Origin of the sequence: Streptomyces sp. SP18BB07, from assembly GCF_036322545.1 — a bacterium.
GTDB lineage: Bacteria > Actinomycetota > Actinomycetes > Streptomycetales > Streptomycetaceae > Streptomyces > Streptomyces deccanensis.
In genome coordinates this window covers 168,772-226,106 of the sequence record NZ_JAQYWT010000280.1, presented here as the reverse complement: position 1 = coordinate 226,106, position 57,335 = coordinate 168,772, and the positions used below count along the sequence as shown (strand labels likewise).

Annotated in this window: 45 protein-coding genes and 6 pseudogenes (2 of these 51 only partly in view); 32 read left to right on the top strand and 19 right to left on the bottom strand. The window is 70.0% G+C overall.

What is annotated here, in order from left to right; genetic code table 11:
- Positions 1–91: pseudogene (locus PUR53_RS15160) on the bottom strand (ISAzo13 family transposase); its annotated part reaches 145 nt to the left of the window's first position; the annotation flags it as partial.
- A gap of 304 nt (positions 92–395) precedes the next feature.
- Here PUR53_RS15160 and PUR53_RS15155 point away from each other — a divergent pair.
- Positions 396–575, top strand: coding sequence for a hypothetical protein (locus PUR53_RS15155; RefSeq protein ID WP_329908570.1), 180 nt, complete (start codon positions 396–398; stop codon positions 573–575).
- Between the two features lie 93 nt (positions 576–668).
- Here the strand turns inward: PUR53_RS15155 and PUR53_RS15150 are convergent, their stop codons facing one another.
- Complete coding sequence (locus PUR53_RS15150) at positions 669–845, bottom strand: hypothetical protein (protein ID WP_329908569.1); 177 nt, start codon at positions 843–845, stop codon at positions 669–671.
- A 249-nt stretch (positions 846–1,094) separates the two neighbouring features.
- The gene (locus tag PUR53_RS15145; RefSeq protein WP_329908568.1) at positions 1,095–1,541 is read right to left on the bottom strand and encodes a nuclear transport factor 2 family protein; all 447 of its coding nucleotides are present in this window, start codon (positions 1,539–1,541) and stop codon (positions 1,095–1,097) included.
- 106 nt (positions 1,542–1,647) lie between these two features.
- Here PUR53_RS15145 and PUR53_RS15140 point away from each other — a divergent pair, with 106 nt between their 5' ends.
- The gene (locus PUR53_RS15140; RefSeq protein WP_329908567.1) at positions 1,648–2,250 is read left to right on the top strand and encodes a TetR family transcriptional regulator; all 603 of its coding nucleotides are present in this window, start codon (positions 1,648–1,650) and stop codon (positions 2,248–2,250) included.
- A gap of 211 nt (positions 2,251–2,461) precedes the next feature.
- Here PUR53_RS15140 and PUR53_RS15135 read toward each other — a convergent pair whose 3' ends face one another.
- Positions 2,462–3,484, bottom strand: a complete 1,023-nt coding sequence (locus PUR53_RS15135; protein ID WP_329908566.1) for an NADP-dependent oxidoreductase — start codon at positions 3,482–3,484, stop codon at positions 2,462–2,464.
- A 179-nt stretch (positions 3,485–3,663) separates the two neighbouring features.
- A complete protein-coding gene (locus PUR53_RS15130) occupies positions 3,664–4,749 on the bottom strand; it encodes an alpha/beta fold hydrolase (RefSeq protein WP_329908565.1) in 1,086 nt (361 codons plus the stop codon).
- Positions 4,750–4,970: 221 nt separating this feature from the next.
- Between PUR53_RS15130 and PUR53_RS15125 the strand changes: the two genes are divergently transcribed.
- Both PUR53_RS15125 and PUR53_RS15120 read left to right on the top strand, forming a co-directional pair.
- Positions 4,971–5,441: an Rrf2 family transcriptional regulator gene (locus PUR53_RS15125; RefSeq protein WP_329908564.1), complete on the top strand. Its 471-nt coding sequence runs from the start codon at positions 4,971–4,973 to the stop codon at positions 5,439–5,441.
- Between the two features lie 1,068 nt (positions 5,442–6,509).
- Positions 6,510–7,331, top strand: a complete 822-nt coding sequence (locus PUR53_RS15120) for a class I SAM-dependent methyltransferase (RefSeq protein WP_329908563.1) — start codon at positions 6,510–6,512, stop codon at positions 7,329–7,331.
- 389 nt (positions 7,332–7,720) lie between these two features.
- Here PUR53_RS15120 and PUR53_RS15115 read toward each other — a convergent pair whose 3' ends face one another.
- The 3 genes from PUR53_RS15115 to PUR53_RS15105 all read right to left on the bottom strand — a co-directional run bounded on the left by PUR53_RS15115 (position 7,721) and on the right by PUR53_RS15105 (position 11,669).
- Positions 7,721–8,158, bottom strand: coding sequence for a hypothetical protein (locus tag PUR53_RS15115; RefSeq protein WP_329908562.1), 438 nt, complete (start codon positions 8,156–8,158; stop codon positions 7,721–7,723).
- Positions 8,159–8,162: 4 nt separating this feature from the next.
- Positions 8,163–10,109 carry a primary-amine oxidase gene (locus PUR53_RS15110; protein ID WP_329908561.1) on the bottom strand — a complete coding sequence of 649 codons (1,947 nt, stop codon included), beginning with the start codon at positions 10,107–10,109 and terminating at the stop codon, positions 8,163–8,165.
- Between the two features lie 120 nt (positions 10,110–10,229).
- Positions 10,230–11,669 (bottom strand): APC family permease, encoded by a 1,440-nt coding sequence (locus tag PUR53_RS15105; protein WP_329908560.1) that lies wholly within the window; start codon positions 11,667–11,669, stop codon positions 10,230–10,232.
- A 181-nt stretch (positions 11,670–11,850) separates the two neighbouring features.
- Here PUR53_RS15105 and PUR53_RS15100 point away from each other — a divergent pair, with 181 nt between their 5' ends.
- Entirely contained in the window at positions 11,851–13,299 is a 1,449-nt protein-coding gene (locus PUR53_RS15100; RefSeq protein ID WP_329908559.1) for an APC family permease, read from the top strand.
- Positions 13,296–14,015, top strand: coding sequence for an IclR family transcriptional regulator (locus PUR53_RS15095; RefSeq protein ID WP_329908558.1), 720 nt, complete (start codon positions 13,296–13,298; stop codon positions 14,013–14,015). Before PUR53_RS15100 ends, PUR53_RS15095 begins: the two co-directional genes overlap by 4 nt.
- 64 nt (positions 14,016–14,079) lie before the next feature.
- Here PUR53_RS15095 and PUR53_RS15090 read toward each other — a convergent pair whose 3' ends face one another.
- Together PUR53_RS15090 and PUR53_RS15085 are read right to left on the bottom strand one after the other, a co-directional pair.
- A complete protein-coding gene (locus tag PUR53_RS15090; RefSeq protein ID WP_329908557.1) occupies positions 14,080–15,234 on the bottom strand; it encodes a serine hydrolase domain-containing protein in 1,155 nt (384 codons plus the stop codon).
- 694 nt (positions 15,235–15,928) lie between these two features.
- On the bottom strand, positions 15,929–16,525 hold the full coding sequence (locus PUR53_RS15085; RefSeq protein WP_329908556.1) for a TetR/AcrR family transcriptional regulator: 597 nt from the start codon (positions 16,523–16,525) through the stop codon (positions 15,929–15,931).
- A gap of 271 nt (positions 16,526–16,796) precedes the next feature.
- Between PUR53_RS15085 and PUR53_RS48175 the strand changes: the two are divergent.
- From PUR53_RS48175 to PUR53_RS15060, 5 genes and pseudogenes are all read left to right on the top strand, one after another.
- Positions 16,797–17,095, top strand: a pseudogene (locus tag PUR53_RS48175) (AMP-binding protein); the annotation flags it as partial.
- A 24-nt stretch (positions 17,096–17,119) separates the two neighbouring features.
- Complete coding sequence (locus PUR53_RS15075) at positions 17,120–17,554, top strand: AMP-binding enzyme (RefSeq protein WP_443080306.1); 435 nt, start codon at positions 17,120–17,122, stop codon at positions 17,552–17,554.
- Positions 17,555–17,591: 37 nt separating this feature from the next.
- On the top strand, positions 17,592–18,104 hold the full coding sequence (locus tag PUR53_RS15070; protein ID WP_329908554.1) for a GAF domain-containing protein: 513 nt from the start codon (positions 17,592–17,594) through the stop codon (positions 18,102–18,104).
- A gap of 142 nt (positions 18,105–18,246) precedes the next feature.
- On the top strand, positions 18,247–18,648 hold the full coding sequence (locus PUR53_RS15065) for a sensor histidine kinase (protein WP_329900991.1): 402 nt from the start codon (positions 18,247–18,249) through the stop codon (positions 18,646–18,648).
- The gene (locus PUR53_RS15060) at positions 18,642–19,247 is read left to right on the top strand and encodes a response regulator transcription factor (RefSeq protein ID WP_329900990.1); all 606 of its coding nucleotides are present in this window, start codon (positions 18,642–18,644) and stop codon (positions 19,245–19,247) included. The genes PUR53_RS15065 and PUR53_RS15060 overlap by 7 nt, the downstream gene beginning before the upstream one ends.
- Before the next feature lie 185 nt (positions 19,248–19,432).
- Here the strand turns inward: PUR53_RS15060 and PUR53_RS15055 are convergent, their stop codons facing one another.
- Positions 19,433–20,188 carry a DeoR/GlpR family DNA-binding transcription regulator gene (locus tag PUR53_RS15055; protein WP_329908553.1) on the bottom strand — a complete coding sequence of 252 codons (756 nt, stop codon included), beginning with the start codon at positions 20,186–20,188 and terminating at the stop codon, positions 19,433–19,435.
- A gap of 247 nt (positions 20,189–20,435) precedes the next feature.
- On the opposite strand from PUR53_RS15055, the gene PUR53_RS15050 reads away from it, so the two are divergent.
- From PUR53_RS15050 to PUR53_RS15035, 4 genes are all read left to right on the top strand, one after another.
- Entirely contained in the window at positions 20,436–21,503 is a 1,068-nt protein-coding gene (locus PUR53_RS15050; RefSeq protein WP_329900988.1) for a 2-keto-3-deoxygluconate permease, read from the top strand.
- A gap of 44 nt (positions 21,504–21,547) precedes the next feature.
- On the top strand, positions 21,548–22,813 hold the full coding sequence (locus PUR53_RS15045) for a RuBisCO large subunit C-terminal-like domain-containing protein (RefSeq protein ID WP_329908552.1): 1,266 nt from the start codon (positions 21,548–21,550) through the stop codon (positions 22,811–22,813).
- Position 22,814: 1 nt separating this feature from the next.
- Entirely contained in the window at positions 22,815–24,119 is a 1,305-nt protein-coding gene (locus PUR53_RS15040) for a four-carbon acid sugar kinase family protein (RefSeq protein WP_329908551.1), read from the top strand.
- A gap of 74 nt (positions 24,120–24,193) precedes the next feature.
- Positions 24,194–25,237 carry a zinc-dependent alcohol dehydrogenase gene (locus tag PUR53_RS15035; RefSeq protein ID WP_329908550.1) on the top strand — a complete coding sequence of 348 codons (1,044 nt, stop codon included), beginning with the start codon at positions 24,194–24,196 and terminating at the stop codon, positions 25,235–25,237.
- A gap of 399 nt (positions 25,238–25,636) precedes the next feature.
- Here PUR53_RS15035 and PUR53_RS15030 read toward each other — a convergent pair.
- Positions 25,637–25,768: pseudogene (locus tag PUR53_RS15030) on the bottom strand (IS5/IS1182 family transposase); the annotation flags it as partial.
- Between the two features lie 3 nt (positions 25,769–25,771).
- Between PUR53_RS15030 and PUR53_RS48170 the strand changes: the two are divergent.
- Positions 25,772–26,128 (top strand): annotated as a pseudogene (locus PUR53_RS48170) (hypothetical protein); the annotation flags it as partial.
- Positions 26,129–26,273: 145 nt separating this feature from the next.
- Positions 26,274–26,492, top strand: a complete 219-nt coding sequence (locus PUR53_RS15020) for a CocE/NonD family hydrolase (RefSeq protein ID WP_329908549.1) — start codon at positions 26,274–26,276, stop codon at positions 26,490–26,492.
- A 540-nt stretch (positions 26,493–27,032) separates the two neighbouring features.
- Here PUR53_RS15020 and PUR53_RS15015 read toward each other — a convergent pair.
- The 4 genes from PUR53_RS15015 to PUR53_RS15000 form a co-directional block, all read right to left on the bottom strand.
- Complete coding sequence (locus PUR53_RS15015) at positions 27,033–27,995, bottom strand: sugar phosphate isomerase/epimerase family protein (RefSeq protein WP_329900983.1); 963 nt, start codon at positions 27,993–27,995, stop codon at positions 27,033–27,035.
- Positions 27,996–28,069: 74 nt separating this feature from the next.
- The gene (locus tag PUR53_RS15010; protein ID WP_329908548.1) at positions 28,070–29,089 is read right to left on the bottom strand and encodes a Gfo/Idh/MocA family protein; all 1,020 of its coding nucleotides are present in this window, start codon (positions 29,087–29,089) and stop codon (positions 28,070–28,072) included.
- A gap of 94 nt (positions 29,090–29,183) precedes the next feature.
- Entirely contained in the window at positions 29,184–30,203 is a 1,020-nt protein-coding gene (locus tag PUR53_RS15005) for a sugar ABC transporter substrate-binding protein (RefSeq protein ID WP_329908547.1), read from the bottom strand.
- 134 nt (positions 30,204–30,337) lie between these two features.
- Positions 30,338–31,120, bottom strand: a complete 783-nt coding sequence (locus PUR53_RS15000; RefSeq protein WP_329908546.1) for a TIM barrel protein — start codon at positions 31,118–31,120, stop codon at positions 30,338–30,340.
- Positions 31,121–31,301: 181 nt separating this feature from the next.
- On the opposite strand from PUR53_RS15000, the gene PUR53_RS14995 reads away from it, so the two are divergent.
- The 9 genes and pseudogenes from PUR53_RS14995 to PUR53_RS14955 all read left to right on the top strand — a co-directional run bounded on the left by PUR53_RS14995 (position 31,302) and on the right by PUR53_RS14955 (position 46,100).
- Complete coding sequence (locus tag PUR53_RS14995; RefSeq protein WP_329900979.1) at positions 31,302–32,336, top strand: LacI family DNA-binding transcriptional regulator; 1,035 nt, start codon at positions 31,302–31,304, stop codon at positions 32,334–32,336.
- A 641-nt stretch (positions 32,337–32,977) separates the two neighbouring features.
- Positions 32,978–33,959: pseudogene (locus PUR53_RS14990) on the top strand (alpha/beta fold hydrolase).
- Positions 33,960–35,189: 1,230 nt separating this feature from the next.
- Positions 35,190–37,247 (top strand): alpha-L-fucosidase, encoded by a 2,058-nt coding sequence (locus PUR53_RS14985; protein ID WP_329908545.1) that lies wholly within the window; start codon positions 35,190–35,192, stop codon positions 37,245–37,247.
- A gap of 320 nt (positions 37,248–37,567) precedes the next feature.
- Positions 37,568–37,894 (top strand): annotated as a pseudogene (locus PUR53_RS14980) (enolase C-terminal domain-like protein); the annotation flags it as partial.
- Between the two features lie 105 nt (positions 37,895–37,999).
- Positions 38,000–38,866, top strand: coding sequence for an oxygenase MpaB family protein (locus PUR53_RS14975; protein ID WP_329900976.1), 867 nt, complete (start codon positions 38,000–38,002; stop codon positions 38,864–38,866).
- Between the two features lie 63 nt (positions 38,867–38,929).
- Positions 38,930–41,224 (top strand): serine/threonine-protein kinase, encoded by a 2,295-nt coding sequence (locus tag PUR53_RS14970; protein ID WP_329900975.1) that lies wholly within the window; start codon positions 38,930–38,932, stop codon positions 41,222–41,224.
- A gap of 207 nt (positions 41,225–41,431) precedes the next feature.
- Positions 41,432–43,048, top strand: a complete 1,617-nt coding sequence (locus PUR53_RS14965) for a phytoene desaturase family protein (protein ID WP_329900974.1) — start codon at positions 41,432–41,434, stop codon at positions 43,046–43,048.
- A gap of 347 nt (positions 43,049–43,395) precedes the next feature.
- Complete coding sequence (locus PUR53_RS14960) at positions 43,396–44,508, top strand: NAD(P)H-dependent flavin oxidoreductase (RefSeq protein WP_329900973.1); 1,113 nt, start codon at positions 43,396–43,398, stop codon at positions 44,506–44,508.
- Positions 44,505–46,100: an acyl-CoA synthetase gene (locus PUR53_RS14955; protein WP_329908544.1), complete on the top strand. Its 1,596-nt coding sequence runs from the start codon at positions 44,505–44,507 to the stop codon at positions 46,098–46,100. Before PUR53_RS14960 ends, PUR53_RS14955 begins: the two co-directional genes overlap by 4 nt.
- A 22-nt stretch (positions 46,101–46,122) precedes the next feature.
- On the opposite strand, the gene PUR53_RS14950 is transcribed toward PUR53_RS14955, so the two are convergent.
- Positions 46,123–46,893, bottom strand: coding sequence for an SAM-dependent methyltransferase (locus PUR53_RS14950; protein WP_329900971.1), 771 nt, complete (start codon positions 46,891–46,893; stop codon positions 46,123–46,125).
- A gap of 141 nt (positions 46,894–47,034) precedes the next feature.
- Entirely contained in the window at positions 47,035–49,455 is a 2,421-nt protein-coding gene (locus PUR53_RS14945) for a penicillin acylase family protein (protein ID WP_329908543.1), read from the bottom strand.
- A 230-nt stretch (positions 49,456–49,685) separates the two neighbouring features.
- On the opposite strand from PUR53_RS14945, the gene PUR53_RS14940 reads away from it, so the two are divergent.
- Positions 49,686–51,185, top strand: a complete 1,500-nt coding sequence (locus PUR53_RS14940) for an acyl-CoA synthetase (protein ID WP_329908542.1) — start codon at positions 49,686–49,688, stop codon at positions 51,183–51,185.
- Positions 51,186–51,250: 65 nt separating this feature from the next.
- On the opposite strand, the gene PUR53_RS14935 is transcribed toward PUR53_RS14940, so the two are convergent.
- A complete protein-coding gene (locus PUR53_RS14935; protein WP_329908541.1) occupies positions 51,251–52,870 on the bottom strand; it encodes an acyl-CoA synthetase in 1,620 nt (539 codons plus the stop codon).
- A gap of 168 nt (positions 52,871–53,038) precedes the next feature.
- On the opposite strand from PUR53_RS14935, the gene PUR53_RS14930 reads away from it, so the two are divergent.
- The 5 genes from PUR53_RS14930 to PUR53_RS14910 all read left to right on the top strand — a co-directional run.
- Entirely contained in the window at positions 53,039–53,839 is an 801-nt protein-coding gene (locus PUR53_RS14930) for a crotonase/enoyl-CoA hydratase family protein (protein WP_329908540.1), read from the top strand.
- 114 nt (positions 53,840–53,953) lie between these two features.
- Positions 53,954–54,895: a Zn-ribbon domain-containing OB-fold protein gene (locus PUR53_RS14925; RefSeq protein ID WP_329908539.1), complete on the top strand. Its 942-nt coding sequence runs from the start codon at positions 53,954–53,956 to the stop codon at positions 54,893–54,895.
- Complete coding sequence (locus tag PUR53_RS14920; protein WP_329900965.1) at positions 54,892–55,962, top strand: thiolase domain-containing protein; 1,071 nt, start codon at positions 54,892–54,894, stop codon at positions 55,960–55,962. Before PUR53_RS14925 ends, PUR53_RS14920 begins: the two co-directional genes overlap by 4 nt.
- A complete protein-coding gene (locus PUR53_RS14915; RefSeq protein WP_329908538.1) occupies positions 55,959–57,125 on the top strand; it encodes a thiolase domain-containing protein in 1,167 nt (388 codons plus the stop codon). The genes PUR53_RS14920 and PUR53_RS14915 overlap by 4 nt, the downstream gene beginning before the upstream one ends.
- 82 nt (positions 57,126–57,207) lie before the next feature.
- On the top strand, positions 57,208–57,335 hold the 5' portion of the coding sequence (locus PUR53_RS14910) for a DUF397 domain-containing protein (protein ID WP_329900964.1). 118 nt of this gene lie beyond the right edge of the window; 128 of the gene's 246 nt are visible here — the first part of the coding sequence; the start codon lies at positions 57,208–57,210; the stop codon falls past the right edge of the window.

Here is a 57,335-nt window from a genome sequence, read left to right as displayed (position 1 = left end):
TGGCCAGGACTCTATCGGCCGTGTTCAGCCTGTCCTTCGTCCCTGCGCCGCGAGCGCGGATGTGCGCACCTCCTCGTTGCCGGAGCCGTCCCTGTCAACGTGACTCCGCGAGTTTCCCAGTCAGTGCGTTGTGGCAAACCGGATCTTGTTCGAGGTGTGCGGCGCGGGTGGTCATTCGGACAGACGTGCCGGTGGGGTCGCGGGCATGAAGAAGCGGGCCTCCCCGTAGTGACGTGGTTGTTGAAGCCCGTCACGGCCAAGGAGACCCGTTGTCCGGACAGTGGACCATTTCCGCTGCGCCCGCGTCCATCACGGCCACTCCGGAGTGTGACTGTTACGTGCACAGGTTCGGTTCGATCGCTCCGGGGCGGCGGGTGCGGTGTTACCCGAGTGACATGACGGACGTGGAATGGGCCGAGGTCCGCTCCGCGATGCCGGTACCGGCCTGGCTGCTCAATCGGGGTGGGTGCCCGGAGGCGCACTGCCACCGCGAGATGCTTCTGCCGGTGCCGGTGCCGGTGCCGGTGCCGGTGCCGGTCCCGTTCGCCGGGCCACCGACGGATCCTCACCCATGACCGCGACGACCTGGCATCGCACCGGCTGGCCCATCTCGGCGAGGATTGTCAGCAACTGATCCGCGAGGACCCCGTCCGGGGCCGGGTCCGGCACTACCGGCACCGGCTCTGCGGCCTGGTGACCAGCCCGGACAGCACCTCCCACGTGATCGTCAGCCGTTCGATCTCCCGCCGGCACTCCTTGATCAGCTCTCCGATCTGCGCGGCTTCCCCTTCCAGCCGCAGCCACTCGACCCGAGCCGCCGCCTCCCGTTCCGCAAGTAACCGCAAGATCTGATCGTCATCCACCCGCTCACCCCCACCGAAAACCGGCCAACCAGCCCATACCCACCGGCCATCGAATGCCGCAACGGGCCGACATCGCTGCTCAGCAAGCAGGTCACTCAGGAAGAAACGCGCCCTCCGGTCATCACCGATTTTTTGGCGAGAGCGACCGGCGGGCGGGCGACCTGTTGGCGTGCGAGTTCGACACAGGCACCCGCCCTGGGCTACAGGAGTGACCGCGAGAGATTCCTGCGGCTACTCGGCTGCTAGGGCGGCGACGAGATCCGGGTTTTTGTAATAGATGTCGAAATGCACGATGCGGCCGTTGCGGGAGCGGTGAAACTCGATCACCGGCATGGCAACGCTCTTGCCGGTTTTGCGGCTCGTGTAAAGAACTTCGGCTCGAAGGACGGATTCGTCCTCGTTGAAGCGTTGAACTTCCGAAGACTGCACGACAACCTCGAACAGTTCGAACATCAAAGCGAGCCGGCCGAGCACCTTGTCACGGCCGTGGGCTTGCCCGCCCCAGGGCAGAACGTCTGGAATCCAATTGGTGCAATCGTCATCGAGCAGAGTCGGCAGCTCTGCTTCGATGGTGCTACCGCGCTGGCCGGCAGTAAGCATGCGGTTAGTGACGCTCACGGGGTCGTTGCTGGCAACGTCGGCAGTCTCGGACCCTGGCGCGGTCAAGTCGTCGGACATTTTTCACTCACCTTCAGTTAGCGGTTAGTCGGCATCCTGCGCCTAAAATGACAGTCCCTGTCAATCGAGGCGCAGCATGCCAATGGAGGCGCGGTATGCCTGCGGGATGGCTACAGTGATCTCCCGTTCTGCGGGTCTCCGAGACATCACGCGTCACGCGGTAAGCGCACGGATTGCGGCTGTCGCTGTCGAACTTTTTGCCGAGCATGGCTTCGATCAGGTCACGGTCGAGCAGATCGCCGCCGCCGTCGGGATATCTCCGCGGAGCTTCCATCGGTATTTCCCCGCCAAAGAAGACACCGTCATCAATGATCCTGGCCAATATGGTCAGGCCGCCTGCGACGCTTTCACTGCCCGCCCGCGAACCGAACCGGTCTGGACCTCACTGCGCGAGGCCGTCGACGTTGTACTGAGGGAAAATGTCAGCGACAGTGAACGCGGTAAGCAGATCATGCGGATCATTGACGGATCGGCTTCCCTCCGCGCACGGGTCCTCGAAAAGCACCTATTGTGGGGGCAACTCCTCACTCCACTAGTCGCGCAGAGCCTCCCCGGAGACGACGTGCTCCTGCGCGCGCAAACGCTCACCAAAGCCAGTTTGGTTTGTCTCGGGGTTGCGCTCGCTGCCTGGGCCGAACCCGACGAAACCGCCACCGTCAGCGACCTACTCCGCCGCACCTTCGCCGCAGTCCAACCTGAAGAATGCTGAGGTAGTCGGCGGTCCAGCCCTTAGGCTGGTCCAGTCACCATCGCAAGGCGCGCCTTGGCCAGGCCGAGGCGGACTGAACGCCGCGCCAGGCGCGTCTCCCTCGGCCCATCATCGTCACCCTGAAGTGCCGAACTCAGTAATGGCCACGTCCCTGACGTGAGCTGTGGTGCATCACCGCGTTCGGCAGCCTCGGCCTTCAGGTGAGTGGGACTCAGTCGTGCTGGCCGAGATTGGTGCGCACGACCATTTTGCCGATGTTCTGTCCGCGCATCATGTCGAGGAATGCGTCGGCGGCGTGGTCGATCCCGTCGACGACTGTCTCGTCGTACGCGATGTGGCCGTCGCCCAGCCCTTCGGTCATGAGCCGGCGGAACTCGGGGGCGAGGGCGAGGTGGTCCGCGACGGTGAACGGTTCGAGCGTGAGCGACCGTGCGGCGACGTTCGCGAGATGGCGCGGGCGGCGCGCCGGTCCGGACGTGTTGTATTCGGAGATCGCACCGCACAGGGCGGCACGGCCGCCGTCGTTGAGGGTGGCCAGGGCGGCGTCGAGGTGGTCGCCGCCGACGTTGTCGAAGTAGACGTCGATGCCGTCGGGGGCGGCTTCGGCCAACTGCGCGGCGACCGGAGCGTCCTTGTAGTTGAACGCCGCGTCGAAGCCGTACTTCCCGGTGAGAAGGGCGACCTTCTCGGCCGAACCGGCGCTGCCGATGACCCGGCCCGCGCCCAGGATGCGGGCGAGCTGGCCGGCGGTGGAGCCGACCGCGCCCGCCGCACCGGACACGAAGACCGTGTCGCCGTGGCGCATGCGCGCCACGGCGGTCAGGCCCGCGTAGGCGGTGAGGCCGACCAGACCAAACATGCCGAGGTGGAGCGAGAGGGGTACGCCCGGAGCCTCCGGCACGATGCGGAAGCCCTCGGCGTGCTCCTGTGCCACGTCACGCCAGCCGTACTCGTGCAGGACCCAGGTGCCCACGGGCAGGTCCTCGGAATCGGAGGCGATGACGCGGCCGACCGCGCTGCCCGTCATCGTCTCGCCGAGGGGGAACGCCCAGCCCGGAACGTCGCTCATCCGCATGCGCATGTACGGGTCGACGGAGACGAATTCATTGACGACGCGGACGTGTCCCGGCTTGAGGGGGCCGTAATCGACCTGGACGGTGCGGAAGTCCTGGGGCGTCGGCCACCCGTCGGGGCGCGAGACGAGCTGGATCTGGGTGCTGGTGATCTCTGACAAGGGTGCTCCCGGTGTCGGGTTGTTGGTGGGGGTGTTCAGGGAGGTGAGGGCCACGTCCGGGTTGCTGTGGTCAGTCGGCTCGGTCGTGACCGGGTGCGGGCCGCGGCCGCTCCTGGTTGGTTCAGGCCGCGACCCGTGCTCGGGGCCGTTCGGAAGTGCACGGCAGAGCCGGCGGTGTCCTACAGTCCGGCGAGGAATTCCAGCAGGGCCTTGTTGAGCTCCTGCGGCTTCTCCTCCGGAAGCCAGTGGCCGGCGTCGGCGATGACGATCGGCTCGCGCGCCTGCGGGGCGACCTCCGGGAAACGCTGCATCGGGGTGCGTCCCCACAAGGTGCCGATGTCGCGGCCGCCGCCGACGAACAGCGCCGGCACCTCCAGCGGCCTGCCCTCGTAGGGCGCCAGCAGCTCCCAGTTGAGGTCGAGGTTGTGGTAGTAGTTGAGCGGGCCGGTGAAACCGGTGCGCTCGAACTCGGCGACATAGAAGCCGATGTCCTCCTGCGTGAGCCAGTCGGGCAGGTCGTCGGGCATCGGCGGCATGTTGTCGAGCATCCCCACCCCCGGAGGCAGGGACACGGTTTCGCGCAGCATCGCGGCCAGGGCCTCGTCGGAGAGCTGGGAGAAGTCGATAGCGGCCGCCTCGGGCGGCTGGGGCGCCGAGGCCGAGAAGCCGTAGAGCGAGCCCGTGAGCCAGGCGGCCGGGTCGGAGTGGAACTCGCGGTCGGCAACGCCCGGCGAGGTGAAGTACTCCTGGTACCAGAGCCGCCCGGGTCCGGCGATCTCGCGCTCGACCTCCGAGGGGCGGCGCTCGCCGAACGGGTTGCCCGGCAGGGCCATCTGCCCGCGCCCGCCGAAGGGCACGCTCACCCCCACGACGGCGCGGAAGACGTCGGGTCGCGTCCACGCCGCCGTCCAGGCCACGGCCGAGCCCCAGTCGTGTCCGACGATCACGGCCTGCGACTCGCCGAGTGCGTGCACGACGCCCACGGCGTCCGCGACCAGCTCGGTGATGCGGTAGTCGTGGACCGCCGCGGGCTTGGATGTGCGCCCGTAGCCTCGCATGTCGATGGCGACGGCGCGGTAGCCCGCGTCCGCCAGCGCGTGCAGCTGGTGACGCCACGAGTACCAGGACTCGGGGAAGCCGTGGGCGAGCAGCACCAGCGGCCCCTGCCCGGCCTCGACCGCGTGCACGCGGATCCCGTTGGCGGACAGCGTGCGCTGCTTGAACCGCTCGTCGTCCAGTGCACTGAATGTGGACGTTTTTCTCATGGCGTTCTCTTTCCTGGCGCCGGACGTCCCGCCCGGTACCGGCATGGGCGAGGTGGAGGTGCTCCGCTACGGCGGCCCGGCGCGTCCGCGAGGAAGCGGAGCCGGGAACCACGAGCAAAACTGTAACCATGACGGTTACAGTGTAGTCAAGTCGGTTACACTTTGAGGCGGGGCGGAAAGACATACAGCGCCCAGTGACGACCGACGGAAGGAAACTGCAGGTGAGCGCGAACAGCCGCATGAGTCTGGCGGTGCACGTCCTGACCTGGCTGGCCTACGACCGGCGCGGCACCGACGCGGAGATCGGGACGTCGCAGCAGATCGCGACCAGCGTCAACACCAACCCCGTCGTCATCCGACGCTGCCTCGGCCAGCTGCGGGACGCGGGACTGGTCACCGTCAGCCACGGCAGGAACGGCGGGTGGGACCTGGCCCGGGCCGCCGCCTCGATCACCCTGCTGGACGTCTACCAGGCGATCCCCGACGAACCCGTCTTCGGACTGCACTCCTCGGAACCGAACCCGGAGTGTTGCGTCGGCTGCAACATCCAGCCCGTCCTCACCCACGTCTACGACCGTGCGACCGAAGCCCTGCGCAAGTCCCTGGCACAGACCTCCATCGCCGACGTACTGCGCGATACGCTCGCGCTTTTTCCCTCCGATGCCATCCCGCACGTGGCTCTTCGGAACTAGGTGACGGCATGAGCGCGCCGCAGGTCGGTGCCCGCTGACTCACCCAGGAGGCAGTCGGAGACTGCCGCGACCAGAGGGCCGGAAACAGGTGTTACACGTGGGTGAGTTGTGCCGAATTCGATCGTTCAGCCTTCGGCGGCGGGTGACTGGGGTCCACCGCCGCGGATCAGATCTGCGACGACTTCCACCAAGCCCGCAAGGCCGTCACGTAGCCAGGGGAGCGTGATGCCTCGGGGACGGCGGTCCAGGCGGAAGGCTTGCTCGAACTCGATCTGGGGGCTACCGGTTCTCACCAGCGTGTCGGGATCGGCATCCGGATGGCCCGCCATCAGCCCGGTCAGGTGCCCCTGCCACCACCGACCCGCTCCGCCTCCTCCGCAGGCAGTCCTCCAGCACCCCCTCCTGCGGCAACGGCGGGCGGGACGGACCCACGCCGGTCACGGTGAACCCCTCGGAGGTGAGCAGATGCCCCAGCGGCACCACGCTCGCCGCCTGGGCATCGTCGACCAGCCTCACTGCCGTTCCATGCAAGGCGCCACAACGCTGTGCGCGCGCCCCTCGTAGCGGCCCCGGTCACCCAGCGACAGACGCCGCGGACGCGCCGACACGGCTCTCCACCTCCCTCGCCGCGACGGGTGCCGGATGCACCACCACCGTCGCCGCCGGCAACCGCTCGCCCACCAGGTCCACGGCCCCCCCGCTGCCAGAGTAGATGGAAGAGCACCGGCAGCACGGCGATCGGATCTCCTCCCGACCGGACCCGGCAAGCAAGCCCTGAGGCCGGGCGAAACCGCCCACGGACACTCCGCCACCGGCTCACGCCGCACCCACGGATGCCGGTAGCCCGACAGCCAGCGCGTTCCGCACCCGGAAGAGATCCAGGAACGGGCTGGCGGACTGTGTCGGCTTGCCGGGGGATGGAGAAACTCGTCGCCGCGGAGGAACGGCTGACCACGGGTGACATGACCTGACACTCCTCGGCCCTCTCGGGCCCTTGCCGGGAATACAGGACGGGGCGCCGACGGTCAGACAGGACACGAACACCGACGGTCAGAGAGGACCAGGTCCATGGACTCCTCGCAGGATGGATACCAACTCGGCAGCGAGCCCCCCGAGTTGGAACGGCTCACCCGCCAGGGCCAAGTTCTTGAACCCGCCACCCGGACCCTCTTACGGGCGGCCGGAGTCGGAACCGGCATGCGCGTCCTGGACCTGGGCTCGGGCGCCGGTGATGTCTCCTTCCTCGCCGCCGAACTGGTCGGCCCCACCGGCGAGGTGATCGGCGTAGATCAGTCGCCGGACGCCGTCGCGCTCGCCACCGCCCGCGCGAGCCGGAACCGGATCGACAACGTCCGATTCGTCGTGGGCGACATCCACGAACCCGCGCCCGGTGGGCCGTTCGACGCGATCATCGGACGTGTGGTCCTGTTGTACTCGAAGGACCCGGCCGCCGTGCTGAGGACGCAGGTCCAACTGCTCCGTCCCGGCGGCGTGGTGGCCCCCATCGAGACGGATCTGACGACCGCCGGTTCGCGGCCCGCGACGCCCCTTGCCTCCCGCCTCGTGTCCTGGGCGGCCGAGGGTTTCGTCGCGGCGAACGCCAACGCCACGCTGGGCCGGGAGCTGTGGGAGGTCCTCCTGGAGGCGGGCCTGCGGCCCCTCGGCATGCTGGGCGTCCAACCCCACTTCGGCCCCGGCGACCCGAACGGCCCAGCCCTGTTCGCGGGGATGATCAGGACGATGGTCCCCCTGCTCGAACGGACCGGCGCGGCGACTGCCCGGGAGATCGACCCCGACACGCTCGAAGCACGGCTGACGGAGGAACTGATCAACGCCGAGGCGGTACTGGCCTACGCGCAACTGCTCTGCGCATGGGGGACCAAGGACTGACCCCGGGCCTGTGGCCTGCGCGGGCCTCCAGGCCCCCTGCACCGGGGAGGTGGAGCGGAGGTCGTCCTCGGCCGGGGGACGGCCGGAGTGCTTTCCCTGGGGATCTCGGGGCTCAGAGGGTGACGCACTGGGGTGCGTTTCGAGACTGTTGGTCACAGCCACTCGTCGATTGCTGCGACCAGCACGGTCGCCTCACCCACCTTGGGCTCGGTCTGAGCCAGCTGCCGCGACGCGGGCGGACATGACGTCCAGCTCGCGGTAGGTCCAGATCCGGTCGCCCAGCCGCAGGGCTGGGCGGTGGGGGTATCGCACGACGTTGTGTGCCAGGTTCGGCTTGACCGCACCTTCCGGGTGTGGGGCGGCCCGGGTCGGTACTCGGGCTGCGGGGTTCAGTGCATCGGCTCTTGTGCGAGGTGTCCCGCCCGCGTGCGGCTCGCGGCGCGTGCCCGCGACGGGCCAAGCAGTCCGATCAGCGCGAGGAGCGTCTCGGCGGCGGCCAGGACGAGGGCGAGGCACATGGCGGTGTCGCCACCGCCCTGCCCATGGATGTGGTTCATGTGATCGGCCATGGGCTGGGGTGACGGCCACGCGAGGTGGGCCACCACCATCGTGGCGCCGAGCACGGCCATGGCCGTCCACTCCCGCGGCCCGGGCGAGCGCGGCAGCATGACCGCGCAGCCCAGACAGGTCATCGCCAGGACCAGCAGGACGAGGGCGAGAGCACCGGTGTGCTGCGTGAGCATGACGACGTGGACGAGAGCGGACAGGCCGGCGGTCACGGTGGCCGCCCGGCGCAGGATCCCGTGCGCCCTTGTCGTTGCCGGCACGGCGTCAGGACCCGTGGCAGTGCGAGGAGTCGTCGGCCTTGCTCTCCGCGCAGTGCGACGCCGTGCTGCGCGGGGCGTCGAGGGCGGGGTTGCGGTCGAAGAAGCCGACGGGCTTGAGCTTGAAGCCGGTGTAGTCGACGGGCATGACCGGCCAGTCCTCCGGGCGCGGGAAGTGCGTGAGGCCGAAGGTGTGCCACAGGACCACGTCCTCGCCGTCCAGCGGGCGGTCGCCCGCGGTGAAGGCTTCCAGGCCGTCGCCGCCCGGGCTCTGGTTGACGATCTCACCGGCCGGCCACTTCTGCGTGGGGTCGTACAGGGTGACCCACAGGTGCCGGGTCGCGAACGCGCCACGCCTGGCGATCACGCTGGACGGGTCGGCCAGCAGTGTCGGCTGTCCTTCCGGGTGCAGCGCGTACGCCACGTCCTCACCGAGCCGGTTCTGCTTGTCGGGGTTGCTGACCAGCCAGGTGCGGGAGCGCAGGTTGTCTGCGGTTCGGCGAGCTGCGAGTTCGGAGGTGAGACGGGTCCGGGACTGGCGGAAGGCGTTGCCGTAGGGGTTGGTGTCGCTGGCCGGGACGGGAACGGCGTCGACCTCGTCGACGGCGTTGCGGTGGCCGTCGACGGCCATGTCCAGGCGGGCGCAGAACAGGTGCTGGTGGAAGGGGGCACCCAGGCCCGGGGCCATCTGGGTGGCGTAGCCGTCGGGGCCGGTGTAGGCGGAGGTGAAGACCACGCCGGTGGCCTTGGCTTCCAGCTCGATGGTGCCGTCGAGATAGAGCGACCAGTAGAAGCCGTAGTCGTAGTTGCCGATGGTGAGGAAGAAGGAGATCACCAGACGGCGCGAACGGCGGGTCTCCGTCATGCCGTTGAACATGTCGGTGTGCTTCCACAGCACGCCGTAGTCCTCCTCGTGGAGGCAGATCGCGTTCTTGATGACGCGTGGGCGGCCCTTCTCGTCGCTGATCGTGGCGTCGAAGTAAGTGATGTCGCCCAGGCAGTCGCAGCCCAGCTCGAGGGAGTTGGTGTAGCGGGCGAACATGTACTCGCCCTGGTCGAAGTAGTTGATCCAGTAGCGGGCCGGGGAGGGATCGCCGTAGGGGACGACCATCTCGGGGATGGAGGCCCGGTGGACGACCGGGCGGATCTCGTCGCCGTCGCGGAAGCCGAGCTGGTGCAGGACGAGTCCTTCGCGGACGTCGAAGGTGAACCGGAAGGACCAGTCGGCCCAGGTGATGAGGTTGCCGTCGACGGTGAAGCTCGGCCCCTCGGGCTGGGTGATCTCCAGCGGCTTCAGGTCCGTGCGCTCCGGTGAGGCGTGCGGGGCGGCGTTCCACTCGCCGCGCTCCATGGGCACGGCCAGGTCTGCGCTGTCGACGACCTTGAAGACCTCGCCGGCGATGAGGTCGACGTACGCGCAGACGCCGTCCACGGGGTGGGCCCACGGCAGGTCGGTCTCGTCGAGCTGGAGGAAGGCCAGCACCCGGCAGACGCGGCGGCCGGTCTCGTCGTCGTGCCCGAAGTTACCGGCCGACAGCGGGACGGCGCGGATCTTGTGCGGGTCGATGCCGCGCTTGTCGAGGGCGCTCAGCCATTCCTCGCTGCGCAGCAGCATGGCCTCGATGTCGTCGAACTCCTCGTCCAGGATGGGAGCCTGGCCCTCGCCGGTGGCGTCCACCGTCCGTGCCTCGACGATCTCGCCGCTGGTGACGTCGGCGGTCGCGACCGTGCCGACGCCGGTGGCCCGGTCGAGGAGGATCATGCTCACGCGGCGGCGTACGGCGTCGCCCTCGTGGTGGGCCAGGACCTCGTGCTTGGGGGCCTCGTCCAGGCCGACGTACACGAAGCGCGTGGTGTCCGTGACCAACCCGGCGCGGTCGGCTGCCAGCCGTGCCGCGTCGATCTCGTCTGCGGTCAGCAGTGCCAGGGGGTGAGGGAGGGCGAGGTCGGTCATGCTGCTTCCTTCGGGGCAGAGGGCGGGCGCCCGCACAGCGGGCCCCGACGGATGGAAAGTATCAGTACCGATCGGTTAGGACAACCAGTCGGTTTGGATAATGGTGGTGCGGAACGAGGGTCAGACGGCCTCGGGAACGGTCGACGTGGCGGCCTCGTCGCTCGGCCGTGGTCCTCGCTTGAGGGAGAGGCCGGCGCCGACGAGGAAGGCCACCAGCGGTACGAGCCCCAGCACCGCCGCCAGCGCGGTCGAACCCCCGATGAGCAGAGGGAAGTTGGCGACGGCGAGGACAAGGCAGCCGACCAACCCGAGCAGGCCCAGGGCGGGTGCGGCGAGCGTGTGCCACAGGCGACGGTCCTGCCGGGAGCGGCGGAAGTGGACGATGACCGCCAGGCAGGTCAGGCTCATCAGCAGCAGGATGCCGAGGGTGGCCGTGCCGGCGAGCCAGGCGAAGACCTGGGCGACCGGGTCCATGCCGGCCGCGGCGCAGACGGCGACCAGGACGGCGGCGCAGGCCGACTGGAGCAGGGAGGCCAGGTGCGGCGATCCGTGCCGGGCGTGCCGACTGCCGCACAGGCGGGGCAGCGCGCCCGAGGCGCCCAGGGAGAAGCCGTAGCGGGCGAGGACGTTGTGGAAGGACAGGGCGGCGGCGAACAGGCTGGTCAGCAGCAGTACCTGGGCCACGTCCGAGGCCGTGCCGCCGAGGTCGCGTTCGATGGTGGTCAGCAGCATGCCGCCCGGGTCGCTGCCGGCCGCCCGTACGGCCTGTTCGTCGCCCCAGGCCGACACCAGCGCCCAGCTCGACAGTGTGTAGAAGCCGCCGATCAGCAGCAGGGACAGGTAGGTGGCGCGCGGGATCGTGCGGTCGGGGTCGCGGGCCTCGTCGCGGAAGATCGCGGTCGCCTCGAAGCCGAGATAGCTCGCGACGGCGAAGACGAGCCCGAGCCCGAGTGAGCCGGAGCCGATCTGTTCCGGCCTGAGGAACGCGGTCGACGGCCCCGAAGGACCGCCGTCCGCGACGATCACCGTGTCCAGTGCCAACACGATCCCCACCTCGCACAGCAGCAGCACGCCGAGTACTTTGCCGCTCAGGTCGATGTGCCGGTACCCGAGGACCCCGACGCCGACAAGGGCGACGCCCGACCACAGCCACCACGGAAGCGCGGGACCCCCGTAGTGCCCCACCAGGTCGGCGGCGACCGCGCCGAGGTAGCCGTACACGGCCAGTTGTACGGCGGTGTAGGTGACCAGGGCCAGGTAGGCCGCGCCCCGCCCGTTCGCCCGGCCCAGGCCGTGCCGCACATAGGAGTAGAAGGCGCCGGCCTGCGGCACATGGGGCGTCATGGCGCTGTAGCCGACGGCGAACAGCATCAGGACGGCGCAGCAGATCACGAAGGTGGCGGGAAAGGCGGCGCCGTCGCCCAGCGCGATCCCGAGCGGCACCGTGCCGCTGACGACGGTGAGCGGGGCGGCCGCGGCGACGACCATGAAAACGATCGAACCCGTGCCGAGGGAACCGGTCAGCGCGGGGGCCTCGCGATCGGTGGAACTGATGGACATCGCACCTCCAGATGGGGACTGCGCACACCATCGGGCGGAGCGGTTGCCCGGCCGTCACCATGACGTCAAACGCCAGTCACTGCTATCGGGAAAAACCGACCCTCGCGTTCCCACCTGAAGAAACCTGCGCGACACATTCCCGATACGTCCCGCAACACCAAGGCCGCTTACGGTGCCGCCCATGACGATGCAGACGGACCCACCGACGCTGCGTCCGGGCCCGCGCATGCCGGGCCTGGACCGTCGCAATCTGGGGCCGGTACAGGTGTTCGCCCAGTCCGTGTCCGCCGCCGGCCCCACCGCGGGGATGGCCGCCACACCGGCGATCGCCGCGAGCACCGCCGGAGGGGGAACTGTCTGGTCGTTCGCCATCGCCACCGCCGTGGCGCTTCTGATCGCAGGCTGCATCGGACAGTTCACCCGGCGGATGGCCGCCGCCGGGTCCCTGTACAGCCTGGCCGCCAAAGGCCTGGGGCCCGCCGGTGCGTTCGCGTGTGCCTGCGCGCTGCTGGTCGGCTACACGCTGCTGGTCTCCGCGGGGCTCGCGGGAGCGGCGATTCATCTGCACGCCCTGTTCGGCCCGGTGGGCCCGGCCACGGGCGTCGCGACGGTTCTCCTGGGCGCGATCGTCGCGGGCTGCGCCGTCAAGGGCATCAGGCTGTCCGCACGGCTGATCCTGCTCGTCGAGGGCGTGTCGATCGCCCTGATTCTCGCGGTGTACGGCCTGCTGCTCGGCGGCACCGGCTTCGAGCCGCCGGGCCATGTCCCGCAGTCGGGGCAACCGCCCGGCGGCGTCGGGGGAGTGGCCGCCGCGGTACTTCCCGCCCTCGCCGCCTTCATCGGCTTCGAGTCCGCGGCGGCACTCGGGGTGGAGGCCAGACGGCCCTTCCGGAGCGTGCCGCGTGCGGTGACGTGGACCGCGGCTGTCGTGGGGCTGATGCATGTGTGCGCGGCCGCGTTCCAGGTGAGTCTGCCGGGCAGCGCCCGTCTGCTGCCGCTCAGCGACATCGCGTCCGGACAGCGACTGCCCTGGATGGCGGCCCTGGTGGACGCGGGCATCGCGAGCTCCTTCCTCGCCTGCGCCCTCGCCGGGGCCAACGCGCTCGCCCGGGTGCTGTTCTCGCTCGGCACCGAAGGCATCGCGCCCCGTGGACTGTGCCGCACCCACCGGTCTCACCGCACCCCCCATGTCGCCGTCGCGGTGGCGCTTCCGGTGGCCACCGCGCTGCCCATGACCATGCTGGCCTGCGGGATTCCGGCAGAGCACGTACTGGAACTGCTGCTCCAGGCGTCCACGGTCGGCTGTCTGATCGCCTACCTGCTGGTCTGCCTGGCCGTGCCGTTCTTCCTGCGCGGCATCGGCGAGGCGACCCCGGGACCGATGGCCCGCGCCCTCACGGTCGTACCGGTGCTGGTCCTCGCGCTGGGAGCGTTCGTCGCCTCGGCACCCAGCGGCCCGTTCACCCTGGCCTTCGCCACTCTGACCGGGGCGGCACTGGCCTGGTACGTGTGGTTGCGCCGACGGCGCCCCGCACAGCTCAGCGGCATCGGCGTATACGACGAGACCTCGCTGGCCGACGTCCTCGATCCCCGTATTCCGCGAGCGACCTCCCCGAGCGATCACAGATGAGTACGCCCGCCGGCCTGCTGCACGTGCTCGAACACGTCGTGACCGCGGGTACCGGAGTCACCGCGAAGGAGATCTCCATGGCGCTGCGACTGCCACCCGCGACCACGTACCGGCTGCTGAACCTGCTGGTGGCCGAGGAGTACCTGGTCCGCCTACCCGACCTGCGCGGCTTCGCCCTCGGCCGACGCGCCGCCCGGCTCTCGCTCCCCTGCGTTCCGCAACCGTGCACCGCCGCACGTGCCGTGGTGACAGACCTGCGGCAACAGGTCCGCTGGGGCGTCCATCTGGCCGCCTACGCCGCTGGGCACCTGACCGTCACTGATCCCGACCAGGACCACCCGCCCACCGATGCGGCCGTGCTGGCCCGCAACCTGCACGCCTCCGCACTCGGCAAACTCCTGCTCGCCGATCAGCGTTCCCTTCAGGCACGGGTTCCCTTGAGGGAACTGCCGCATCTCACCGAACACACCATCACTGATGCCGAGCGCCTCGAACGCGAACTCATCACCGTCCACGACACAGGGGTCGCCCACCAGCTCGGCGAGCTGCGCCCGGACCGGGGCTGCCTCGCCGTGCCCATCCGTGACCCTGCCACCGGCGTGCTCGTCGCGGGGCTGGCGGTGTGCGCCCCGCCCGACCGTATACAGAAGCTGGGCGCCGACCTGGTGCCCGTGCTCCGACAGCACGCCCACCGGATCGCCCCGTTGCTCAGCTGACATACGTGTGGGGAGACCGCCGGACGGCGGTCTCCCCACACGTATCTATGCGTTCAGTCGACCTTCAGTCGCCGGCCCGGGCGACCGCGCGCAGGAAAGCGACGGTCTCGTTCTCGCGGTTGTCGGCCTCCTCCTCCGAGGTGCCGTACCTGGGGTTGGCGGACAGCTTCACGATGGTGGTGCGGCTCGCCGGGTCGACGTAGACGAACTGGTTGTACACGCCGATCGCGCTGAACTCACCGCGGTCCCCGGCCGGAAGCCACCACTGGTAGCCGTAGCCGAGGTCGAAGGTGTGCCCACCGACCCACGGCCTGCCGGCCTGAAGGTGTTCGGCCGCGACGGTCACCGAGTCCCGCACCCACTGCTCCGCGACGACCTGCTTGCCCTGCCACACTCCGCCGTTGCGGTACAGCTCGCCGATCCTCGCGAAATCGCGTGCGGTCAGGTTGAGTCCGGCGAAGGCCATCTCGGTGCCGGTGGAATCCGCGACCCAGTAGCCGGGGGACTCCATACCCAGAGGCTCGCACAGCTTCTCCGCCATGTACTCGGAGACCGGTCGCCCCGTCGCCGAGGCCAGCAGTGCTCCCAGAGCCTGTGTGTCACCGGAGTTGTAGCGGCAGACGGTGCCCGGCTCGCTCTCACCGACGGCGGTCGCGACGAAGTCGTCGAGCGTACCGGCGCCGGCCAGGACGGCCCCGAGCCGCCAGATGTCGGACTCCGGGTCGCTGTAGTCCTCGCTCCAGCGAGCGCCGGACGACATTTGCAGGACCTGCTGGATGGACACGCCGTCGTACGCGGAACCGGGCCGTACGGGCACGTAGGCGCTGATCGCATCGTCGACGCTCTTGATGTGGCCCTCGTCGACCGCGATGCCGACGAGTGCTGAGACGAAGCTCTTGGCCACGGACATGGACAGCCACTGGACGTCGGGGCCTCCGGTGAGCCAGTAGTCCTCGTAGCACACGGCGCCGTCGGTCAGGACCAGAAGTGCCGAGGTGTCGGTGTCCGCGAGGAACCGCTCGGTCGCTCGGATCTCCCCCTCGAACGTGTAGGCCTCCGGCAGGGTGACGGACTCACCCTGCGGCCAGGGGCAGGGAGTCGAGGAGGCGGGCATGGCCCGGGTCGGCATCAGATCCTTGATGCGGGAGAAGTTCTCGTACTGCGGCACGCCGGTGAACAGGCCGAGTTCGGCCATGCTCGTGGGCTTCAGATCGGTCATCGTCGTCCTTCCGCGGGGGAGCGGGAATCGGTGAGCGGCCGACACGGACGCCGTGGGTACCGATGCACGAAAACTAGCAGTACCAATTGGTTATCGCAACCGATTGGTACGCTCAATTCGGCCTTGGCAGAGCTGGGCTGGATCGGGGGGAATCAGCTCAGAGTGGGAGGCGAGGGTGGTCGCTTCGGTGACCAGGGGCTGCTCCGCGGCGCTGCTCACATCGGAGGTCTCGCATTTCAGGGGGACGCCGCGACAGCCACTCTCCAACGGGTGGTCGACGTAGGGAAGCCCAGGCGGATGAGGGTGCTCGTCGTCTCGTGGACAGGCCCGGACCCTGGGGCCGTGGAGTAGGGCGACGTGGCCGAGTCGGCAGACGCGCAGCGGATCGCTGATCGGCAGTCCGTGGGCGGCGAGTCGGCGAGCGGACTCGATGACCTGGGGCAGCGTCCAACCCGAGCCACGTCGAGGCCGTGCTCGAGGACGTCGAGGAAAGCGGTGATGTGTCCGGTCGTCGTCGCCGGCTCCTGCGCGACGAGATCCCCGTACTTCCACACGTCGGGCAGCTCGCTGCGAGCGAAACCTCCGTCAGTTAGCTCTCTGGCGAGATCACGAAGAGGCAGGCCGACGCCCCTCGCCATGTTCTCGATGTACGGCGGACGCCGATGGCCGGCCTTGTACCGCAGGGCAGGGCACGTCAGGCCGGGTGGTCGAGCATGCGGACGGCGAAGTCGATTGCGCGGTCGGCCCTTGCGCGGTCCCCGGAGACGAGGAGGTCGAGCTGAAGACCGCGGACCTGGGCGAGCAGGAGAGTGGCTAGGGCGGGAGCGTCCTCACGCGGCCATCCGTCCAGGGTGAGGCGGTCGACCAGGACGTCGATCCAGTCCTGGACAATCGACTGCGCGAGGTCTGTGTCCCTGCCGGGCTTCCAGCCGTGGTGACCGACGAGTTCGAAGAGGAGCAGGAACTGGCGCTGCTCCTGCGGCTCACACAGTCGGATCCACGCGGCTTTCACCAGCGCCGCCGTCGAGGGTGCACCGTTCAGCTCCGGATCCGAGGCCAGCCGCGTGGCCAGGTCGGTTCGGATCTTTTCCAGGACGGCCATGATCAGCTCGTCCTTGGAGGAGAAGTGGCGCAGCAGCGTTGCGTGGGTGACGCCGATGGCCTGGGCCACCGGCCGAAGGGAAAGATCGCTCACGCCGTGTTCGAGGATGTACTCGGTCGCCGCGGCCAGCAGCTCCGGGCGCCGGTGCTGGAATCGCAGTGTGCGCCCGTCGACACGAGGGGTGCTCATGGTCGCCTTCTCTCGTTCAGCGTGATCGACCGCTAAGCGTACCGCCAGGTTAGGCTAACCGCTCGGTACTGCATCCGTTATGACTGAGCGCAGGATGCCCGTGACGCGTTCGGCCACGGTCTCGCCCCCAGGAGTCCCCAGCCTGACGAAAGGCAAGGGCTCCGTCGAGGCCAGGAGGCACTGCATGTACCCATCCGGCAAAGGAGCGTCGCGGGGCCGGTCCCACCCGTTCGGGTGTGCCTGACCGGCTGGAGGTGAGCACTCCGCGACGATGTTCGAGGGCGTGCCGGCGATGTACGCGATGATGCTCGCCGACCCGGCGCTGGCGACGGCCGACCTGTCCTCACTGACCCGGTGCACCGTCGGCGGCCAGACCATCCCGCTGTCGACGATCGAGCGGTGGCAGTCCCGCTCCGGGGCCCCGCTGATCGAGCTGTGGGGATGACGGAGATCGCGGGGCTGGGCACCACCCATGCCCTCCACTCCCCGCCCGTCCCCGGCTCGATCGGGGTGTCCCTGCCTGGTGTGGAGGTGCGCGTCGCGGACCTCCACGACGTCACGCGCGACGCTCCGCGCGGCGACCCCGGAGAACTGATGGTGCGCGGCCCGATCGTCATGCTCGGCTATCACGGCAACCCGCAGGCCACCGCCGAGACCATCGAGCCGGAAGGCTGGCTGCACACCGGTGACATCGCCTCCATGACCGAGACCGGGCACGTCTTCGTCGTCGACCGCCGCAAGGACATGATCATCACCGGGGGTTACAACGTCTACCCGGCCGAGATCGAGCGCGTCCTCGCCGCACACCCCGCCGGCGCCATGGTCGCTGCGGGTCCGGTGCCGGACCCGCTCAAGGGCGAGCTGGCCTGCGCGTACGTGGTCCTTGCCCCCGGAGCACACGCCACCGAGGAGGAGCTCCTCGCCTTCGCCGGGCAGTCGCTGGCCGCGTACAAGCGGCTCCGCGCACGGTCCGCTTCGTCGACGACCTGCCCAAGACGTCCACCGGCAAGATCATGCGACGTGAGCTGATCAAACAGTATGAGCGGTGACAGGGACGGCAGGCGCGATGTTTGATGACGAGATGCCGGACCATCACCCCCTGCTCCAGCTCAGTGAGCAGTACGCGGAACTCCTTGTGGCGCTGGATCGCGGGGAGGCTCTGCGCCGGGCCTTCACGCTCCTCGCAGGCGACGCGGAGGTGGCGTGGGCGGCTCGACCAGGTGCGGGAGAGGGGCTGAGCATCGAGCAGGTCGTCGGCCAGCGGACGGGAATCCTTCGGGCGCTGCGGGTGCCCCCTGGCACGGGGCTGACCGGCAAGGTGCACCGGTCGGGGCGGGCGGAGTGGGTCGACGACTACTTCGCAAGCGTCAGGATCACGCACACCTTCGACCGGCACATGGCCACCGAGGGTGTGCGCAGGCTCCTGGCGGTGCCCCTGGTCCGGGACGGCGAGTCGCTGGGTGTGCTGGCAGTCGGGCCTCGCCGCGACGGGGCCTTCGGCGACCGCGAGTCGAACGCGCCTCGCAGCTGGCCACGCAGGCCGCCCTCGCCCTGTCGATCGCCGAGCGCGCCCGGCTGACCCGCGAGATCGCCGTCCACGAGGAGCGGCGGCGACTCGCGGCGGAACTCCATGACAGCGTGGGCGCGTTGCTGTTCGCCGGCTAGACCGTCTGCAGGGCCAGGCTGCGGACGCCACCAGCGCACTGCGGGAGTCCCTGCGCATGCTGCATTCCTCCCCCGCGGCGCTGGCCCTCGGTGTCGCCCTGCGGGCTGACTGCGAGGCCTTCTCCGATCGGGCCGGCGTCCCGGCCGAACTGGTCGTCCTGGATGAGGATCCCGCTGAGTTGCCCGCGTCCCGGTCGGAGGTGCTGCTGGCAGCGGTGAGGGAGGCCCTGCTGAACGTCGAGAAGCACGCTCGCGCGAGTGCCGTGACCGTGTCGGTCGGCCGCAGCGGCCCGCTGCTGACCGTTGTGCACGACGACGGCGTAGGACTGGGCCCCGACCACGTGCCGGGTCTCGGCCTCACCAAGAGCGCCGAGGCTCTCGGTCGGCTGGGCGGCGCCGTCCGCCTCGTCTCCGACCCCGACGGCGGCACGATCTGGCGGGCGCGATTGCCATGCTGACGACCCGCCCCACGCAGATCGTTGTCGTGGACGATCACCCGGTCGTCCGCTACGGCGTCGCGGCGCAGCTGAACGGCTACCCTGACCTGCGCGTGGTCGGTCACGCCGAGACCGGCGCCGACGCCGTCCAGTTGTGTGCGGGGGAACAGCCCGACATTGTCCTGCTCGACCTGCGGCTCCCCGACTGCCCCGCGGCCGATGTCGTCGCCGAGGTACACCGGGTCAGCCCCGGCAGCCGTGTGCTGCTTTTCACCGTCTTCCCCGAACACGCCGCCGTCGCACCGGCGTTGGCCGCAGGAGCCTGTGGACTGCTGGTCAAGGACGCCAGCGGCACGGCGGTACGCGACGCGATCCGCAGCGTCGCCCGCACCGGCACCTTCCGCGCCGGGCGGTCCGCCCCCTCCGCGGCTCCGGTCACCGCCCGCGAGTACGACGTGCTCCGCCTTGTCGCGGCCGGGTACACCAACCCCGCGATCGGCGACGAGCTGAACCTCTCGGTCAACACGGTGAAGACGTACCTACGGGAAATGATGCACAAGCTCGCCGCCCGCAACCGGGCCCAGCTCATCTCCTACGCCCGCACTCGCGGACTGCTCTGAGCGAAGCCGGCGTGATCGCCACCGAGCTCACGCCCGCACCCGGAGCCAGGCCAGTCAGCTCCTGCTGCCAAGCGCCGATGCCCCGCTGGAGGAGAAAGAGCTCCAGCGGGGCATCGGCGAAGCCGACGTGCGCGCCAAGCTTGGGGGAGGCCCCACCTCTTATGAGTCCGCCCTCGGTTTGGGCACTACGGAGCGACAACGACCTCGGCAAATGCGGAGCGCAGCTCAGGGGGAGGCGTCTGGTCGGTGATGAGGACATCGATGACCGACAGGTCGCCGAGGGCCATCGCCTTCTTGCGGTCGAACTTCGTGTGGTCGGCAGCGACAACGACCCGGTCCGCGAGATCGAGAAGTGTGCGGCGTACTTCGACCTCGGCGGGGTCGAAGTAGGTGATACCGCGGTCGACGGACAGTCCGCCGCAGCCGAGGATCATCAGGTCCAGATGGATCTGCGGCCTTTCCTGCGCGGCTGTGGAGGCGACCAGGCTCAGTTCGGGTGTCATGAGTCCGCCCAGGACGAGGACCCGGCTCCTCGTGTCGCGCAGTTCGAACGCCGCGTGGAGCGAGTTGGTGATCACGGTCAGATCGTCCCGGGCGGCGAGTTCGGCGGCTACGGCGGTACAGGTGGTGCCGGTGTCGATACCCACCGAGGCACCTGGCCTGACCAGGTCTGCCACGGCCCGCGCGATTCTCGACTTCTCGGACGTCATCGTCGAGGACCGGGACCCGTAGGCGGGTGCCCGGCGTGGCACGGCGCCGCCATGGACCCGGTCCAACAGCCCTGCCTGATCGAGCTCGGCCAGGTCGCGGCGGATCGTCATGCCGGACACCCCGAAGCGCTCCGCGAGTGTGTTGACGTCGACCTGCCGGGATTCCTGCAAGGCACTGAGGATGGCTCGCTGTCGGGAGTTGCGCACGGGTTCCATCTCGTCTTGAGCCACGCTCATCACGCTATCCGGCCTCCGGCCCTGGGGTTCAACCAGGGGTGACCCACTGCTGCCACCCCGTCCAGCGGTGTTCATGTGAACATTACGGCGACTCGTTCGGCCTGTCGCGATACCTGCTCACGCGGGCGGCTTCGGCTCGATACAGACGATGCCGTGGCGAGAACCCATTGACCTGCCCGCTCCCTGCGGCTACGTTCCGAGCACCCAATGTTCATTCGAACATCGTCGTTCGGAGGTCCCCATGGCTGTCGCCATCAAAGCCGGCATAGAGAAAGTGCCCGGCGGGCTGATGCTCGTCCCGATGCTCGTCGGAGCCGTGGTGCACACGGCGGCGCCGGGCTCCGGAGAGTTCTTCGGCTCCTTCACCGGAGCCCTGTACACGGGACTGCCCGCGATCCTGGCCGTCTTCTACGTGTGTCTGGGCGCGACCCTGGACGTGAAGGCGACGCCCTACATCGCCAAGAAGGGCGGTGTGCTGCTGGGGACCAAGGTCCTGTTCGCGTTGGTCGTCGGTGTCGTCCTGGGGAGGTTCCTCGGCGAATCGCCGGTCAGTGGTGGAGTCTTCGCGGGGTTGTCGACGCTGGCGGTCGTGGCGGCGCTGAACGACACCAACGGCGGCCTCTACATGTCACTGATGGCCCAGTTCGGACGCAAGCGCGACGTCGGCGCCTACAGCGTCATGAGCCTGGAGTCCGGCCCCTTCCTCACCATGGTCACGCTCGGCGTCGCCGGTCTGTCCGCCTTCCCCTGGCAGACCCTGGTGGGAGCGATTCTGCCCCTGGTGCTCGGGATGCTCCTGGGCAACCTCGATCCCCAGATGCGTCGCTTCCTGGCCCCCGCCGTGCCCGCCCTCGTGCCGTTCCTCGGACTGTCACTGGGACTCACGCTCAACCTGACGGCCGTCTGGGAGGCCGGCCTGCTGGGGGCCGGGCTGGGGCTGTTCGTGGTGCTGGTCGGCGGGGCGGTGCTGTTGCTAGCCGACAAGGCGAGCGGTGGCGACGGCATCGCGGGCCTGGCAGCGGCGACCACCGCCGGCAACGCGGCTGTAGTCCCCTCGATCGTGGCGGCCGCCAATCCCGTCTACGCGCCGGCCGCCGAGTACGCGACCGTGCTCGTGGCCTCGTCGGTGGTGGTGACGTCGATCCTGTGTCCGCTGATCACCGTCTTCTGGGCACGCCGGATCCTGAAGCAGCCCTGGGCCGCCGACGGGGTCGGCGATGCGACAGCGGACGGCGACGGGCCGTCCCCCGCCGCCCCGCACGTGGTCGGCGCGAACAGGGAAGCTGCCGCACAGCACGACGGCACCTGAGACGAACGCCCCTCACACCACAGTCGTCGAGAAACGGAGAGCACATGCGTGACCAGCGGGTCGTGCGCTGCACCTACTACCTGGAATCGGAGACCGATCCGGAACAGGCCGCCGCGGCCATGGCCGGGGAGCAGTCCAGTGGCACCTTCGTCGCTGTGCCGGGCGAGTCCCCCCGTATTCGCGAGCGGCATGCCGCGCAGATCGTCAGCGTGCGGGACCTGGGCGCGCGCAGCCCGTCGCTGCCGTCGCGGTCCCGCCCCGAGGCGGTGCGGGCCGCTCTTGTGGCGGTCGAGTTCCCGATGGAGAACATCGGGACCGACCTGGCGACCCTGCAGACCACGATCGCGGGCAACCTCTTCGAGCTGGGTGAGCTGTTCGCCTGCCGCCTGGAGGACATCGAACTGCCGGACGAGTTCGTTGCCGCTCACCCGGGCCCCGCGTTCGGCATCCCGGGCACCCGCAGGCTGATGGGGGGTGCCGAGGGCGTCATGATCGGCACCATCATCAAGCCCAACGTCGGTCTGGCCGAGGACGAGTTCCGCCTGGCCGTAAGGGAGTTGGCCAGGGCGTCGGTCGATCTGATCAAGGACGACGAGCTGATGACCGATCCGGCGTACCTCCCGCTGGAGCGCCGGGTCGCCGTGGCCACCGAAGAGATCCGGGAGGCCGAGCAGATCACCGGCCACCCGGTCATGTATGCCTTCAACATCACGGGGGACCTCGCCGGGCTCCGCCGGCGCCACGACCTGGTGGTCGAGGCGGGCGGCCGGTGCGTGATGCTCAACGTCCCCGTCATGGGACTGCCCGCGCTGGCCTGGTTGCGGGAGTTCTCCGAAGTCCCCGTGCACGGACATCGCGCCGGTCTGGCCGCGTCGATGCGCTCACCGGCGCTGGGGGTGTCGTACCGGGTGTGGCAGCGGCTGGCCCGCCTGGCGGGAGCCGACCATCTGCATGTCAGCGGTCTCGGCAGCAAGTTCTACGAGAGGGACGAGGAGGTCGCGGCCCACGTACGCAGCCTGCTCGAGCCCCTGGGCAAGACGCTGAGTCCGGTACCGACCCTGTCGTCCGGCCAGAACGTCACCACCCCGGCACCGACCTTCACCGCGGTCGGCTCGACCGACCTTCTGATGCTCGCGGGCGGCGGCGTGGCCGCGCACCCCGACGGACCGGCGGCCGGCGTGCGCAGCCTCCGGGCCGCCTGGGCGGCCGCCGTCGACGGTGTTCCCCTGGAGGTGGCGGCACACACGGCGGCCGAGGCAGGCGACCCGGCGCTGCTGCACGCCGGGCGCACGTTCGGGGGTGTGGCCTGACATGACGTACGTCAGTTTCGTGGCCGACGACCTGACCGGTGCCAGCGATGTCCTCGCACAGGCCCACTGGCACGGTCTCGACGCCGTGCTCGTCATCGGGGACAGCGGCCGACCGCTGCCTGCTGACTGCGATGTCGTAGGGATCGCCGGACCGTCTCGTTCGCTCGGCGGGGCAGCCTTCGACGAGCTGGTGCGCGCACAGCTGGAACGCATCGCCACCGTCGATGCCGAAGTGCTGATCTACAAGGTCTGCTCGACCTTCGACAGTGCCCCCGCACGCGGCAGCATCGGCAGAGGCATCGAGCTGCTGCACGAGCGCTTCCCCCACCACGGCCCGGTCGCGGTCGCACCGGCACAGCCGGGCTTCGGCCGGTACACCGCCTTCAGCAACCACTTCGCCGGCTATTCCGGCGACGCCTACCGCCTCGACCGGCATCCCGTCATGGCGCAGCATCCGTCGACTCCGATGCACGAGGCCGACCTGCGGCAGGTGATCGCCGAGCAGCTCCGTACCGGCGAGGTCCCCGCAGCCATCCACCTCCCTGCCCACGCCGATGGTTCCTTCGGCGAGCAGTGGGCGACACTCCGCCACTCCAGCCGGGCCGCCTTCGTCGTGGACGCCGTCGAGGACGGCCACCTCGACACCCTCGCGCTGTCACTGCGAGAGGACGACACCCGGCAGGGCCCGTCGATCGTGGTCGGCTCCGGCGGTGTCATGGCCGCCCTCGCCCGCACCGCTACCGGGCGGTCCGACGTGGCCGACAGCGCCCAGCCCGCCTCCGGGCCGGTGCTGGTCGTCAGCGCGTCGGCCTCCAGCACGACGGACGCGCAGATCGCCGACGCCGTCACGCACGGCTGGACCGAGCTGGCCGTGCCCACGCAGTTGCTCAACGGACAGGATCCGTCCTTGCTGGACGATCTGGAGAAGCGCTCGGCCGCCTTGCTCACGGCCGGACGAAACGTCATCGTGCACACCACGCGCGGTACCCAGGACCCTCGCTACGCCGCGGCCGGTCCCCTCGACGCCACCCATGTGGGCGGACTCCTGGGCACCCTGGCCGGAAACATGGCCGTCAAGGGCCTCACCCGGGACATCGCCGTGTTCGGCGGCGACACCTCCAGCCACGCCCTGCTGGCCATGGGGGTGAGCGAGCTGCGCGTCGCCACCCAGTTCGTCACAGCCGCCCCCGTCTGCCGCACCGACAGCGAAGCGGCCGTGGCCGGCTGCCGGCTGCTGCTCAAGGGCGGACAGGTCGGTCCGGTCGAAGTCCTCGAACGCTTCGCGCAGCCGCAGCCGCAGCCGTAACCCGCGACCTGACCACCGTCCGTCCGGGCCACCAGTCAACCCGCCACGTACAAGACACGAAGGAGTGTGCATTCATGAGGGCAGTCGTCAAAGCAGTCGCGGACAGGGGAGTCGAGTACGTCGCCGACGCGCCCGAGCCGAAGGCCGGCGACGGCGCGGTCGTCGTGGAGATCGCGGCAGCCTCGTTGTGCGGCACCGACCGCGAATGCCACGAGTGGTCGCCGGCGGCCCAGGCGTTCAACCTGCGACTGCCCGTCGTACTCGGTCACGAAGCGGCGGGCACCGTCGTCGAGGTGGGCACCGGCGTGGAGAACCTGCGCGTGGGTGACCGCGTCGCTCTGGAAAGCCATCTGGCGTGCGGTCAGTGCTTCGCATGCCGGACCGGGGACGCCCACACCTGCGAGCGCACGCAGATCCTCGGCATGCACTTCGACGGGGTCTTCGCCGAACGCGTCGCTGTGCCCCACCGCATCTGCGTCCCCCTTCCCGACGGCGTGCCCTTGGAGACCGGCGCACTGCTGGAGTCGGCCGGTGTCGCGGTACACGCCATTCAGCGAGCCGGATACTCGGTAGCAGGCCGCGGCGTTCTGGTCAGCGGCGCCGGGCCGGTAGGCATGGTCGTCGCGCGACTGGCATCGCTCATGGGCGCCGCCTACGTGATCGTGATCGAGCCGAATCCGTTCCGTCGCGCCGAAGCCGAACAGCTCGGAGTGATCACGATGGAGCCCGGAGACGGCGTCACCGAGCGCAGCCGCGAACTGAGTGGCCACCGCGGCGGGGCCGACGTCGCCTTCGAATGCTCGGGAGCGGCCTCCGCACTCCCGTCCCTGTTCGACGCCGTGCGCCGAGAGGGAACGGTCGTGACCGTGGGACACCCGGGCCGGCCGGTGCCCATCGACATCGCTGCCCAGATCAACAAGCGAGGCATCACACTGCGCGGAATCTTCGGCCGCCGCCTGTGGGAAACCTGGGAGCAGACGCTGCTCCTGCTGAACTCCGGGCGCCTGGACCTGGACTGGCTGGTCACTCACCGACTGCAACTCAGCCAGGTCGACGAGGCGATGGATCTGCTCACCGGGGACGCCTGCAAGGTGCTGTTGGTACCACGGCTGGGCTGACGCTCCGATACCGGCCGCCGTCCGCGAGCCCGTCCGAACACGACGAGCCCACAGCGTGGACGGCATGCCGCAGCACACGCGGTCGTAGGGGCGCCAGGGTCCGTCTTTAGACGGATCTTGCCCAGAGCAGAAGGGACGCGCCACTGACGGCTGCCTCGTAGGAGGTGGCGATCTTGATGCCCTACGGAGGCCAAGCGGCCAGAGCCTGGCTTTGACGCTGGGCATGGGTTCGGATGACGATCGTGCAGAGCTCTCGGGCGCGGAGTCGGGCAAGGACGATGGTGCAGAGAGCCGCGTGGGCCTGGCCGCCACCGCCGCCGTTGAGCCCTTTGCGCTGTGTCGTGCCCGAGGACGCTTCCACCGGGCTCACTCCGCCGGGACGGCACCGTCATCCTCACAGTCGTATCTGGTGGCGATGCCACGGAAGCCCTTGAGCCGGTTGAAGCATCGCTCAATGACGTTGTGCCGGCGGTGGATCTCCCGGTCGAACCCGGGCGGCAGCCCGCCGCGATGGCTGCGACGGCCGCGATTGCGGATGAGCCGAAGGGCTTCGGATGGCGGGACTTCTGCGCCCTGGTGGTCCGCGCTCGGATCCAGCTTGGGGGCTCGATCGTGCTGGTCTGGGACAACGTCCGCCTCCACCTGACCGCCGGCACGAGATCATCGACGACAGCGAGCTCGCATCTCATCGCGGCCCGGTCCCGCTACGGCGAGGTCAAGGCGCCGGTCCACCTTGTCCACGGCGAGAAGGACTGGTCCCGGCCCTCGGACCGGGAAGCCAACAAGCGACTGTTGCTGGCCGCCGACGTCACGCAGGGGCAGAAGGTCGGCCATTTCATCGCCGTGGAACGGCCCCACGTGCTGGGAGACCTGCTGAACGCGGTGGCGTAAACGACCCGAGACCGCTGTGGTCACCTCCGATCGGGTGTGTCGCGTCGGAGGAGACCCGATCAACCGTGTTCTCGAGAAAGCGTCGCGGCAGGCAAAGGAGCAGCACATGACGGAGATTTAGATCGAGTTCGATGTCCCGGCGGAGATGCGTGACGGCACGGTGCTGCGCGCGGATGTCTACCGGCCCGGCGGCAGCGGGCCGTGGCCGGTCCTGCTGAGCGGGCTGCCGTACGGAAGCAGATGGCCCTGGCGCAGTCCGCGGCCGTCGCCGCGGTGGACGCCGTCGCGGCTGTGTACGGCTTCACCGTGCGGTGGACGGCGTACCCGTGGGGCTCGGACCACGACCGGCGCCACGGAAGGATGATGGCGGTCGACGCGTTGGACGTGCTCTCCCGGCATGACGCGATCCTGCTTGGCGCCGTCGGAATACCGGAGATCCCCGACGACGTCTCCCTGCGATGGCTGCTGATCTTCTGCTCCCCTGTGTTTTCAGGGCCTGACCCGGTTCTGCTGCACGACGAAACAGGCCAGCCCCATCGAGTGCGCCAGGTCTGCCGCGTAGGCCGAGGCTTCCTCGGCCATGTTCCAGCTACGCGTAAAGGCCGGATCCGAGCTGAACGGCAACCTGATTCGCGGTCCTCCTTGTTGCGCTGCTCGTCGAGGTCGGCATGCGAGTAGGCCCATTGCTGGACCACCTCTCTGATGCCGTGCCTGCAGCCGCTGAAGCTACTTGGCATCAGTGCAGGTCACGAACGTTGCCTTGTGTCAACTATCGATCCTGGTCACACGAGATGTGACGAGGCTTTTTAGTTGGCACAAAAGCGGGACAGTGGCACTGCCTGGTGGAAGTACTCGCCGTCACAGAGGGCACGGAACCGTGTCCGTGCGTGCGGCTTCGGACGGCTCAGATCTCCTGGGGCTTGTAGGAGCTGGGGTCGCGCAGGATGACGCGGCGCAGGAGATCGACGGTTTTGGTGACGCCCTCGACGGGGGCCACAAGAACGTCCTCGTGCTCGATGCTCAGGACGTCGTCGTAGCCGGCTCGGCGCAGGGCGAGGCAGAAAGCGCGCCAGAACGCGTCGTCGTGGCCGTAGCCGAGGGTGACGTAGTTCCAGGAGCGTTCCTTGGCGGCCATGACGGGCAGCGTCTCCAGCCTGCTGGTCAGCGCCTGACGGGAGGGTTCCAGCCGGGTGTCCTTGGCGTGCACGTGGTAGATCGCCTCGCCCAGGGTCTCGATGGCGGCCAGCGGGTCGGCCCCCATCCACATCAGGTGACTGGGGTCGAAGTTGGCCCCGACCACGGGCCCTACCTCCTCGCGCAGGCGCAGGAGGGTGGGGACGTTGTAGACCGCCTGGTGGGCGTGCATCTCCAGAGCGAGCTTGGGTACGCCGCGGTCGCGGGAGTGGGCGACGAGGTCTCGCCAGTACGGGAGTACGGCTTCGGACCACTGCCAGTCGAGGATCTGTGTGGTCTCCGGCGGCCAGGAGACCGTGATCCAGTTGGGGTTGGCGTCGCCCGGCCCGCCCGGCAGCCCGGACATCATCACCACGCGGTCGACGCCGAGGAGCGGGGCGAGGGCGATCGTCCTGCGCGCGACCTGGTCGTGCTCGCGGCCGCTGGGCCCGGGGTGCAGGGGGTTGCCCGAGCAGGTGAGGGCGCTGATCGTGAGCCCTCGGTCGGCGACCTTGGCCAGCAGTTCGCGGCGCGCGCCGTCGCTGTCGAGAAGCCGGTCGATGTCGATGTGCGGAGCCGTGGACCAGGCGCCGGTGGCGAACTCCACGTGGTCCAGGCCGAGTTCGGCGGCCAGGTCCAGGGTCTCGTCGAGCGTGAGCTGCCCGACGCTGTCGGTGTTCAGACCGATCTTCATGGTGCGTCCCGTCTGCGGTGTGGTCGGGCGGGGAGCGGTCGATCCCCGCTGGTTCGGTGTGCCGGCGGTAGGGGTCAGACGTAGAGGGCTGGGCGCTCGGCCAGTTCCACCTCGACGCGGCGGCCCTCGGTCTGGGCGCGGATGCCCGCCTCGCAGACCGCGGCCACGGCGTAGCCGTCCCAGGCGCTGGGGCCGGTGACCTCGCCGCGTCGGGTGGCGTCGACCCATGCCTGGACCTCGCGGTCGTACGCCTCCGCGAACCGCTCCACGAAGCCGGGGGTGACCGTGCCGCCCCAGCGTCCGCCGGTGGTGACGAGCATGTCGTGCCGGTCGCCGATGCGGGCGGTGCCGTGCTCGCACACCGCCTCGGCCTGGACCTGGTAGCCGTAGCGGGCGTTGACGTAGATCTCGACGTCGACGAGGGCGCCGCCGTCGGTTTCGAAGACGACGAACTGGGGATCGGCCAGTCCTTCGGGCGCGTTGCCGGAGGGCCGCGGCCGCATGACGGTGACGGAGGTGATCTCCTGGCCGAGCAGCCAGCGGGTGATGTCCATCTCGTGGGTGACGGAGTCGTTGATGAGCATGGCGCTGGTGAAGTCCGGCGGGCAGGACGGGTTGCGGTGCCGGTTGTGCAGCATCAGCGGCCGGCCCAGTTCCCCGCTGTCCAGCAGCGCTTTGAGCTCGATGTACTCGTGGTCGTAACGGCGCATGAAGCCCACCTGCACTCGGCGGTGCCCGAGCCGCTGCTCGGCCTCCAGCACGCGCAGGGCGGAGGCGGCGTCGGGGGTGAGGGGCTTCTCGCACAGGACGGGCAGGTCGTGGTCGAACGCGGTGAGCAAGGCCGCCTCGTGGGCGACGCCCGGTGAGGCGAGCACTACGGCGTCGACGTCGGGTGAGGCCATCGCTTCGGCGACGTCGCCGTAGGCCGCGCATCCGTCGACGTCGGCGGCGACCGTCTTGGCGCGATCGATGTCGACGTCGACGACGGCGGCCACATGGGCGCCGTTGGTCACCTCGCTGATCCGGCGTACGTGGTCGGCTCCCATGCGGCCGGCGCCGATCACGGCGACTCCGAGGGAAGTGTGGTGGGTCATGTGGTTCCTTGCCTGGGGGTGGGGGGCGGCGGTGACGGTCAGCAGCGGGCCGGCCGAACCCGCATGGGTCCGGCCGTGACCCGAGCTGTACGCGTCAGCGCGTTCCCTTGGCGGCGAACGTGGCGACGGTTGCGACGTTGGACTTGTCGACGAAGGCCGGGCCGGTCAGCACGGGCGCGACGCCGCCGCCGCTGTAGTTGCCGTTGTTCTTGTAGAGCCAGAGGGAGTCGACGGCCAGGTAGCCCTGCAGGTAGGGCTGCTGGTCGACGGCGAACTGGATGCTGCCGTCCTGGATCGCCTTCACGAGCTCCTTGTTGAGGTCGAAGGTGGCGACCTTGGCCTTGCCGCCGCCGTCGGACACCGCCTGTGTGGCGGTGAGCGCGACCGGGGCGGCGAGAGTGACGACGTAGTCGATGGAGGGGTCCTGCTTGAGCTTGGCGGTGATGGTCGACTTCACGGACGGCATGTCGGCGCCGTTGACGAACAGGTTTTCCGTCGTGCCCGAGAAGCCCTTCTTGACGCCCGCACAGCGTGCCTCGAGGGCGACCTGGCCCTGTTCCTGAATGACACAGGCGATCTTCTTGGCACCGAGGGAACTCAGCTTCTTCCCGACGGCCTCGCCCGCGACGGTCTCGTCCTGGCCGAAGTACTCGATCAAGCCCTGCTTGCTCCAGTCGTCCACACCGGAGTTGAAACCGACCACGGGTATACCGGCCTGCACCGCCTTGGCCACGGTGTCCTTCATGGCGTCGGGCTTGGCGAGGGTGACGGCGATGCCGTCGACCTTCTGGTCGATCGCGTTCTGCACCAGGTTGGCCTGGTTGCCCCCGTTCGGGTCGGACGAGTAGACCAGCTTGATGTTGTCCTTCGCAGCCGCGGCCTGGGCACCCTTGCGGATGGTGTCCCAGAACGTGTCGCCGGGGACGGCGTGGGTGATCATCGCGATGGTCATGCGGGGCGTGGTGGCCTTGCCGGCGGAGTCACCGGCCGCGCTCTCCTCCGACTTCTTGCCGCCCGAGCTGCTGGAGCAGCCGGCGAGTGCCAGGACTGTACAGGCGGTCACGGCCACCAGGACGGTGAATCTGCGGGAGCGGGAGGAGAGCGAGCGGTTCATTTCGGCACCTCACTGTGCTGACTTGCGGGAAGGGGTGATCCAGCGGCGGGACGCGACGCATCCCGTTGCGGGTCGGGCGGGGAGCTGTTGGGTGGCACGCGCACGCCGTACGGCTCTGCGGCTCCGGATGGGGATCAGACGGTGAACGCGGCGCGGAACCGCTCCATGGCGGTGTGACTGTCGCCGGAGGGCCATGCCTCCAGGGCGACCGTGCCGTCGTAGCCGAGGTCGGTAAGGGCGCGGGCGACGGCCGGATAGTTGATCTCTCCGGTGCCGGGTTCGCAGCGGCCGGGCACGTCGGCGACCTGGATCTCTCCGATCAGGCTTGCGCCGTGCGCGCGGCGGATCAGCTCGATGAGGTTTCCCTCGCCGATCTGGGCGTGGTAGAGGTCCAGATTCATCTGCAGACCGGGCCGATCAACCGCCGCGACCAGGGAGAAGGTGTCGGCGGCCGTGGCGAACGGGACGCCGGGGTGATCGACGGCGGTGTTGAGGTTCTCCAGGGTGAAGGTGAGGCCCGCGCTTTCGCCCGCTTCGGCCAGGCGGGTGAGCGTGCGGTGGGCGGTGATCCACATTTCGCCGGTGGCCTCGCCGGTCACCGGCACCACGGGCAGGCCTTCGCCGTCCAGGCCGGTGCCGTGGAGGTTGAGCCGGGGGCAGCCGAGATGCTCGGCGGCCTTGATGGACTTCTCGGCTGTGCGCAGGAGTTCGGCTGCGCCGTCAGGGTCGGTCAGGGTGCCTCGGATGTACCCGGTCATCGAGGAGAACTCGGCGGGGGTCTGGGCCAGTGCGTTCAGGTCGTGCCGGGTCCAGTCCCAGATCTCCACCTGGAAGCCGGCCTTGTGGATGCGCCGGGCCCGCTCCTCGATCGGCAGGTCCCGGAAGACCATCTCGGCACAGACCGCCAACGTGTACATCGCAGCTCCAGGCTTATAACGTTCTAAGAGAACAGGAGCAGTACGCCAGGCGCCGGGCAGCCTGTCAAGAGTTTGTGCGGACATTTGATTTATAACGTTGTAACAACGTCGACCAGTGCGGGCCCTGTTTGGCTCGGTCTACGATCACCTCGCAGAAGACCCTCGATCAGGAAGGCCGACAGTGCCATCGCGCTCTGCCGTCCCGGACGGAAAGCGGCCGACGCTCAGCGACCTCGCGGCGCGGGCAGGTGTCTCCGTGCCGCTTGCCTCCATGGTCATGCGCGGTGCCAAGGGGCCCAGCGCGGCAAGTCGCGAGCGGGTACTGCGGGCCGCGCAGGAGCTCGGCTACCGGCCGGACAGCAGGGCCCGCCTTCTGCGCAGCAGCCGCTCGCACCTGGTGGGAGTGCAGTTCGACCTGCGACAGCCCTTCCACGCCGACCTGGTTGAGGCGCTCTACGCCGCGGCGGGAGCGGCCGGCTATCAGATCGCGCTCAGCGCCGTCGCCGCGAGCCGCAGCGAACAGGAGGCGGTGGAGACTCTGCTCGCCGACCGCTGCGAGGCGTTGATCCTGCTCAGCCCCCATGCCCCGGCGGCCCGGCTGGCAGAATTCGCGGCGCAGCTGCCCGTCGTCTCCGTGGCCCGCCGGCTGCGTCCGCTCGCCGACGGCGTCGACGTCGTCCGCGCGGCCGACGACGAGGGCGCCCGCCAGGCCGTCGACCACCTCGTGGCACTCGGCCATCGCGACATCGTCCACATCGACGGGGGCAGGGCGCCGGGCGCGGCCGACCGGCGCCGCGGCTACAAGTCGGCCATGAAGCACCATGGCCTCACCGACCGCATCCGCCTCGTGCCGGGCGGGCTGACCGAGGACCACGGCGCCGCAGCCGCGCGGACGCTCCTCGCCGAGGCCAGCCGCACCACCGCTGTCCTCGCCTTCAACGACCACTGTGCGATCGGCGTCCTCGACACCTTCCTGCGCGCCCGTATCCCTGTGCCCGACGAGATCTCGGTCGTCGGCTTCGACGACAGCCACCTTGCCCGCCTCGCCCACGTCCAACTCACCACGGTCGGGCAAGAAGCCCGCCAGCTGGCGCGCCGGGCCGTGAGCCGGGCCGTCGCCCGACTGGAGGGTGGGGCGACGGACGACGAACGAGAAGTCGTCGTCACACCACACCTCGTCATACGAAGCACCACCAAAGCACCTTGGCGCTCCTGACCCGCGCCGCTCCACGTCCGGCCCGATCTGGTCCATGTTCCACCGCGATCCCAAAGGACCGCCCGCGGCTGTCCGTTGAGGAAACCGCCTCCATCCGGGCGGACGCGCGTGCCGCGGTCTGATCCACGACGAGAGGCGGGAATCGCCGCCGGGGCGACGCTCCCGGCGGCAACCTCGTGCCACGACGTGTCGGCGCCAAGCGCGGGGCGATGACGCGGAGGCCGGAATCCCGACGGCCCCGCGCGAGGCAGGGCCGGATCGGCAACGCCGCCGCCCGCCGCGACGCTCGCGCCCTGCCACGGGGGCGGCACTCCACCACCTGGCTGTGTTGACGATGCCGAGCATCTTCCACCGAGTGGAGCGCACGATGTTCTCCATCCAGTGAGTCCCCGCCGAATGTGAAGACGCAGGTCAGAGGGATGGTGTGACGGATTCTCGGGGTGCTTACGCGGCGGAAGGCGGCAGCCTGTGGAGAAGATCGTCTGTCGAGGGCGGTCGGCTTTTGCTGAACCGGCAACGGGAGTCGCGCTTGGTGTGCTTCCCGCTGAATGATCATTGCACGTGCCCTTGCCCGGAGCCTGGCAGCACTGGTGTGGTCCGGTCGCCGGCACCGGCCATCCGTAATGTGCCCAGGAGGATCCATGCCACAGACCGCCGCCGGCCTCACCCACCGTCTGGTGCCCTCACCTGCCGGCCGAATCCACCTGGTGGAGCAGGGCAGCGGGCCGCTGGTTCTCCTTGTGCACGGCTTCCCGGAGTCCTGGTACTCATGGCGCCATCAGCTGTCGGCACTGGCCGCGGCGGGCTATCGCGCGGTGGCCGTGGACGTCCGCGGTTATGGTCGCTCCTCCAGGCCTGGGGTGGTGGACGCGTACCGGATGCTCAACCTGGTGGAGGACGGCGTTGCGGTGGTGCACGCTCTCGGGGAGCAGGCCGCGGTGATCGTCGGGCACGACTGGGGAGCGACCATAGCCGCGAACTCCGCGCTGATTCGGCCCGATGTCTTCCGCGCGGTCGGGCTGCTCAGCGTGCCCTACGCTCCGCCCGGCGGACCGAGGCCCAGTGAGGCTTTCGCGCAGATGGGCGGGGCGGCGGAGGAGTTCTATGTCTCCTACTTTCAGCATCCGGGCCGCGCCGAGGCGGAGATCGAGCCCGATGTGCGCGGCTGGCTCGCGGGCTTTTACGCCGCCCTGTCTGCCGACACCATGCCCGTACCGGGCGCGCCGGATCCCCATTTCGTCAGCCCCGGCGGCAGGCTACGTGCGGTTCCCGGCCGGTCGGCTGCCGTCCTGGCTCGGCGAGCACGACCTTGATGTCTACGCCGCGGAGTTCGAACGGACCGGTATGACAGGGGCACTGGCTCGCTATCGGAACATGGACCGGGACTGGGAGGATCTGGTCGATTACCACGGCGCCCCCATCACCCAGCCGTCGCTGTTCGTGGGCGGAGCCCTGGATGCCTCGACTGCCTGGATGGCCGACGCCATCAAGGCGTACCCCACTACTCTGCCCGGCCTGGTCTCTTCGCATATTCTTGATGGCTGCGGTCACTGGATTCAGCAGGAACGCCCCGAGGAGATCAACCGGTTCCTGACCGACTGGCTTGCCTCCTTGCCCGCCTGACGCACGCGCGCATGACGAGCGCGCGACTCCCGACCACGAACCGCGTACGCGCGGGCGCCCGCCGCCGCACGCTGGTGCCATGGTCACCACACAGCCCACCGTGATCTCCCCGTGCTCGTCCCACGCGAGGGTGTGCTCGACGGCGAACCCGTCGCCCGCATCGCCGGCCGCGCGGAGTTCGGCAACGACCCCGACATCTCTCGGCGGGTTGCTCAAGTGGGAACGGAATGTGTTGTTCCCTCCGCCACGGACTGACCGGCGCGTCCTGGCGGAGCGGTACGCCTTGCCGCCGTCCAGCACAGTTTCTCGCCCCGCAGGAACACGGCGATGTGGCTGCCTTGTTCATTTCAATGCACTCGGCTCGAGCGGCGTTCGATCGGTCCCGCGGATACGGCACCCCGAGGTTCATGTCGCTGTCCGTGGCCACAAGCGTCGCGTAGGGGCTCGCGACCGCCGATGCCTCGATCTGGAGCCGCCTGGTGGAATGCCACCAAGGCCAGTAGGCCGCTGAGAGCGACAGCGCATGCCACCCACGCCGCTCCGATGCCACGGCCCGGGCTGCGGAAATGGGGAAAGCAGGCTGTCGTCCCCTCTCCGGATGCTCAGCCGCGGCGAGGCCGCGCTCCATGTCATCCCGACGCTCACCGACAATGCCGTCCAGACCACCGCCACTGACGATCCCGTCATCTCCTCGGCAGCGGTCGCGGAGCTCTCCGTGTCGAAGAGCGTGTTACGAGTGGGATGCGGAGGTAGTTCCCGCCTGCGCCGGAGCGACCGTGATTCAGGTACTGACCCCGTAGAACTACCGGGAGCCGGGGGTCGAGGTCGCTCCCATGCTTGGCGGCGTGGACAGACGACCGGGGACATGACACATCGGTGGCATGAGTTGCGCACGGGTTGTCCGCCCGCACACAGCCGTTTGCGATCCCGCTCGGCCGAAACGGCCATCCGCACTCGGGCTGTCGAGTACTGACCCGTCACAACCGGCGGCGGCGCGCAGGCGGCGACGCGTGCAGGGCTCTGATCGCGAAGAGCCGACCTCTATAGGTCCGATGTATGGCGAGCTCTCGAAGTTGACGGGCGACCCCACTGGCTAGGCCCGGCCTTCATGAACCTCCTGTTGGATGGGCTTGGTTTGGATGAATCTCGTCTCAGGTATAGACGCGGCCACCTCGGGGCTCCTATAAATCCATCCGATGTCTCATGTGCCCTGACGGATGGAGCCGCACCATGTCCTCTGCCTCCCTCAGCAGACGCTCACTGATGAAGGCCGCCGCCCTCGCCGGAGGAGTGGTGGCCTTCGGGCTGCCGCAGGCCCTGTGGGCCTCCACCGCCGAGGCGTACACCGTCCCCTCGAAGATGGACTGGTGGTACCAGGCCAGGTTCGGGATGTTCATCCACTTCGGGTCCTACTCGCACCTCGGCCAGGGTGAATGGGCGTTCGACAGTCAGAACTGGAGCAAGGCGGACTACCAGAACGAGGTCACCGAGCCCTTCAACCCGACAGCGTTCAACGCCGCCACCATCGCCGAACTCGCCAAGAACGCCGGCATGAAGTACATCGTGATCACCGCCAAGCACCACGAGGGCTACGCGATGTGGAACTCCGACGTGGCGGGCTTCACCGACACCACCGGCACCAAGAAGTACAACCTGCACGACTTCAACGGCATCCAGACCGACCTGCTCATGGACCTCAAGGCGGCGTGCGAGAGCCGTGGCATCAAGTTCTGCCTCTACTACTCGATCCTGGACTGGAACCACCCGTCCCAGACCGACCGCCACGAGGGTGGTCTCACCACGATGTCCTCGCAGGGGGCCCGCACCGCCTACATCGCCGACATGAAGGCACAGCTGCAGGAGCTGCTGGACCGCTACGACCCGGCACTGTTGTGGTTCGACGGCGACTGGTTCGCGGAGCCCTCCAGCCCCACTCTGGAGGACTGGTGGCTGACATCGGACGGTGAAGACCTCTACGACTGGCTGATCGCCCGCAAGCCCGACCTCATCGTCAACGAACGGGTCAAGCGGGACCACGGTCTCGGTGACTACGCGGTCGCGGAGTTCGAGATACCCAGCGGACCGATGGACCGGCCGTGGGAGCGGTGCGCCACGATGAACGGCGCCTGGGGTTACGACGGAGCGAGAGAGAACTCGTACAGGTCGGTCACGGACATCGTCCGGGAGCTCGTGACGGTGGTGTCCCGGGACGGCAACCAATTGCTCAACATCGGCCCCAAGGGCGACGGTTCGGTCAGCGCGGGAAGCCAGACCATCCTGAACGGCCTCGCCTCATGGATGTCGACGTACAGCGACAGCATCCACGGCACCAGCGGCAGCCCGTACACCACCGAACCCTCATGGGGGAAGGTCACCAAGAAGAACGGCAAGCTCTACGCCCATGTGTTCACCTGGCCCACGAATGGCCAGCTCCAGATCCCGGCGATCGACAACATGATCAGCCGCGTCTACCTGATGAACAACCCCTCGGTCTCGCTCTCGTACACCGTCACCGACCAGATCAACGTCACCGTGCCCACTACCGCGCCGGACGCCAGGGACTCCGTGGTGTGCGTCGAGGTCCAGGGCATGCCCGTGCGGGGTTCCACGGCGACGGTGTTCCAGAACGTCAACTACCAGGGCACCCGCGCCGAGCTGCCGCTGGGCTCCTACACCTCCGCCCAGCTGACCGCCGCCGGCCTGGGACCGGCCATGGTCTCCTCCATCCGAGTGGCCGCCGGCTACCAGGTGACGGGCTACTCAGGCAACAACTTCACCGGCACCGCCTGGACGTTCACCTCGGACACCCCCGACCTCCGGGTGACCGGCAACAACGACGCCATCGCCTCACTGAAGGTGACGTTCAACCCTGCCACGTACCTCCGCCTGGTCAACGTCACGAGCAACCTGGCGCTGGACAGCGGCGGCAACGTCGCCAGCGGCTCGAACCTCAAGCAGTACCAGGTGATCGACCACGCCAATCTCCAGTGGCAGGCGATCGAACTCGGCAACGGCTACTACCGGCTCGTCAACCGCACCAACGGCATGGTCGCCGACGGCTGGGGCTCCACCAACAACGGCGACCCCGCACGGCAGAAGGCCTGGGACGGCAGCCAGACCCAACAGTGGCAGATCACCCACCGCGGCCAAGGTCAGTACTCGATCGCCAACCGCAGCACGGGACTCGTTCTCGACAGTGGCGGAAAGGTCGCCTCGGGGTCCGTGACCAAGCAGTGGACCTGGCAGCAGAACAACAACCTGCTGTGGACGATCAAGCCGGTCGGCTGACCGAAGCCACCCCACGGAGGCTCGCGGACCGGGCACGGTCGTGAGCCTGCCGGATCCCCGCGCCCAGCGGGGATCCGTACGGGACGGTCCGGGGCTGGGGGGTGTTTCGAAAGTCCCGCACAGCACCCACGGCGCCCGGCACGCCCTCTCGCCGCACCGGCCGAAAACCCAAGTACGTCCAGTACGAGGGCTTTCGTCCGGCACGCCGAGAGCACCCACCGGACACCGCGGGCACCGCACAGGACTTTCGAAACACCCCCTGGTCGCGTCAGCTCGGCATGAGGATGACCGCCTGACCACCCTCGCCGGATCGCCGCGAGGCCGAAGTCCACGACGTCCCGGTCGCACCGCACTGCCCGCTCGGCCCGATCGCCCTGGCCGCCAGCCTTCAACTCGACTTCGCCATCCCCAACTTCCTCATCCAGGAACAGGCACTGGGCATCGGCTACGGCGACAGCGGCGGCCCGCTGGACTATCTCGCCGACACCACGCCCTTCACGTTCCGCGACGGCTACATCGACCGCCCGACAGCGCCCGGTCTCGGCATCACCATCGACGAGGACGCGGTCCGCGCCGCCGCCGAACGCGGCCACCGCTGGCGCAACCCCGTCTGGCGCAACACCGACGGCTCACTGGCCGCCTGGTAGTCACACACGGCACATACGGCACACACGGCACACACGGCACGCAGGGCACGCAGGGCTGCGCACGTGGCCCTGGTGTCGACTGTCGATCCCGGTCACACTGGCGGGGTGGATGCCCCCGCTCGCCCCGCCCCGGGCGACCCCGGTCTGTTCGGACCGGCCTCCGTGACCTGGCAGGTCCACGGCGACCCCATGATGTGGATCGCCGGGGTCCGCGCGCTGTACCTCCAGGCCCTGCACCCGCGCGCGGTGCGCGGCGTCACGCAGAACTCCGACTTCCGCAAGGACGCCTGGGGCCGGCTGCTGCGCACGGCGAGCTTCGTCGGCACGACGACGTACGGCACCACGGAGGCCGCCGAACACGCCGGCGCGCGGGTCCGGAAGATCCACAGCCTGCTCTCGGCGACCGACCCGGACACGGGGGAGCGGTACGGCGTCGACGAACCGGAGCTGCTGCTGTGGGTGCACTGCGCGGAGATCGACTCCTACCTCCACATCCTGCGTCGCTCCGGCTACCCCCTCACCGAGGCCGCCGCAGACCGGTACGTCGGCGAACACCGCGTCAGTGCCCGCCTGGTCGGCCTGGACCCCGCCGAAGCACCCGGTGACGCGGCGGAGTTGGCGGCCTACTTCACGAAGGTGCGGCCCGAGCTGGCGGCCGGCCCCGAGGCACGGGAGGTCGACGACTTCCTGCGGCGCCCGCCCGCCCACCCGTTGCTCGTACCGGCACGTGAAGCATTGTGGCGGCGCGTGGCGAACCTGGCGTACGCCTCCCTGCCGCCGTACGCCCACGAGCTGTACGGCAGACCGGGCCCCGAACCCGAGGTGGTCACCCGCCGCCTGCGGCTCACCGGAACCTTTCTTCGCTCCGTCCCCGCACGTCTGCGCTGGCAACTCCCGCCCAAACACATCCTCCGCGCCATGTCACGGCTCGGCCCCGGCTCCCGCCCGGCACCGTACAAAGTCGGCAGATAGGCCGCCATACTGGACGGGCCAGGGGAGGGCGGGTCCGTTTGGATACGGGGGCGATCGTCGACGATGGGGGACACCAGGCTGATCCAGGGCCGGTACCGGCTGCTCGATCTGATCGGGCGCGGGGGGATGGGCGAGGTCTGGCGTGCGAGGGACGAGTCACTGGGGCGGCAGGTCGCGGTCAAGTGCCTCAAACCCCTCAACAGCCAGCCCGACCAGTCCTTCACGCGGGTCCTGCGGGAGCGGTTCCGGCGCGAGGCGCGCGTCGCCGCGGCCCTCCAGCACCGCGGTGTGACCGTCGTCCACGACTTCGGCGAGTCCGACGGTGTGCTGTTCCTCGTCATGGAGTTACTGGAGGGCCGCAACCTCAGCCAGCTCCTGGAGGACAACAAACACCATCCGCTGGCGGTCCCGGCGGTCGTGGAGATCGCCGATCAGGTGGCCTCCGCCCTCGCCTACACCCATCGCCAGGGCATCGTGCACCGTGACCTGAAGCCCGCCAACATCATGCTGCTCACCGACGGCACCGTGAAGATCTGTGACTTCGGCATAGCGCGCCTGGGCCGTGACGTCACCTTCACCTCCCGCCTCACCGGCACCGGCATCGCGATGGGCACCCCGCACTACATGTCGCCGGAACAGATCATCGGCGGTCAGGTCGACCAGCGCAGCGACCTCTACTCGTTCGGCTGTGTGCTCTACGAGATCGCCACCGGAGTGCCGCCGTTCGACCTCGACGACGCCTGGGCGGTGCTCATGGGCCACCGGGACACCGCGCCGACGCCGCCGCGCAGTCACCGCGACGAGGTGCCCGAGTACCTCGACCGGCTCATCCTCGACCTGCTCGCCAAGGAACCCGAGGAACGGCCGCACGACGCCCGGGAGTTGGGCCGCAGGATCGACGAGGGGCGGGCGGCGACGGCCGGGCCGCCGGGCCGCACCCACGTCCTCACCCCGACCGCGGTTCCCCCTCCCGTCGCCCCCGCCGTCGCTCCCGGCGTGCCCCGGCCCTGGACGCGGCCCGGACAACTGCCGTCGCGCGAACCCCGGTTGCCCTCCTGGACCCGGGGCATGACCACCGGCCACAAGGCCGCCGGAACCGGACCGGGCCTCGCCCCGCCGGACGCCTCTGCCGGGCTCACCGGGGAGTGGATCGCCCGCCCCGCCGCCGGTCGCGTCAAACACCCCGCACAGGACGAACGTCCGGCGCCACCACCGGAGTTGATCACCACCCTGGCCGGCCGGCACAACGCGGGCCTGAGCCTCGGCCGCCTCGGCCGCTGGACGGAGGCCGGTGAGGTGCACCGCGCGGTCGCCGCCGAACGCGAGCACGCCCTCGGCCCCGACCACCCCGACACCCTGGCCAGCCGCTACGAGGTCGGCTTCACCCTCAGTCGCACCGGCCGTCCCGCCGACGCGCTGCGGGAGTTCGCCCACGTGGCCCGTGCCCGTGAGCACGCGCTCGGCGCCGAGCATCCCGAGACCCTCGCCGCCCGGCAGGAGATGGCGTACGTGCTGGGCCAGTTGGGCCGTCACCTCGAAGCCCACCAGGCCTACACCTCGGTCCTCGCCGTCCGCGAGCGCCTCGCCGGCCCCGACCACCCGGACACCCTGCGCTGCCGCCACAACCTCGCCTTCAACCTCAGCAGGCTCGGCCGTCTGGAGGACTCGTACCGCATGGCGAACGACGTGGCCGCCGCCCGCACCCGGGTGCTCGGCGCCAACCACCCCGACACCCTCGTCACCCGGTACGAGGTCGCCTACGCCCTCGGCCAGTTGGGCCGCTGGCCCGAGGCGCTGCGGACGTACCAGGAGGTCGCCGACGCCCGGGCCCAGGCCCTCGGGCCCGATCACCCCGACACGCTCGCCGCGCGCCACGAGGTCGGCGTCAGCCTCGGCAGGCTCGGCCGCAGCGCCGACGCGCTCACCCTCTACCGCGCCCTCGTCGACGACCGCACCCGCGTCCTCGGCCCCGGCCACACCGAGACGCTCCGCGCCCGGCACGGCCTCGGCGTCAACCTCGGCCGCCTGGGCCGCTGGGAGGAGGCCCTCGCCGAGTCCCGGGACGTCTGCGCCCTGCGTGAGCGCGTCCTCGGGCCGGACCACCCCGACACCCTCGTCAGCCGCCGCGAGGTCGCCGTCGGCCTCGGCTGGCTCGGCCGCTGGGCCGACGCCCTCACCGAGTACCGGCGGGTGGCAGACGCCCGCGAACACGTCCTCGGCCCCGACCACCCCGACACCCTCGCCAGCCGCAACGACGAGGCACACTGCCTCGAACAACTCGGCCGAGGCCAGGAAGCGGTGGAACTGTACCGCCGAGTGGCGGCGTTACGCCGACAACGACCGACCGACCACCACTGACCCCAAGGACAGCCCCGCAACCCGACGACCGCCGGTACGCCAGGCACCGGCGCCGTACGAGCCCCCGAACCGACGCACCCCCCCGATTCCACCACCGAGGACAACGCCCTCGCGGGCCCCCGCCGCCCCCGGACCAGGGCGCCGAGCCATTGATCCACCTGGCGCGCACCCCTGGCCGAGCTCGATCATGGCGTGTTACCAAGAGCCATGCCTGCCACCCCCGCGCCCTCAGATCGGCCCGCACGGCCCGCGCATACCCCACGCCCGAGTGGGCCCCGACCGCACGACTCGTACGACGCCGTGATCGTCGGAGGCGGTCACAACGGTCTGGTCGCCGCCGCCTATATCGCGCGCGCGGGCCGTTCCGTACTCGTGCTGGAGCGGCTGGACCACACTGGCGGAGCAGCAGTCTCCACCCGCCCTTTCGCCGGGGTCGACGCCCGGCTGTCGCGGTACTCCTACCTGGTCAGCCTGCTGCCCCGGAAGATCGTGCGGGACCTGGACCTCGACTTCCGGGTCCGCGGGCGCACGATCTCCTCGTACACCCCCGTCGAACGCGACGGCCGCCCCACCGGTCTCCTCGTCGGCGGCGGCGAGCGCCGCACCCGCGCGGCCTTCGAACGACTGACCGGTTCGGGTCGCGAGTACGAGGCCTGGCAGCGGTTCTACGGGATGACGGGCCACGTCGCCGAGCGGGTGTTCCCGACGCTCACCGAACCCCTCCCCAGCCGGGACGACCTGCGCCGGCGTATCGACGACGAGGAGGCGTGGCGGGTGCTCTTCGAGGAGCCGATCGGCGCCGCCGTCGAGTCGACGTTCACCGACGACCTCGTACGCGGCGTCGTCCTCACCGACGCGCTCATCGGCACCTTCGCCGACGCCCACGACCCCTCGCTGCGTCAGAACCGCTGCTTCCTCTACCACGTGATCGGCGGCGGCACGGGGGCCTGGGACGTGCCCGTCGGCGGCATGGGCGCCCTCACGGACGCTCTGGCCACCGCCGCGCGCGACGCGGGCGCGGTGATCGCCACGGGGCACGAGGTCCGCCGGATCGCCACCGACGGCCGGTCCGCCGAGATCACGTTCCGGACCGCCGACACGGAGGGCTCGGTCGCCGCACGGCACGTCCTGGTGAACGCCTCCCCGCAGGAGCTGGCCGCCCTGACCGGCGACGAACCGCCCACGCCCGCCGAGGGCGCCCAGCTCAAGGTGAACATGCTGCTCAAGCGGCTCCCGAGGCTCCGGGACGAGTCCGTCGACCCGCACGAGGCCTTCGCCGGAACCTTCCACATCGCCGAGGGTTACGACCAACTGGCGGCCTCCTACGCCCAGGCCGCCTCCGGCGCGCTGCCCGAGGCCCCGCCGTCCGAGATCTACTGCCACTCCCTCACCGATCCGACCATCCTCGGCCCGGACCTGGTGGAACAGGGCTACCAGACGCTCACCCTGTTCGGTCTGCACACGCCCGCGCGGCTGTTCCAGGCGGACAACGACGGCGTACGCACGGAACTCCTCAAGTCGACCCTCGCCCAGCTGGACGCCCATCTCGCCGAGCCCCTCGCCGACTGCCTCGCCACCGACGCCGACGGCCGCCCCTGCATCGAGGCCAGAACCCCCCTCGACCTGGAACGCGACCTGGGCCTCCCCGGCGGCAACATCTTCCACCGCGACCTCGCCTGGCCCTACGCCCAGGAGGACGTGGGCCGCTGGGGCGTGGAGACCCGCCACGCCAACGTCCTCCTGTGCGGCGCGGGCGCGGTCCGCGGCGGCGGCGTGAGCGGCGTCCCCGGCCACAACGCGGCAATGGCGGTCCTGGGGGAGTGAGACAGGGACACCCCCGATCGCCCAAGCCATTGTCCGGCCGCACGACCACCCCTGCCAAACAATCCGCCGTGCGCTGAAATCGATGACGCGAGCGGCGACGGGGGGCCGTTCACGGGGGAAGGGGCCCTGCTGATTGCCCGCGATCAGCAGGGCCACACTCCGTCAGGGTCGCGCCCCGTAAGGGGCGCGGGGAACTGCGCGACCAGCCCCACCCACCCGCACCCGCCGAACAACCTCCCAAGGCACCCCCCAACGCGCCCAAGGCCCCCACCTCCCGCCCAGCCAAATCTGACGAGGCATCAGAAAACCCCTTCCCTCGTCCGAAGGACTACGGCATCCTGCGCACCATGCAGACGGAGCTGAGCAACACCCTCGGAGTCCAGTACGCCGTCTTCGGCTTCACCCCGTTCCCCGCGGTCGCGGCCGCCATCAGCCGGGCCGGCGGCTTCGGGGTGCTCGGCGCGGTCCGCTACACGGCCCCCGACGACCTCAAACGCGACCTCGACTGGATCGAGGCCCACGTCGACGGCAGGCCCTACGGCCTGGACGTCGTGATGCCGGCCAGGAAGGTCGAGGGCGTCACGGAGGCCGACATCGAGGCGATGATCCCCGAGTCGCACCGGCAGTTCGTCAAGGACACCCTCGCCCAGTACGGGGTGCCCGAACTCGCCGAGGGGGAGGCCTCCGGCTGGCGCATCACCGGCTGGATGGAACAGGTCGCCCGCAGCCAGCTCGACGTCGCCTTCGACTACCCGATCAAGCTGCTCGCCAACGCCCTCGGCTCCCCGCCCGCCGACGTCGTCGACCGCGCCCACGCGCGGGGCGTCCTCGTCGCCGCGCTCGCCGGCAGCGCCCGCCACGCCCGCAAACACGCGGACGCCGGTATCGACATCGTCGTGGCCCAGGGTTACGAGGCCGGCGGCCACACCGGCGAGATCGCCTCGATGGTGCTGACCCCCGAGGTCGTCGACGCCGTTGCCCCGTTGCCGGTGCTCGCCGCCGGAGGCATCGGCAGCGGACAGCAGGTCGCCGCCGCCCTCGCGCTGGGCGCGCAGGGCGTATGGCTCGGCTCGCTCTGGCTCACCACGACCGAGGCCGAACTGCCCTCGCCCCGGCTGATAGAGAAGCTGCTCGCCGCCGGTTCCGGAGACACCGTCCGTTCCCGTGCCCTCACCGGCAAACCCGCCCGCCAGCTCCGCACCGAATGGACCGACGCCTGGGACGACCCGGCCGGACCGGGCACCCTCCCCATGCCCCTGCAGGGGCTGCTCGTCGCCGAAGCGGTCTCCCGCATCCAGAAGTACGAGGTGGAGCCGCTGCTCGGCACCCCGGTCGGGCAGATCGTCGGCCGGATGAACAGCGAACGCAGCGTCCAGGCCGTCTTCGACGACCTCACCCGGGGCTTCGAGGAGGCCGTGGACCGCATCAACCGGATCGCCGGAAGGAGCGAGGGACAGTGAGCCAAGCCCCCCAAGGCCAAACCTCCCAAGGCCAAGCCCCCCGAAGCCAACCTCCGCCGGGCTTCTGGGCCCAGGCCACCACCGACCCCGACCGTACGGTGCTCATCGCGCCCGACGGGGAGGGGTGGACCGCCGGACGGCTGCACGCCGAGACCAACCGGCTGGTCCACGGACTGCGCGCGGCCGGACTCGAACGCGGCGACGCCTTCGCGGTGGTCCTGCCCAACGGCGTCGAGTTCCTCGTCGCGTACCTGGCCGCCACCCAGGCCGGTTTCTACCTCGTGCCCGTCAACCACCACCTCGTGGGCCCCGAGATCGCCTGGATCGTCTCCGACTCGGGCGCCAAGGTGCTCATCGCGCACGAGCGGTTCGCCGACGCCGCCCGCAACGCCGCCGACGAGGCGAAGCTCCCCGACAGCCGCCGGTACGCCGTCGGTACGGTCGAGGGCTTTCGGCCGTACGGCGAACTCCTCGCCGGTCAGCCCGAGTCGGCGCCAGCCGAGCGCACCCTCGGCTGGGTCATGAACTACACCTCGGGCACCACCGGACGCCCCCGGGGCATCCGACGCCCGCTCCCCGGCAAGCTCCCCGAGGAGTCCTACCTCGGCGGCTTCCTCGGCATCTTCGGCATCCGGCCCTTCGACGACAACGTCCACCTGGTCTGCTCGCCGCTGTACCACACGGCCGTCCTGCAGTTCGCCGGCGCGTCCCTGCACATCGGGCACAAGCTGGTGCTGATGGACAAGTGGACACCCGAGGGGATGCTCCGCGCGATCGACGCCCACCGCTGCACGCACACGCACATGGTGCCGACCCAGTTCCACCGGCTCCTCGCGCTGCCCGAGGAGGTGCGCGCCCGCTACGACGTGTCGTCGATGCGGCACGCCATCCACGGGGCCGCGCCCTGCCCGGACCATGTGAAGCGGGCCATGATCGAGTGGTGGGGCGAGTGCGTCGAGGAGTACTACGCGGCCAGCGAGGGCGGCGGAGCCTTCGCCACCGCCGAGGACTGGCTGAAGAAGCCCGGCACGGTCGGCAAGGCCTGGCCCATCAGCGAGCTCGCGGTCTTCGACGACGACGGCAACCGGCTGCCGCCCGGTGAACTCGGCACCGTCTACATGAAGATGAGCACCGGCGGCTTCTCGTACCACAAGGACGAGGGCAAGACGCGGAAGAACCGCATCGGGGACTTCTTCACCGTCGGCGACCTCGGTCTCCTCGACGAGGACGGCTATCTCTTCCTCCGGGACCGCAAGATCGACCTGATCATCTCCGGCGGCGTCAACATCTACCCCGCCGAGATCGAGGCCGCCCTGCTCACCCACCCCGCCGTCGCCGACGCCGCCGCCTTCGGCATCCCGCACGACGACTGGGGCGAGCAGGTCAAGGCCGTGGTCGAACCGGCCCCCGGTTTCACCCCGGGACCGGTCCTGGCCGAGGAGATCCTCGCCCACTGCGCCCGCCGGCTGGCCGGCTACAAGCGCCCGAGAAGCGTCGACTTCACCGAGGCGATGCCCCGCGACCCCAACGGCAAGCTCTACAAGCGCCGACTGCGCGAACCGTACTGGGAGGGCCGGGAGAAGGCCGTCTGAGTCTCCGCCGGCGCCGTCGGTGTCACGGCTTGCGTGCGACCCCGCCCAGGGCGATGACCTCGCCGTGGACCGGGGTCGCGGGGCCGGGGCGCCAGTCGTTCAGCGGCACCACCCCGGGGTCCTGCAGCTCCAACCCGTCGAAGAACCCCGCGAGTTCGGCGGGGCTGCGCAGGTAATAGGGGACCGCGCCGCTCTCGTTGTAGCGGCGGGTGGCCTCCGCGTTCGCCTCGTGCGTGTCCACACTGTCGTTGAACGCGAACCAACTCCCCGACGGCAGCGCGTCCAGCAGGGCACCGACGATGGCGCGCGCCTCGGCGTAGTCGGCGATATGGCCGCTGACCTGCATCATCGTCAGCGCGACCGGCCGGGAGAGATCGAGCGTCCGCGCGGCCTTCCGCAACACGGTCGCGGGGTCGTGCAGATCGGAGTCGACGTAGTCGGTCGCCCCCTCGGGCGTACTGGTGAGGAGCGCCCGCGCGTGGGTCAGGACCAGCGGGTCGTTGTCCACGTAGACGACCCGCGCGTCCGGGGCCGTCCGCTGCGCGATCTCGTGCGTGTTGTCCGCCGTCGGCAGCCCGGTGCCGATGTCGAGGAACTGGCGTATCCCCGCCTCACCGGCGAGGAAGGTGACCGCGCGGCCGAGGAACGCCCGGGAGTCGCGGGCCAGGTCGGTGATGCCGGGGAACACCGCGCGGAAGGCGTCACCGGCCGCGTGGTCGACCGGGTAGTTGTCCTTGCCGCCCAGCCAGTAGTTCCAGATCCGGGCCGAGTGCGGCACCGACGTGTCGATCATGGCCGTCGAATCCGTCTCCCGACGTAACGAGTTTTGCGCCACCGAGGGGCCTCCTCATGAGAAACGGTTATATGCCCATGGCATGAGTGCTGTCAGAAGAATGGTGCCGCCCCGTAGCGGGGCGGCACCACACCCCTTCGCTCATTGGCTCACACGCACCACCTTCAGCTTCGGCGAGGACAGGATGTCCTTCTCGCAGAACCGCGAGGTCACCCACTTCTCCGCCGAGAACAGCCGCGTCTGGTCCAGGTGATGGGGCGAATTCGGGTTGGAGGACTGCGAGTACGTCAGCAGCGTGCGGGCCACCGGGCAGCGCCCGCCGTCCCAGCCGACCGCCTGGATGTGGCTGGAACCCGACGAGACCTCCGGGTAGCCGCCCTCGGTCCCGCGCCACGCCGACTCGATCTTGTTCCACACGCCCAGCGACTCCGTGCCGCCGGACACCGGGATGCGCAGCCCGTTCCGTACGACGAACTGGTGGTCGCCGAGTTTCGCGTCCAACGGGGCGCCCACCGCCCGCAGTTCCGTCACCGTCTCCGCCAAAGCTGCCCCGAAGCCGGGCGCGTCGGTGTTGAGGGTGTTCGGCGTGTTGACCGGGTCCGCCGCCGAGAACGGCACCTTCCACAACTGCGGGCGCGGCACCATGGCGTTCAGCCGCCGCCAGAACCGGTCGAAGAGCAGCGTGCCCCGACTGTGGCTGTCGACGGTCCGGTCCCAGGTCCGCAGCACCCGGCACGCCTCGGACACGTCCACCTCCTCACCGTCACCGGCCGTCGCCGTCCCGCCGGGCAGCGCGGCACACGCCCGTGCCACGTCGTCGGCCGCGAGATCGGCCGCGGGCACCCGGTTGGCGAACTGCTGCCGCTGGAGGTCGCGTACGGTCAGGCCGCCCTTGTCGGCCATGGCGGCCACGTCCTCGATCGCGCCGCGCGTGCGCAGCGACCGCTGGGTCCCGACATTGCCGAAGATCCGCTCGTACCCCGTTAGCGGCCGGTCCGCGTTGGCCAGCCACGCGCTGTCGTTGGAGTTCTCCGCGTACGGCGCGTCCTTCAGCGTCGGCATCCTCGCGGGCCCGAAGATCCCCGGCTGCACGGCGTCGGTGTCGCTGCCGAGCGCGCAGTCCGCACGCGAACCGTCGAGGATCGCGACACCCGCCGACGGATAGGTGGCCCGGCCCAGCGGCGTCGAGCAGCGCGCCGCGAGGTCGTCGGTGATCCTGGGGAGGGTCTGGGACTGGGTGAACAGGGTGTGCCCGGCGGAGTCGGCCGCGACGGTGTTCACCCACGGCAGGCCCTGGTGCCGGGCGAGCGACGTGAGGATGTCCGAGGTGCCGCGGGCCTTGGCGAAGCCCAGTGAGGTGTCGGTGAAGCGCATGTTCGCCGCGTTGGGGTCGTGCACGGCGTACGCGGTACCTGTGGTCCAGGGCAGTGGAAGGTCGGCGCCGAGCGAGGTGACGACCGGGCCGTACCGCGTCCACCACTGCGTGCGGGTGACCGGGGAGCCGTCCTTCACGCCGACGGTCACGGTCCGCTTCGTCATCCGCTCTGGCCGGCCGTCCACCAGGTACGCGGTCGGGTCGGCCGGGTCCAGCGTCAGCTGATGGACGTTCATGGGGACGCCGGTGGCCACGGTGTGGCTCCACGCCACCTTCTCGTTGAACCCGATCTGGGTGACCGGCGAGCCGAGCAACGCCCCGCCGGAGACGTTCAGTTCACCGGGGATCGTCTGCTGCGCCTGCCAGAAGCGGCGCCCACCGGCCCACGGGTAGTGCGGGTTGCCCAGCAGCAGCCCCCGGCCGCCTGCCGTGGTCCCACCGCCGAAGGCCACGGCGTTCGAGCCCATGTCGGCGTTCGCGGCGTCGAACAGCTCGCTCGCGGCGCGGGCGGCGCTCTTCGGGTCCGGGGCGGCGGCCGTGTCCGGGGCACCTGCGGCGGGCGGCTGCGCGGTGGCGATGGTGTCCACCAGCCGGCCCTCGCCGCCGAGCACGGCCAGGGCGTACGCCCGCGAGAACACGTCGAGCGTGGAGACCGGCCGCACCCACGCGGCGCCCTTGCACGCCGGGTCGCTGATCCGGTTCTTCCTCAGCCACGCGTTGTAGCCGGCCGCCCAGCCCCGCATCAGCTCCTCGACCGCGCGGCTCGGCCCCAGCGGCTCGGGCTGCTCCAGCAGTCGCCGCACGGTGTCGGCGTCCCGGACACCACGGAAGTACAGGTCGCTCGTGAGGTTCCTGGAGGCGGAGGAGAGCGAGAAGTCGGGGGCGGCGTCGGGCCCGAAGTGGCGGGAGCGCTCCCCGCGCACGGTCACGAAGCCGTCGGCGAGCACGCACACCTGGTCGGCGGCCTGCGCCCAACCGGTGCCGAAGCCCAGGTTCGCGTAGTCCTTCGCGACGATGTGCGGAACGCCGTACTCGGTGTAGCGGATCACGGCGGACAGACCACCGTGGGACGTGCGCTGCCCACCGGCCCGCTCGCCGTCGGTGGCGGCGGTGGCCGAGGGCAGTACGGCCGAAGCGGTGAACAGAGCGACGGCCGAGACCACCAGCTGTCTCAGACGGGTGCGCATGGGCGACTCCCAACGTCGTCGGAGGAAGAGAGGGTTGAGCATGTCGACACGTGTCTGCGTAGTCCATACGGGTGATGGATCTTCCCTCAAGGTGACTCACCGTTCGAAGGGCGTGGTTGAGCGACTTCCCGCCATGTGCGCCGGACACCGGCCGTACGGCCGGTCCGCTTGACCTGGCTCGCGCGACGGAACGAGGATCGCGAGAGAACCTGGACGAAGGAGAGCGGGACATGACGGCTGGTCGCAGCGTGACGGTCGACGGGACGCTGCGGCGCAGCGCCCGGCGCACCCCCGCCCGCGTCGCCATCCTCTACGGCGAACGGTCCTGGACCTACGCCGAACTGGACGACGCCGTCTCCCGCGCCGCCCGCGCCCTGCGCGACACCGGCCTCGCACCGGGCGACCGGGTCGCCGCGTACGGCCACAACTCGGACGCCTATCTCATCGCCTTCCTGGGCGCCGCCCGAGCCGGCCTGGTGCACGTCCCCGTCAACCAGAACCTCACCGGCGACGAACTCTCCTACATCCTCGACCAGTCCGGCAGCATCCTCGTCCTCACCGACCCGGACCTGGCCGGCCACCTCCCCGACGGCACCCGCACCCTGGCGCTGCGCGACACGGACGACTCGCTCCTCACCCGCCTCGCCGCCACCGAGCCCTACGACGGCGAGGAGCCCCGCGCCGAGGACCTCGTCCAACTGCTCTACACCTCGGGCACCACCGCGCTCCCCAAGGGCGCGATGATGACGCACCGCGCGCTGGTGCACGAGTACCTCAGCGCCATCGCCGCCCTGGACCTCCAGGCGGGCGACCTGCCCGTGCACTCCCTGCCGCTGTACCACTCCGCGCAGATGCACGTCTTCCTGGTGCCGTACCTCGCGGTCGGCGCCACCAACACGATCCTCGACGGCCCCGACGGCGATCGGATCCTGGACCTGGTGGAGGAGGGCCGCGCCGACAGCCTCTTCGCTCCGCCCACGGTGTGGATCGCCCTCGCGAACCGCCCCGACTTCGACACCCGCGACCTCGGCGGGCTGCGCAAGGCCTACTACGGGGCGTCGATCATGCCGGTGCCCGTCCTCGAACGCCTCCGGGAGCGCCTGCCGAAGCTCGCCTTCCACAACTGCTTCGGGCAGAGCGAGATCGGCCCGCTGTCCATGGTGCTCGGCCCGTACGAGCACAAGGGCCGGATGGACTCCTGCGGGCGCCCCGTCATGTTCGTCGAGGCCAAGGTCGTCGACGAGGACGGCGAGGAGGTGCCCGACGGCTCTCCCGGCGAGATCGTCTACCAGTCGCCCCAGCTCTGCGAGGGCTACTGGGAGAAGCCCGAGGAGACCGCCGAGGCCTTCCGCGACGGCTGGTTCCACTCCGGGGACCTCGCCGTGCGGGACGCCCACGGGTTCTTCACCGTCGTCGACCGGGTGAAGGACGTCATCAACTCCGGTGGCGTCCTGATCGCCTCCCGCCAGGTCGAGGACGCCCTCTACACCCACGACCGGGTGGCCGAGGTCGCGGTGATCGGCCTGCCCGACGACCACTGGATCGAGGCCGTCGCGGCGGTCGTCGTCCCCCGGGGCGAGGCGACCGAGGACGAACTGATCGCCCATGCCCGCGAGAAGCTCCCCCACTTCAAGGCACCGAAGAGGGTCTTCTTCGTGGACGAACTACCGCGCAACGCCAGCGGAAAGATCCTCAAGCGCGAGCTGCGAGACCGGTTCGCGCGCCCCTGAGCCCGAACCGACCTCGACGCGAGGCCGACGAAGGCGCGACGCGGCGGGCACCACCCAGGCGCGGTTCACGCGTCCGCAGCCACCGCCACCGAGCGCGCCCAGCGGTAGTCGGCCTTGCCGCTGGGAGACCGCTGGATGGTGTCGGTGAGCACCAGCTGGCGGGGGATCTTGTAGCCGGCGAGACGGGTGCGGCAGTGGGTCTGGATGTCCTCCAGCGACGGCCGGGCGGCCCCCTCGCGCAGCTGCACCACGGCGGCGACATGGTTGCCCCACCGCACGTCCGGCACCCCGGCGACCAGCGCGTCGTAGACGTCGGGGTGGGCCTTGAGCGCCTGTTCGACCTCCTCCGGATACACCTTCTCGCCACCGGTGTTGATGCACTGCGAACCCCGGCCGAGGACCGTGACGACGCCCTCCTCGTCGACGGTCGCCATGTCGCCGAGCAGCACCCAGCGCTCGCCGTCCCGCTCGAAGAAGGTCTCGGCGGTCTTCCTCGGGTCGTTGTAGTAGCCGAGCGGGACATGACCGCGCTGTGCCACCCGGCCCGGCACACCGACCGGGACGGGCTCGTACGTCGCCGGGTCCACGACCTGGGTACGGGAGTGGACGCGGATGCGGAATCCGTCGCCGGCGCCCGCGTCCTGTGTGGCCGTGCCGTTGAACCCGGACTCCGACGACCCGAAGTTGTTCAGCAGCATCGCGTTCGGCACCAGGGCCTGGAACTGCTGCCGGACCGTCTCCGACATGATCGCCCCGGAGGACGACACACTGAACAGCGACGAGCAGTCGGTGCCCTTCATCGGGCCGCCCAGCGCGTCGATCAGCGGGCGCAGCATCGCGTCGCCGACCAGCGACACACTGGTGACCTTCTCCTTCTCGATCGTGCGCAGGACCTCCTCGGGCACGAACTTGCGGTGGATCACGACCCGTTGCCCGAAGTTGAACCCGATGAACGCGGTGAGCGTGGACGTGCCGTGCATCAGCGGGGCCGTGGGGAAGAACGTGATCCCGTCGCCCCCGGCGGCGACCCGCTCGGCCAGCTCCTCCGGCGACTTCACCGGCTCACCGGTCGGCGCGCCACCGCCCAACCCTGAGAAGAACAGGTCTTCCTGACGCCACATCACCCCCTTGGGCATGCCCGTCGTCCCGCCGGTGTAGATGATGAACTGGTCGTCGCCCGAGCGTGCCGGAAAGCCCCGCCCGTCGGACGCGGAGGCCTCCGCCTCGGTGAAGGCGACGGCATCGAGGGCGGGCGCGTCCGGCGCGGGGGTCCCCACCCGCACCAGGTGCCGCAGCTTCTCCGTCCGCGGCAGCGCGGCCGCCACCCGTCCCGTGAACTCCGCGTCGAAGACCAGACCCGCCAGGTCGGCGTCCCGGTAAAGGTAGACCAACTCCTCTTCCACATAACGGTAGTTGACATTGACCGGTACGATCCGCGCCTTGAGGCAGCCGAGCGCGGTCTGCAGATACTCGACGCCGTTGTAGAGGTGCAGTCCGACGTGTTCGCCGGGCTCGATCCCGCGGTCGAGCAGGTGGTGGCCGATCCGGTTGGCCGCCGCGTCCAGTTCCGCGTACGTGAGCCGGTGTTCCGCGCCCGTACCGGGGAGGTCGAGGTACGCGAGCGCCGCCCGGTCGGGGACCACGTCGACGACCGACTCGAACAGGTCGGCAAGGTTGTACTCCACCGCACTCCTCCTGACCCCGCTGCCCTCGGTTGCCGGTCATCAGAGCAAAGGGCGGCACAACTGTGAAGGGTCCCCGCACAGAAATCTGACTGACTGTCAGAAAACCCTTGAAGTGCCGACCCGCCTACTGCAACCTGTTCTCGTTTCCTGTGGACGAAAGGACACCGGATGGGCGGCACCGAACACCTCACCGTGCGACGCGAAGGCGCCACACTGGTGCTCACGCTCAACAGGCCCGAGGCCAAGAACGCGCTCTCGCTGCCGATGCTGGTCGGCCTGTACGACGGCTGGCTCCAGGCAGACGAGGACGAGGAGGTCCGCTCGATCGTCCTCACGGGTGCGGGCGGCGCCTTCTGCGCCGGGATGGATCTGAAGGCCCTCGCGGGCAAGGGGATGGAGGGGCAGGAGTACCGCGACCGCCTCAGGGCCGACCCCGATCTGCACTGGAAGGCGATGCTTCGCCACCACCGGCCCCGCAAACCGGTCATTGCCGCGGTCGAGGGGCACTGCGTCGCGGGCGGCACGGAGATCCTTCAGGGCACGGACATCCGCGTCGCGGGGGAGTCGGCGACGTTCGGCCTCTTCGAGGTCAGGCGCGGCCTCTTCCCCATCGGCGGCTCCACGGTCCGCCTCCAGCGGCAGATCCCCCGGACACACGCCCTGGAGATGCTCCTCACCGGGCGGCCCTACAGCGCGCGTGAGGCCGCCGGCATCGGTCTCGTCGGGCATGTCGTGGCCGACGGCACCGCCCTGACCAAGGCCCTGGAGATCGCCGAACAGATCAACGCGTGCGGGCCGCTGGCGGTGGAGGCGGTGAAGGCGTCCGTGTACGAGACGGCCTCGATGACCGAAGAGGACGGGTTGGCGGCCGAGTTGAAGCGGGGGTGGCCGATCTTCGACACGGCCGACGCGAAGGAGGGTGCCCGCGCCTTCGCCGAGAAGCGGCCCCCTGTCTACAAGCGCGCGTAGCACCCCCTGGGGCGGCCGTGCTTCGGCTGCGGGTCGGCTGTGGCTGGTCGCGCAGTTCCCCGCGCCCCTGAAGGGGCGCTCCTGTCGCCCCCCTCTCGAAGGAGGCAAGCCCCGATGTCCGCGATCCTCAAAGCACCCCTCACCGTCGAGTTCCCGTTCACCCGGTCTCTCGGGCCCGTCCAGAGCGCCTTTCTCACCGGACTCCGGGAGCGGGTCGTCCTCGGGGTGCGCACCGGAGACGGCAGGGTGCTGGTCCCGCCCGTCGAGTACGACCCCGTCACCGCCGAGGAGATCCGTGATCTGGTGGAGGTCGCGCCGACCGGGACCGTGACCACCTGGGCCTGGAACCACGAGCCACGTCGGGGGCAGCCGCTCGCCACCCCCTTCGCCTGGGTGCTGGTGCGGCTCGACGGCGCCGACACGGCCCTGCTGCACGCCCTGGACGCGTCCGGCCCCGACGCCGTGCGCACCGGTATGCGGGTCCGCGTGCGCTGGGCCGAGGAGAGGTCCGGTGCCATTACCGACATCGCCTGCTTCGAACCGTACGACGGGGCACCGGTGGAACCGGCGGGCCACAGCGGAGAGTTCCAGGAGGCGATCACCGGCATCGTCGCCGCCGCCCGCCTCGACTACACCTACTCGCCCGGCCGTGCCCAGACCGGCTACATCGAGGCCCTCGGCGACCGGCGCATCGTCGGTGAACGCTGCCCGTCCTGCCGCAAGGTGTACGTCCCGCCCCGCGGCGCCTGCCCGACCTGCGGGGTGGCCACCGAGGAGCGGGTCGAGGTCGGTCCGGCCGGCACGGTCACCACCTTCTGCATCGTCAACATCAAGGCGAAGAACCTGGACATCGAGGTCCCTTACGTCTACGCCCACATCGCCCTCGACGGCGCCGGACTCGCCCTGCACGGCCGGATCGCCGGCATCCCCTACGACCAGGTGCGCATGGGGCTGCGCGTGGAGCCGGTGTGGACGGAAGGCGCCCGTTACCCCGACCACTACCGGCCCACCGGCGAACCCGACGCGGACTACGACACGTTCAAGGAGTTGCTGTGACGCGCGAAGAAGCCCCGGGCGCCCGTGACATCGCCGTCGTCGCCTTCGCCCAGACCGACCATCGGCGCACCAGCGAGGAGCTCTCCGAGGTGGAGATGCTCATGCCGGTACTGCACGAGGTGATGGCGAGCACCGGGCTGAGGACGGCCGACATCGGCTTCACCTGCTCCGGCTCCAGCGACTACCTCGCGGGCCGTGCCTTCTCCTTCACCCTCGCCCTCGACGGCGTCGGCGCCTGGCCGCCGATCTCCGAGTCCCACGTCGAGATGGACGGGGCGTGGGCGCTGTACGAGGCCTGGGTGAAACTCCGGACGGGGGACGCCGACACCGCGCTCGTCTACTCCTACGGCAAGTCCTCGCCGGGCTCCGTACGAGACGTCCTCACCCGGCAGTTGGACCCGTACTACCTGGCCCCGCTGTGGCCCGACTCCGTGGCGCTGGCCGCCCTCCAGGCCCAGGCGCTCATCGACGCGGGCGCCACCGACGAGCCGGCGTTGGCGGCGGTCGGGGCCCGCAGCCGCGCGGACGCCGCCGGCAACTCCCACGCGCAGCTACGGGGTTCGGTGCCGCAGGGGGAGTACCTGGTACGGCCCTTGCGCACCGGGGACTGCCCGCCCATCGGCGACGGGGCCGCCGCCGTGGTCCTCGCGGCGGGGGAGCGGGCCCGGGACCTGTGCGAGCGGCCCGCCTGGATCCGGGGCATCGACCACCGCATCGAGGCGCACGGCATCGGCGTGCGCGACCTGACCGACTCGCCGTCCACCCGGATCGCCGCGGAACGGGCCGGGGCCCTCGAACGCCCCGTCGACACCGCCGAGTTGCACGCCCCGTTCAGCTCCCAGGAGGTCGTCCTGCGCAGGGCGCTGGGGCTCGACGAGACCGTGTGCGTCAATCCGTCGGGCGGGGCGCTGGCCGCCAACCCGATCATGGCCGCCGGGCTCATCCGGATAGGCGAGGCCGCCGCCCGCATCCACCGGGGCGAGTCCGACCGGGCGTTGGCGCACGCCACCTCCGGCCCGTGTCTGCAACAGAACCTGGTCGCCGTACTCGAAGGGGATCCCCGATGAGCAAGGAGCCCGTGGCCGTCGTAGGCGTCGGCCAGACCAAGCACGTGGCGGCCCGCCGGGACGTGTCGATCGCGGGGCTCGTCCGGGAAGCCGCCCGACGGGCCCTCGACGACGCCGAGTTGAGCTGGGCCGACATCGAGGCCGTCGTCATCGGCAAGGCGCCCGACTTCTTCGAGGGTGTCATGATGCCCGAGCTGTACCTCGCGGACGCCCTCGGCGCGGTGGGCAAGCCCATGATGCGGGTGCACACGGCCGGCTCGGTCGGCGGCTCCACGGCACTGGTCGCCACGAGCCTCGTCGCCGCCCGCGTCCACGGCACGGTGCTCACCCTCGCCTTCGAGAAGCAGTCCGAATCCAACGCCATGTGGGGGCTGTCCCTGCCGATCCCGTTCCAGCAGCCGCTGCTGGCGGGCGCGGGCGGCTTCTTCGCCCCGCACGTGCGCGCGTACATGCGGCGCAGCGGTGCCCCCGACACCGTCGGCTCCCTGGTCGCGTACAAGAACCGCCGCAACGCGCTGAAGAACCCGTACGCCCATCTCCACGAGCACGACATCACGTTGGAGAAGGTCCAGGCCTCGCCCATGCTGTGGGACCCGATCCGCTACTCGGAGACCTGTCCGTCCTCCGACGGGGCCGTGGCCATGGTCCTCACCGACCGGGCGGGCGCGGCCCGCGCGCCCCGGCCGGCCGCGTGGATGCACGGCGGCGCCATGCGCAGCGAACCGACCCTGTTCGCGGGCAAGGACAGCGTGTCGCCGCGCGCGGGACGGGACTGCGCGGCCGACGTCTACCGGCAGGCGGGCATCACGGACCCGCGCCGGGAGATCGACGCGGTGGAGATGTACGTGCCGTTCTCCTGGTACGAGCCGATGTGGCTGGAGAACCTCGGCTTCGCCGCCGAGGGGGAGGGCTGGAAACTCACCGAGTCCGGTGTCACCGAACTGGACGGGGACCTTCCGGTCGACATGTCCGGTGGGGTCCTCTCCACCAACCCCATCGGTGCCTCCGGCATGATCCGGTTCGCCGAGGCCGCGCTCCAGGTGCGGGGCCTCGCCGGAGAGCACCAGGTCGAGGGCGCCCGGCGGGTGCTGGGGCACGCCTACGGCGGCGGTTCGCAGTTCTTCTCGATGTGGCTCGTGGGCGCCGAACCGCCCGCCTCCTGAACCTCCCCCTCACACAGCCTGTCCGCGATGGGGGTCGATCGCTAGTCTGGCGGGCGGACGACGAACCGGGAGGAGCACGGACGTGGCCGAGACCACCATGCAGCAGCGATCCCTCGACGGCTGGCACAAGCCGGCGGAACTGGACCTGAGCAACGCGGACTGGCAGTCGAGCAGCCAGGGGCGGGGAGATGTCCAGATCGCCTTTGTCGA

What these genes read in the sequence shown, in the direction of transcription:
- PUR53_RS15155 (WP_329908570.1), top strand. Translation starts at nt 396, where the DNA reads ATGACGGACGTGGAATGGGCCGAGGTCCGCTCCGCGATGCCGGTACCG.
- PUR53_RS15145 (WP_329908568.1), bottom strand. Translation starts at nt 1,541, where the DNA reads ATGTCCGACGACTTGACCGCGCCAGGGTCCGAGACTGCCGACGTTGCC.
- PUR53_RS15140 (WP_329908567.1), top strand. Translation starts at nt 1,648, where the DNA reads ATGGCTACAGTGATCTCCCGTTCTGCGGGTCTCCGAGACATCACGCGT.
- PUR53_RS15130 (WP_329908565.1), bottom strand. Translation starts at nt 4,749, where the DNA reads ATGAGAAAAACGTCCACATTCAGTGCACTGGACGACGAGCGGTTCAAG.
- PUR53_RS15120 (WP_329908563.1), top strand. Translation starts at nt 6,510, where the DNA reads ATGGACTCCTCGCAGGATGGATACCAACTCGGCAGCGAGCCCCCCGAG.
- PUR53_RS15110 (WP_329908561.1), bottom strand. Translation starts at nt 10,109, where the DNA reads ATGACCGACCTCGCCCTCCCTCACCCCCTGGCACTGCTGACCGCAGAC.
- PUR53_RS15105 (WP_329908560.1), bottom strand. Translation starts at nt 11,669, where the DNA reads ATGTCCATCAGTTCCACCGATCGCGAGGCCCCCGCGCTGACCGGTTCC.
- PUR53_RS15100 (WP_329908559.1), top strand. Translation starts at nt 11,851, where the DNA reads ATGACGATGCAGACGGACCCACCGACGCTGCGTCCGGGCCCGCGCATG.
- PUR53_RS15095 (WP_329908558.1), top strand. Translation starts at nt 13,296, where the DNA reads ATGAGTACGCCCGCCGGCCTGCTGCACGTGCTCGAACACGTCGTGACC.
- PUR53_RS15090 (WP_329908557.1), bottom strand. Translation starts at nt 15,234, where the DNA reads ATGACCGATCTGAAGCCCACGAGCATGGCCGAACTCGGCCTGTTCACC.
- PUR53_RS15085 (WP_329908556.1), bottom strand. Translation starts at nt 16,525, where the DNA reads ATGAGCACCCCTCGTGTCGACGGGCGCACACTGCGATTCCAGCACCGG.
- PUR53_RS15075 (WP_443080306.1), top strand. Translation starts at nt 17,120, where the DNA reads ATGGTGCGCGGCCCGATCGTCATGCTCGGCTATCACGGCAACCCGCAG.
- PUR53_RS15070 (WP_329908554.1), top strand. Translation starts at nt 17,592, where the DNA reads ATGTTTGATGACGAGATGCCGGACCATCACCCCCTGCTCCAGCTCAGT.
- PUR53_RS15065 (WP_329900991.1), top strand. Translation starts at nt 18,247, where the DNA reads ATGCTGCATTCCTCCCCCGCGGCGCTGGCCCTCGGTGTCGCCCTGCGG.
- PUR53_RS15060 (WP_329900990.1), top strand. Translation starts at nt 18,642, where the DNA reads ATGCTGACGACCCGCCCCACGCAGATCGTTGTCGTGGACGATCACCCG.
- PUR53_RS15050 (WP_329900988.1), top strand. Translation starts at nt 20,436, where the DNA reads ATGGCTGTCGCCATCAAAGCCGGCATAGAGAAAGTGCCCGGCGGGCTG.
- PUR53_RS15045 (WP_329908552.1), top strand. Translation starts at nt 21,548, where the DNA reads ATGCGTGACCAGCGGGTCGTGCGCTGCACCTACTACCTGGAATCGGAG.
- PUR53_RS15040 (WP_329908551.1), top strand. Translation starts at nt 22,815, where the DNA reads ATGACGTACGTCAGTTTCGTGGCCGACGACCTGACCGGTGCCAGCGAT.
- PUR53_RS15035 (WP_329908550.1), top strand. Translation starts at nt 24,194, where the DNA reads ATGAGGGCAGTCGTCAAAGCAGTCGCGGACAGGGGAGTCGAGTACGTC.
- PUR53_RS15020 (WP_329908549.1), top strand. Translation starts at nt 26,274, where the DNA reads ATGCGTGACGGCACGGTGCTGCGCGCGGATGTCTACCGGCCCGGCGGC.
- PUR53_RS15015 (WP_329900983.1), bottom strand. Translation starts at nt 27,995, where the DNA reads ATGAAGATCGGTCTGAACACCGACAGCGTCGGGCAGCTCACGCTCGAC.
- PUR53_RS15010 (WP_329908548.1), bottom strand. Translation starts at nt 29,089, where the DNA reads ATGACCCACCACACTTCCCTCGGAGTCGCCGTGATCGGCGCCGGCCGC.
- PUR53_RS15005 (WP_329908547.1), bottom strand. Translation starts at nt 30,203, where the DNA reads ATGAACCGCTCGCTCTCCTCCCGCTCCCGCAGATTCACCGTCCTGGTG.
- PUR53_RS15000 (WP_329908546.1), bottom strand. Translation starts at nt 31,120, where the DNA reads ATGTACACGTTGGCGGTCTGTGCCGAGATGGTCTTCCGGGACCTGCCG.
- PUR53_RS14985 (WP_329908545.1), top strand. Translation starts at nt 35,190, where the DNA reads ATGTCCTCTGCCTCCCTCAGCAGACGCTCACTGATGAAGGCCGCCGCC.
- PUR53_RS14970 (WP_329900975.1), top strand. Translation starts at nt 38,930, where the DNA reads ATGGGGGACACCAGGCTGATCCAGGGCCGGTACCGGCTGCTCGATCTG.
- PUR53_RS14965 (WP_329900974.1), top strand. Translation starts at nt 41,432, where the DNA reads ATGCCTGCCACCCCCGCGCCCTCAGATCGGCCCGCACGGCCCGCGCAT.
- PUR53_RS14960 (WP_329900973.1), top strand. Translation starts at nt 43,396, where the DNA reads ATGCAGACGGAGCTGAGCAACACCCTCGGAGTCCAGTACGCCGTCTTC.
- PUR53_RS14950 (WP_329900971.1), bottom strand. Translation starts at nt 46,893, where the DNA reads ATGATCGACACGTCGGTGCCGCACTCGGCCCGGATCTGGAACTACTGG.
- PUR53_RS14945 (WP_329908543.1), bottom strand. Translation starts at nt 49,455, where the DNA reads ATGCGCACCCGTCTGAGACAGCTGGTGGTCTCGGCCGTCGCTCTGTTC.
- PUR53_RS14940 (WP_329908542.1), top strand. Translation starts at nt 49,686, where the DNA reads ATGACGGCTGGTCGCAGCGTGACGGTCGACGGGACGCTGCGGCGCAGC.
- PUR53_RS14930 (WP_329908540.1), top strand. Translation starts at nt 53,039, where the DNA reads ATGGGCGGCACCGAACACCTCACCGTGCGACGCGAAGGCGCCACACTG.
- PUR53_RS14925 (WP_329908539.1), top strand. Translation starts at nt 53,954, where the DNA reads ATGTCCGCGATCCTCAAAGCACCCCTCACCGTCGAGTTCCCGTTCACC.
- PUR53_RS14915 (WP_329908538.1), top strand. Translation starts at nt 55,959, where the DNA reads ATGAGCAAGGAGCCCGTGGCCGTCGTAGGCGTCGGCCAGACCAAGCAC.